The sequence below is a fragment of the Spirosoma sp. 209 genome (genome assembly GCF_002006735.1).
In the GTDB taxonomy this organism is placed as follows: Bacteria; Bacteroidota; Bacteroidia; order Cytophagales; family Spirosomataceae; genus Spirosoma; species Spirosoma sordidisoli.
Genome location: NZ_MVEC01000015.1, coordinates 57672 through 115342, shown reverse-complemented (window position 1 = coordinate 115342; position 57671 = coordinate 57672). Strand labels below are relative to the sequence as shown.

Sequence of the window (57671 nt, the reverse complement as noted above, 5' to 3'; positions counted from 1 at the left end):
ACAAGGAAGAGCTGGAACGGATTCTGCGCACCCGGGAGGCCAGCGGCATTCAGCTCCTCGATCTGCACGATTTTCCGGGGCAGGGAACGGCCGATATCGGCCTACTCGACGCCTTCTGGGCGAGTAAAGGAATTCTGACACCCGAGGCTTTCCGGCAGTTCTGTTCGCCCGTTGTTCCGCTGCTGCGCTTCCCGAAGGCTACCTACACCAATCAGGAGACCTTCCGCGCTACGGCCGAGCTGGCCAACTTCGGCGCCGGTCCGCTGGTGGGCATAACCCCCGAATGGATTTTACGGGACGATGAGGGCAGGCAGCTGGCCGGTGGGCGACTGCCCCGCAGAACCGTAGCGGTCGGTAACGGACACGAGCTGGGGACGATTGAGGTGCGCCTGTCGGGTGTTAAAACCGCCCGTCGCCTTACCCTGACGCTGTCGCTGCCGGGTACGCCTTACCGCAATAGCTGGTCGATCTGGGTTTATCCGGCTACGCTGCCTGCCGAACCGGCCGATGTGCTCGTGACGCAGTCGCTTTCCGAAGCCGGACAGGCGCTTCGGGCGGGCCGGAAGGTGTTGTTCAACCCCGACTATACCGCGCTGAAAGGCGTTGCCGGCAAGTTCGTACCTGTATTCTGGAGCCCGGTTCATTTTCCCGATCAGGCGGCTACCATGGGACTCCTCTGCGACCCGAAGCACCCTGCTTTCCGGGCTTTTCCGACCGATTTTCATACCGACTGGCAGTGGTGGGACCTGTGCACGAAATCGACCAGTCTGGTATTGCCCGACAACCGGCTGACACCGCTCGTCCGGCAGATTGACAATTTTGCCAACAACCGGCAGTTGGCCAGCCTGTTCGAAGCCAATGTAGCCGGCGGACAACTGATGGTGTGTAGTTTCGATATCAGCCATGATTTGGCCAGTCGTCCGGTAGCGCGGCAGCTGCGGCATAGTTTACTAACCTACATGAGTTCTTCGGCCTTTGCGCCTTCGGTAGCGCTGGAGCCCGGTCAGCTGGCGTCGCTGATGCGTACTGAAGCGGTACCGGCCCTCGACAAAAGCGGTCGGTAGGCGGCCCGGCCGATGGGTTTGTCGGAGATCAGGCAGGTAGCGTGTTGAACAAACGAAGCCGCGAATGGGTAGTTATAAGAGCACTCAACATCATGAAAAATCTGCTTATACTACTGACGTTGCTGCTGATGGGAGTATCAGCCCCGGCGCAAAACAAACCGGCCGTAACAACACCACCCGCTGTCGTGTCGCTGGTCGAGGGCATTACAGACAAACGCTTCCTGCCCGATACGGCCTTCGCTGCCCTGTCGGAAGAAGACCAGACGCTGCTTGCCAAAGAACCCGTAGCCAACTGGGGGCTACCCCAGGAGTCAGGGCAGTATATGACTTACTACAATCTGGTAATCGGCACCCGGTCGTACCAGCTGGTGGTTACCCGGGCCCCGCGGTCGTCGTACCCCACAGCTACGCTGCTGCGGTTTACCACCCCCAAATCCAAGCCGGAACCAATAGCGCGAGGTACCCTCAGGCCGAAAGAAGAGAAGCCGAAATAGACTGGGTCTATCCTCTGAACGATGCCGGAGCAGTTGGTGGGGACCCGAACAGCAGTTTTGAACGGCGCCCGGGTCCATTGGTCGTTCGGGTGGCGTAGGCGCGTAACACGGCCCTGGCCCGTACCTAGTTGATCCGAACCAGATCGATGTCGAACACCAGGATCGAATTGCCCGGAATACCCGGCTGATCCTGCGCGCCATACGCCAGCGAGGGCGGCAGGTAGAGCGTGATGCTGCCGCCAGGCGCAACGAGTGGAATCCCTTCCTGCCAGCCCAGAATCAGCTGGTTCAGTCCGAAACTTACGCCCGAGCCACTGTCGAACGTAGTACCGTTGGTGAGTTTGCCGACATAATTGACCGTTACGTTCGAGCAGACCGTTGGTTTGGCGCCCGAACCCGGCGACTTAACGACGTAATAAAACCCCCGTTCGTCGGCGGTGGCGTTGATCCCTTTACTGTCGAGAAATTGTTTGAGGGCCGTTGTTTCGGCCTGGGGCGCCCGGGTGGTTACGGCCGTCGCGTCGCAGGGGGTCTGATCGTTCTGGCCACAGCTGCCAGCCAGTAGGGCAAGGGCCAGTAGGGCCACGGTGTAGTTCTTCATTCGGTTGGATTGGCTCAGTAGAGCTATTCGGTTTGGTTGGTATTTGTGGGTTGCTGCGATGGGCATCCGGTCAGAAAATCAGTCTGAACGTACTGCCCTGACCCGGTACCGAATCGGCAGTAAGATGCCCGCCGTGCAGCTGCATGATCTGTCTCGACAGGCTCAGTCCGATGCCTGACCCGGTTTTTTTGGTGGTGAAAAAAGGAATAAAAATCTGTTCGAGCGCTTCGGGTTCGATACCGGGGCCGTTGTCCGACACCGAAATGACGACGTGCTGGCCGTCGGGTACGGCTTCGAGCTGAATACGGGGATTTGGCGTTTTCTCCAGACTCTCGACGGCGTTCTTGATCAGGTTGATCAGCACCATCTCGATCTGGCCCAGGTCGGCTTTAACGATCAGGTTCGGCGAACTCGTGCTGAACTGAATGCCCAGCTTCTGGGCATTGGGCAGCACCAGCTGCTCGATATGCCGCAGTAACTGTTCGACCGATACTTCGTCGAGCACCGGTTGCGGAATGGAGGTGAAATGCCGATAGGCGTCCACGAATCGCATGATGCCTTCGCCCCGCTGCTCAATGGTCATCAGGGCATCGCGCAGGTCGGTGAGCGCCCCGGCCATGGCCGCCCCCGATGCCGCTTCCGGCTGATCGGCGGGCCCGGCAGGGTCAGGCTCCAGGGCCGGCACGAGGTCTGTCTCCACAATGTCACGCATGGTGCCAACCAGCGACACAATCGGCGTAATCGAGTTCATGATCTCATGGCGCAGCACCTTGGTCAGGTTTTGCCAGGCTTCAAGTTCGCGCTGCTGCAGCTCGGTGCCGATGTTCTGCAGCGACACGACCGTTACCAGCCGCCCGCGCAGCCGGACCGACGTGCAGCGTACCGACAGCTCGTTGCCATTGCCGGGCTGGTAGATGACCGGTGCCGACGACTGCGTTTCGGAGCGGAGCAGGGCCACCAGATCCGGATGGGTGGCGTTGAGGTCGGAGAGGGTGCGTAGCCGGTAGATACCCAGCAGCCGCAGGGCCGTCTGGTTCGTTAACTCAACCTGACCGGCCGCATCGAAGGTAAGCAGCCCCACGCTGACGTGCTGAACAATGGTATTGACGTAATGCAGGTTCGCTTCTTTCTCGGCCCGCGCCTGTCGGAAAGCCCCCAGCACCTCGTTGAACTGATCGTTCAGGCTATGAAAGGTAGGGCCCAGGTTACTGTCGGCCCGGAACGCCACCGCAAAGTCGGAGTACCGGACCGACTCCAGAAAGCGCGTCAGCTTCCGGTTCAGTCCCGTCGTATAATGGTACAGGTTGACCGCCAGGACGAAGGCCGGAATCAGCAGGAGCGTCAGCCAGAACGAGTTCGCCTGCTGCCAATACAGCGTGACGATCGTGCCGGTGAAGACCACGATGCCCGCAATACGCCAGCCAATGCCGAGGGCGAACCGGTTCATAATGGCTTACCCGATCCAGCTGAATTGATACTCGAGCGTCGGCACTTTGGTGCGTTCGGCAATCCGGCGCAGCCGGGCGGGCAGGGCCATCAGGTAGTCGCGGGCGCGCTGACCGGCATCGTTCAGGTCCGTCACGTTGGCGATGTTCCAGTCGGTCAGCAGCGAGTCGGCAATGTCGATGTAGTCGTGGGTGGTATATACACCCAGGCGCTGGGCCGCGTCGGAGAAGTGGCTGAACGTCTGGCCGATCTTTACGCCGGTTTCGCGCAGGAAATGGGCGGGCATCACGATTTTCTTGCGCATCATGTCCTCGAACGCCAGCATCATTTCTGACGGGTCTACGTCGAAGATCTGGCCCACAAATGCTTTATAGGCTTTGGCATGGCGCATTTCGTCAGACGCGATAACTCCGCATATTTTAGAGAGCTGGGGGCAGCCTGCCTGCTTGGCCAGGGTAGCGGTCCGGCGGTGCGAGACGTTGGTAGCCAGCTCCTGAAACGAGGTATACACAAAGTTGCGGTAGGGGTCGCGGCCGGTACCGATGTCGAAACCGTCGGCAATCAGGTACTGGGTCGATACCTCCATCGCGCGCATGTTGACCCGGCCCGACAGATACAGAAACTTGTTAAGCAGGTCGCCGTGGCGGTTTTCCTCGGCCGTCCAGCCCCGGATCCACTGGGTCCAGTTTTCGGCTTTTCCCTGCTCGACGCCTTCCATCCCCATCAGCCACGACTCGTAGGTAGGCAGGGCTTCTTCGGTAATGGTATCGCCAATCAGCACGGCAACGTAGTCGTACGAGAGTTCGCGGGCGCTTTCGCGCAGCTGTCTGATATCATCCAGAAACGACTCTTTCGTGGCATCGGGCAGCAGATCGGCCGGTTGCCAGTTGGTCTCGATGGGCTTGAGGTAGTCGCCGAGGAGCGTATCGATTTTTTCGCCCACGAAGCGCATGACTTCAATACGGGAGCCGGACAGTGTCATTGGGGAGGTCACGATATATCGGGGTAAGGGGTACTGGCTTACGCTTGTTTACCGAATCGGAAGGCAGTAACCGCTGTGAAGATTAGGTTAAATAAAAAGACAAAGTACGTTTAAAACGCGCGATCGTTCTATTGAATTCCACCTTTTATCTATGCGTAGCGACCTGCGTTGCTAAATTTGGTCCAAAATGCATGTTCGGAGCGAGTCTGCTCTGGTCGGGTGGTATGAAAAAACTTCTGGATTATGTGCTGAGCAGTATCTATCTGCTCTATTTCGGGTTGGTCCTGCTGGTCTTCCACGTGCTTCAGGTTGGCGCGTTTCACCTGTTTGGCAAGTCGGCCCACAAGACGGTCGTCGACTGGCTGAACGCCAGTATTGCGTTTGGGTGGTACCTGACCGGCTCCCGTATCCGGTTTAGCGACGTGAGTCACCTGCCCACCGACCGGCCCATTATCTTCGTGGCCAACCACCAGAGCATGTTCGATATTTCGCCGATGATCTGGTTTTTGCGTCGCCACACGCCCATTTTCGTGTCCAAGAAAGAGCTGGCCCACGGGATCCCCAGCATCTCGTACAACCTGCGCCGGAGCGGGGCCGCCCTCATCGATCGGAAAGATCCCAAGCAGGCCATCACCGAAATTGCCCGGCTTGCCAAACACATTCAGCAAACTAGCCACTCGGTGGTTATCTACCCCGAAGGAACCCGATCAGCATCGGGCCAGATGCGGCCGTTTGCTACGGGTGGCCTGGCGGTGCTGCTCAAGCGGGCCCCTGCTTCGCTCGTAGTACCGATCGCCATCCGCGGTACGGGTCATTTTAACCCCACCGGCATCTTCCCGCTCCGGTCGTTCTCGCGGCTGTCGTGGACGGTGCTGCCTGGTATAGAGCCCGCCGGTAAGTCGGTCGATGAAGTGGTTCGCCAGACCGAAGAGGCCATTGCCCACGAGCTGAACGTAGCCGTACCCGGCACCCGGACGGGCGCTATCGACTGAGCCGACTACAAGCCGAACTTCTCCAGCCGCCGGTACAGCGCCTGTCGCGACAGCCCCAGTTCCCGGGCCACATCGGTGATGCTCCCCTGGTATTTCAGCATGGCCTGCTGAATGGCTTTGCGTTCCAGATCTTCCAGTTGCAGGGTTTCGCTGACGGGCGAAGCGGTAGAGGGGTTTTTCCGGAATACGAAATCGCCCGGTTCGAGGGTGGAGCCTGCCGACAGGATGACGGCCCGCTCAACGGCATGTTGCAGCTCGCGCACGTTACCCGGCCAGCCGTACTGTTTCATCTCGGTCAGCAGCGCCGGACTCAGGCCCGTTACCGGCCGGTTATACTGTTTGGCGTACTGCCTGACGAAATGTTCGGCCAGGGGTTTGATATCGTCGGGGCGCTGGCGGAGGGGGGGCAGGGCCAGCTCGATGGTGTTGATGCGGTAGAGTAAATCCTGCCGGAAGGTTTTCTCGGCCACACGTTCGTTGAGGTCGGCGTTGGTCGCGCAGATCAGCCGCACATCGACCGGCCGACCTTTGTTGCTGCCTACGCGGGTCACCTGCCGCTGTTGCAGAACGGTGAGCAGACGGGCCTGCTGCGACGGCGTCAGGTTGCCGATCTCGTCGAGAAAAATGGTGCCGCCTGCCGCTTCTTCAAACCGCCCGGCCCGGTCGTCGCGGGCGTCGGTAAATGCCCCTTTCACGTGGCCAAACAGTTCGCTTTCGAACAGGCTCTCGGTCAGGGCGCCCACGTCGACGCTGACAAACGGCTTGTTGTGGCGGTTCGACTGCTCATGGATAGCCCGCGCAATCAGGTCTTTACCGGTGCCGTTTTCTCCCAGAATCAGCACGTTGGCATCGGTAGGAGCTACCCGCTCAACGGTGTCGAGAACGGGGCGCATGGCCGTTCCGATGATCGATGTAGTTTTACCGGCGGCCGGGCTGCCTCCCGGGCCCGACCGGCCCCCGCGGTTGGCGCCGGGGCGACCCGACGATTTGCCGGTATCGCTGGATGAGCTATCATCGTCGGGTCGGTTGATGGCCGCCCGGATCGTTTCGAGAAACTTGTCGTTCTGCCAGGGTTTGAGTACGAAGTCGACCGCTCCGGCTTTCATAGCCCGCACGGCCATGTCGACATCGCCATAGGCCGTAAAAAGCACCACCCGCGCCTGCGGGTCGATATCCAGAATCCGCTCGAGCCAGGCAAATCCTTCGCGACCACTGCTGACGTCGCGCTGAAAATTCATATCGAGTACAATGGCATCATATCGGTTGTTGTTGAGCAGGAATGGTAGTTTTTCGGGATTTTTCTCGATATCTACCGTACCCAGATGGCGTTTGAGCAGCAGCCGGGCCGCCAGCAACACATCCGGATCGTCGTCTACGACTAGGAGTTTAGCAGTTTGCATAGACCAAAGATAGGGTGATGAGGTATTTCGTTGCTTACTTTGGGAAAAATCGCTTACGGGCACTACCTGCCGAATGACCCAGACTTATGTTTTGCCGGACCGCTGGTTCTATACCCTCACGGCGGTTGGGGTGTTGCTGAATGCCACGGGCCTATTTCCGCCCGTACTCGAACCCGACGGAGCGCTCTACGCCTGTATTGCCAAAACGATGGCGCAGTCGGGCGATTTTGTCAATCTCTACGCCGTAGGGGCCGACTGGCTCGACAAGCCGCACTTCCCGTTTTGGGTGGTAGCGGCCAGCTTTCGACTGTTTGGGATCAATACCGTGGCGTATAAGCTACCCGCGCTGCTGTTTTTTCTGGCCGGTGTAGTCTACACCTATCGGTTTGCGCGACTTACATATACAAAAGCCGTGGCGCAGGTTGCCGTACTGGTTTTGCTGACGGCTTTTCACGGGGTATTGTCGAACAGCGACGTCCGGGCGGAACCCTACCTGACGGGGCTCATCATTGGGGCGGTGTATCATTTCTGGCGGGTGTACTGCGGTTCCGACCGGGCGCCTGGCCAGTGGCTTCAGCTGGGGCTGGGGTCGTTGCTGACGGGCTGCGCGCTGATGACAAAGGGAGTTTTTGTGCTGGTGCCCATCGGCGCCGGCCTGGTGCTGCACTGGTTGCTGACGGGCAACTGGCGCGAGCTGCTGCGGCCGCGCTGGTACGGGGCGGTGGCGCTGTCGCTGCTGTTCACCCTACCCGAAATCTATTGCCTGTACCAGCAGTTCGACCTACACCCCGAAAAAGTGGTTTTTGGGCAAACGGGCGTGTCGGGCGTGCGATTTTTCTTTTGGGACAGCCAGTTCGGCCGGTTCTTCAACACCGGGCCGATCAAAGGCGAGGGCGACAAGTTTTTCTTTGTTCACACGCTCCTGTGGGCCTTTTTGCCGTGGTCGTTACCACTCTACCTGGGCGTTGGCCGGGCCGTGGCCGGGCTAATCAAACGCCGGGATCCGCTGCCGGAGTACGTATCGCTGGGGTCGGGGCTGGCTACGTTTGCCCTGTTCTCGCTGTCGGGCTTCCAGCTGCCGCATTACATGAATATCGTCTTCCCCTTCTTTGCTATCCTGACGGCTCAGTATCTGGTAAGCCTCTCTCCTGCGGTGCTGCGCCGGTGGACCCTTGGCCAGTCGGTTATCGGGGGGCTGCTGGTGGTGCTGTCGGTTGGATTGCTGCTGGTGGCGCAGCCCGACTACCTGAGCGGAGCGCTGGGCTGGGTGGCGGCCATGGTGCTGGCTACGATGCTGCTGTTCCGGACAACGGATCTGCTGTCGCTGATGGGGCGTATGGTGGCGGCTGTGCTGGTGCTGTTCGGGGTGGTGAACCTGTTTTTGTATCCGGCCTGGCTCGATTATATGGCGGGTCGTACGGCGGCCCGGCTGGTCAATGAACAACCGGCCCGCCCCCGGCCGGTCACCCTGCTCTACATGCCGGGAACGGGCGTTGGCGGGGGCAGTTTCTGGTCCTATGAGTTTTATGCCAGCGGACCAGCGCGCTACGTCCGGTCCGACTCGGCGGTGCAGGCGCAGCTCCGCCCGGGGCCACAACTGACATTTACCACGGCTGCCGACGCTGACTCGCTGGCGGCCCGTGGATTTGGGATTCGTCGGCTGGCTACCCTGCCTTATTTCCACGTCAGCACCCTGTCGTACGAGTTTATCAACAAACAGACCCGCGCCAAAACCCTGGAGCCCTACGTGCTGGTGCAGATCTGCAGCCGGGCTGACTGAGGGCCGGGTGCTGAAAGCGGACAGGAAATGTCCGATAGCGGACAGCCAGACTCGCGAATGTGCTGGTAATTGCTTCGTTATCAGGGTTATAGTAAAATTGGCATAGCATTGGCACAATCAGGGGTAAATGACCAGGTTCGAGTCGTTGCTGCTCGTTTGCCTTTTGACACGTTAACTTATGGATCGCGCCTTACCTAAACGCTTCTGGACTCAACAACGCCTGCTGCTTTCGGGCGGTAGTGTATTGATTCTGGGTTTGCTGGCTTACACACTTTTTTTCGCCGACCGCCGTTCGAAACTGAACGTCGAGAAAGACAAGATCACCGTATCTGCCGTCACGACCGGCCCCTTTGAAGATTTTATTGCGGTAACGGGCGTGGTGATGCCGCTGAAAACGATCCGGCTCGACGCCATCGAGGGGGGCTACGTCACCGATAAACTGGTGGAGGGCGGTACCCAGGTGCAGAAAGGGCAGGTATTGCTCAAGCTGGAAAACCAGAACCTCAAGCTCAGCTTCCTGCAATCTGAAACGGAAGCCAACCGGCTCGTCAACGACCTCCAGAACACCCGTCAGCGGCTGCAGATCGAACGCTTTACCCTCCGCAAAACCCTGGCCGACCTCGACGCCCAGATCGAGCAGGCCAAAGATGCCTACGACCGGCAGGTCAAGCTTTTCAAAGATAAGGTCGTTTCGGAAGAAGATTACCTGAGGGCCAAACGCACGTACGAGCGGCTGTCGGGGCAGCGGAAGATCGAGATCGAGTCGCAGAAATACCAGGAAGACAACGCCCGGATACAGATCAAACAGCTCGAAGAGACGCTGGCCCGCACGCAGCGGAACGTAGCCCTCTGGCAGCAAACCCTCGACAATCTGGTGGTGAAGGCACCCGTAACGGGCCAGCTCTCCAGCATCGATGTCGAGGTAGGGTCGAACATCAACCGGGGGCAGAATATTGGCCAGATCGATGACCTGAACGGGTTCAAGATGCGGGTCGGGGTTGATGAACACTACATCAGCCGGGTGTTTGCCGGTCTGAACGGCTCTTTCGAGTTCAACGGTAAAACCCACGCCCTGACCATCAGCCGGGTATATCCGGAGGTGAAAAGTGGCCGCTTCGAGGTCGATATGATCTTTCCGAACGGCGCTCCGGCGGGTATCAAACGGGGCCAGTCGTCGCCAATTCAGCTGGAGCTGGGCAAAGCGGCTCAGGCTACGCTGCTGCCGGTGGGTGGTTTCTTCTCCGATACGGGCGGTAACTGGGTTTACGTGGTCGACAAGTCCGGCAAACGGGCTACGAAGCGCCCGATCACCCTGGGTCGTAAAAACCCCGAATATTATGAAGTGCTGGAAGGTCTCCAGCCCAGCGAGCAGGTCATCACCAGCAGCTACGAGAATTTCGGGGATAACGAAGTGTTGGAGTTTTAATCTTTTGCCAGGAAAACCTAGTCTGTCTATCCCTGCCCATCGTGCAGCCCTGTCCAGAATATAACTATGATCCAGACAATTAACCTTCAGAAACTGTTTGCTACCGAAGAAGTAGAAACCACCGCCCTCAATGGCATTTCGATGGACGTCAAAGATGGGGAGTTCGTCGCCATCATGGGTCCGTCGGGTTGCGGCAAATCGACCCTGCTCAATATTCTGGGTCTGCTCGATAACCCTACCGACGGCGAATATAATTTCTACGGTACGGCGGTGGCGAGGATGACCGAACGCCAGCGGGCCCAGCTGCGCAAAGGCAGTATCGGCTTTGTGTTCCAGAGCTTCAACCTGATCGATGAGCTGACGGTCTACGAAAACGTAGAGCTGCCGTTGCTTTACCTGAAAACCCCCGCCGATGAGCGCAAACAGCGCGTAGAGGCAGCCCTGGAGCGGATGGCCATCATGCACCGCCGTAATCACTTCCCGCAGCAGCTGTCGGGTGGTCAGCAGCAGCGTACGGCCATTGCCCGGGCGGTAGTGGCCAAGCCCAAACTGATTCTGGCCGATGAGCCGACGGGTAACCTCGATTCGAAAAACGGCGAAGAGGTCATGAAACTGCTCGGTGAACTGAACGACGAGGGAACAACTATCATCATGGTGACCCACTCGCCCTACGACGCTGGTTTTGCCCATCGCATCGTAAACCTGTTCGACGGTAAAGTCGTCACCGAGAACTTTCACGTCTAAAGACCCGCCCGGGTGATTGCGATCGCCCGGGCCATCCGGATAAGTGGTCCGTGGGGACACAGACCGTGGTACGTGGGGTCGGTCACCGTGGTGCGTGTCCTCACGCACCACCCATGCGTCAGAAAAGCCATCCGGATAAGTGGTCCGTGGGGACACGGACCACGGTGGTGGGGGATCAACCACGGGGACTACGGCGCCGACCGTACAGGCCGTTGTCAGGAGACAGCTTGATTTGGTCATAAACATTACCCATTATGTTTCGGAATTATTTGACAATCGCCCTGCGGACGCTGTGGCGTAACCGGCTGTTTACGGCCATCAACGTAGTAGGGCTATCGGTCGGGCTGGCTTGTGTGGTTGTGCTGGTGCTGTTTGCCCAGCAGGCACTGACTTTCGACGGGTTTCATACACAGATCGATCGGATCTATTCGGTGCAGACGCAGTCTGACGGCCAGGCTTACAACCAGACCGTATACCCGATTCTCGATCAGATGCTTCGTGATTACCCCGAGATCGAGACCGGAACCCACGTGCAGAGCTGGAACAACCCCTGGATCCAGTATGGCGACAAATACATTCAGAAGCAGACGGCCTATGTCGACTCTACCTTCTTTCGCATTTTCAGCTTTCCACTCAAGTATGGCGATCCGGCTACGGCCCTGCGCCAGAAACGATCGGTCGTTCTCAGCGACGAAACGGCACAGAGCCTGTTTGGGGATGTGAACCCGGTTGGAAAGGCCGTCACCCTGGACGATTCGCTATCCTACACCATTACGGGCGTGCTGGACAAAATACCGTCTAACTCGTCGCAGCAGTTCGAGGTGCTGATGCCAGCGGCCAACCTGATGGATTTTCCGGGCTTCAGCGAAAATGCCGACTGGTACAACGGCTTCGCTACGGTCTTTGTGCTGCTTCGGCCCGATGCCGACAAAGCCGGGCTGGAAGCCAAACTGCCGCAGCTCGTCAAAAAACACTTTGCGCCGGAAGGGCAGAAGCGCATCATCCGGCTGGGAGCCTATAAAGAGTTCATTCATACCGAAAACCCTACCTTTTCGAACCTGATCTACGGTGCCGTTACGATTGCTGCCTTTCTGCTGATCATCATCAGTATCAACCTGATCAACCTCAATACGGCGTCGGCGCTGCCGAGGGCCAAAGAAGTAGCCATGCGGCAGGTGGTTGGCGCCACGCGCCAGCTGGTGCTTCGTCAGTTTTGGGTCGAATCCGGGCTGGTGGTGCTGGCGTCTCTGGCCTTGTCGGTCCTGTTTGCCGTATTTTTCCTGATTCCGCGTTTCAACCAGCTGCGCGACGGGCGTATGCAGCTGGAAATTGCGTGGGCAACCGACTACCCAACCATACTGACTGTTGCCGGTATTGCCATCCTGGTGGCGCTCGTAGCGGGTACGTACCCGGCTTTGTATCTGTTGGGCCTGAAAACGACTGAGGCCGTAAAAGGTAAACTCGCGGCCAGTCCCGGCCGGGGTCGCCTGCGGCAGAACGCCCTGATTGTACTCCAGTTTACGCTGGCTGTCATCTTTATCCTTGGCACGATCGGGTTGCGGGAGCAGATCCAGTTTATGAAACAGGCCGACCTGGGCTACGACAAAGACAAGGTGCTGGTATTTAAAACAGACCTGGCTTACCGGAACGAAGCGGCTGCCCGATCGCAGGGCCAGGCTATTCTGGCTAAGCTCCGGCAAGACCCTAACGTGGTTTCGTTCACCAGCTCGGAGCTGACGCCGGTTAACTTCTGGAACAACTTCAACAGCTACTACCCCGACGGCGACGAAGCCCGGCAGGTGCGCATTCGACACGTAACGGGGGCCGTCGGCTTTACCGAAACGTTCAAAATTCCGCTCCTCGAAGGGCGCAACTTTTCGGACAAGACACCGGCCGATTCGGTCAACCACGCCGTCATCCTAAACGAGTCGGCCATGAAAGCCTTTGGCTGGACAACGGCGGTCGGTAAGAAGCTGCGCCAGCTGAATAACAACGAGGTTTTTACCGTGGTCGGCGTCACTAAAGATTATCATTACCGCAGCCTGAAAGAGCGGGTCGAGCCCATGCTGCAGTGGTACGGCGGTCGGGAGCAGCTGAGCAGCTTCCTGTCGGTGCGGCTGGCTGATGAAGACAAGGCCCCGGCGCTGATCCGGGAGCTGGAAACCCAGTTTGGGAAAATACCGGCCCGCCGAACGCTGTCGTATGTCTACCTGGCCGACGAGATAGGAAAGACCTATCAGTCGATCGAAAGCATCTGGCGGATGGTCAGCTTCGTGACCATAATAGCCATCCTGATCGCCTGCGCGGGTATTTTCGGGCTGATCTCGCTCGTGGCCCGGCAGCGAACCAAAGAGATTGGCGTTCGAAAAGTGCTGGGGGCCTCGGTGGTCAGTATAGCTGCGCTGCTCTCGTCCGACTTCATGAAACTCGTGGCGCTGGCCATTCTGATTGCTTCGCCCCTGGGCTGGTGGCTGGGGGTTAAACTGCTCTCTTATTTTGCGTACCATACCCAGGTGCAATGGTGGTACATTGTGGTAGCCGCTTTGCTGGCTATCGGTATCGCGCTGGGGTCGGTTATCTTCCAGGCCGTTCGGGCGGCTCTGGCAAATCCGGTGACCTCTCTACGGTCGGAATAAAAAACAATGAATGGATGATGTACAACGAATAGTGTTCATCAGCATCCCCATTATCCGGTACTCCCCAACGTCATGCTAACGAACTATCTCAAAATCACTTTTCGCGGTTTGGCCAAGAACAAGGCCTTCTCGTTTATCAACATCGTTGGGCTGGCAGCGGGACTGTCGTGCTGCATGCTCATCTGCCTCTACGTCTACGACGAACTGAGCTACGACACGCATCACCCCGACGTAGCGCAGTTATACCAGGTCGGGACGGTGTTCGTAAACCCCGATGGGGAGGAGAAAACGGCCGCCACCCCCTACCGCCTGGCCGATGCGCTGCAACAGGAATACCCCGAAATTGGCAGCACAACCCGACTGGTGGGTCTTTTCGGCGACGACAAGACGTTGCTCCGCGCCAACCCTGTCGGGAACATAGCGAACAGTAAACCAGCCGTCTTCTACGAATCGAAAGGTTACCTGGCCGACCCAACGTTCTTCTCCTTTTTTCGGTATGACTTTGTAGAAGGCAACCCCAAACAGGCCCTGGCCAATCCACACGCTATTGTGCTGTCGGAGACAATGGCGCGTAATCTGTTCGGTAATCAGTCTGCCCTGAACCGGACCATTCACATCGAGAGTAATACCAACGGCGTGGGCGACTACACCGTCACGGGTGTGTTCCGGCCCGGCACCGTGCCCTCGCACATCGACGCCCGGTTTTTTCTGTCGTATGCCGGGGGGGGCCTGTCGCAGTACATCAACGGCACTACGGGCATGGTAAGCAACAACATGTTTTTTACCTACCTGAAGCTGAAGCCCGGCACCGACGCCCGCAAGCTGGAAGCCAAACTGCCCGCCTTCGTGGAGAAATACATGCGGAAAGACCTGGCCGTGGCCGGGCGCGACAAAAAGCAATTTCTGACCGCCGTGCGCGATATTCACCTCCATACCGACCTGACGCACAACGTAACACCCAACGGGAGTCTGACGTACCTCTATGTGCTGGGCAGTATTGCGCTGTTCACGCTGCTTATTGCCTGCATCAACTTCATGAACCTCAGCACGGCACGGTCGGGCAAGCGAGCCGCCGAGGTGGGCGTCAGGAAGGTACTGGGCGCCGAGCAGGCGTCGTTGGTGCGACAGTTTCTAAGCGAAGCGCTGCTGTTCAGCGTGTTTGCGTTTGGGCTGGCACTGGCGCTGGTTTGGCTGATGACGCCCGTTTTTGAAGCCGTATCGGGCAAAACGCTGCACTTTTCGGTAGGTCAGCGGCTGGGGCTGGTGGCTACGTTCTTTGGGATTAGTTTGGCCACGGGTCTGCTGGCGGGCAGCTACCCGGCTTTCTACCTGTCATCGGTCCGGCCCATCACCGTGCTGAAAGGCGGGGTCGGCCGGGCGGGTGGGTCACTGGCAGCCGTATCGTTGCGCAAAGGGCTGGTGGTCATGCAGTTCACGCTGTCGGTGATGCTGATGATCGCGCTGGTGGTCATTGCCCGCCAGATGAATTACCTGCGCTCGGCTGATCTGGGATTTGCCTCAGCGCATCAGCTCATTATTCCGCTTCGGAGCGAAACGGCAAAGACCAGCTACCCAGCCCTGAAACAGGCATTGGTCAGCACGGCGCAGGTACGTTCGGTGGGGGCATCGGCCTATTATCCAGGTATTTTCAACCCCGAAGACGCCCGGCTTTACGGCGAAAAGCAAGTTGCGGCCGATGCCAAAGTGACTCGCATGAATCGCGTCGATGCAACGTACCTGCACACAATGGGCATCGAACCCGTGGCGGGTCGGCTCTTTTCGGTTCAATTTCCCGGCGACACGAGCAACCGGGTTATTTTGAACGAGAAAGCGGTGAAGGAACTGGGCTACCCTTCGGCTCAGGCAGCTATTGGCAAGCCCGCCATCGCCAACCGGGATTCGGAAAACTACCGCAGCATAATTGTCGGCGTAGTGAAGGATTTTCACTTCGAAGACCTGCACGTACCCATTACACCCTTTGGGTTCACGCTCAATCTGAACGGCAACTACAATTACGTCGTGGTGAACCTCAAGCCCGGCGATATGCAATCCACCCTGCAATCACTTGGCAGCGTCTGGCAGCGGTTCAATTACGCCGAGCCGTTTGAATACAGTTTCCTGGACGCCGAATTTCAGAAGAATTACGAAGCCGAAAACCGCCTTTCGACGCTGGTAAGCTACTTTACGTTTATCGCGATTCTGATTTCGTGTCTGGGTTTGTTCGGGCTGGTATCGTTCAATGTAGAGCAGCGGGTGAAGGAGATTGGCGTTCGGAAGGTGCTGGGCGCAACCGTCGGCAACGTGGTGATGCTGTTGTCGAAAGACTTCCTGAAACTTGTGCTGATGGCGGTGGTGCTGGCCTCTCCGCTGGCCTGGTGGGCCATGCACCGGTGGTTGCAGGGCTTCGCCTACAAAATCGATATTGAGTGGTGGTACTTCGCGCTGGCGGGTGTGCTGGCGGTGGGCATCGCGCTGCTGACCGTGAGTTTTCAGAGCGTAAAAGCCGCTCTGATGGACCCGGTAAAATCACTAAGAGCAGAGTAACTATGCTTAGAACCTATTTTCTCCTCGCCTGGCGAAACCTACTCGCCAACAAACTGGCCTCCCTCATCAACATTGTGGGGCTTTCTATTGCAGTGGCCTGTAGTATTACGGTGTTTCTGACGTTGCGAAACTTCTGGACACTCGATGATTTCCACGCCAATGGCGACCGGATTTACATGCTCGAGTACGTGCAGAAACATCAGGACGAAACCCGCACCTTCGGCGATGCCCCCGCACTTATGGCCAACGCCCTCGCGGCCGATTTTCCGCAGGTGAAACACACGGTGCGGGTCGAGCGAGAAAACGTAACGGTCTATCGGAACGAGAGCGTCATCAGCGAGATGATTACCTATGCCGATGCTAATTTCTTCGATGTCTTTACGTTCCCACTCGCCCAGGGTAGCCCGGCCGCCCTCCGCGACCCGTCGGCCCTGATTCTGAGCCACGACATGGCCCTGAAATACTTCCCCGATCAGAATCCCATCGGGCAACCGTTCACCGTTTTGACCGGCAGTCGTGAACAGAAACAGTTTGTGGTGCGGGGTGTGGCCGCGGACTTTCCAGACAACATCGGCTTCAAATTCGCACTACTTACGGGTTACCATCCGGTGCATACGGCTCTGAAAAATCAGGACTGGAGCAGCCACATCAGTGCGGTTTTTGTGGAATTGCACCCGCGCGCCAACATTGCCACGCTGGCCCGCCAGATGAAGCCCTATATGGCCCGTTACAACGCCCGCAACCCCGAAAAACCCATCGAGTCGTTTGTGTTCGATAACCTTCGGCAACCGGCCCAAAACGCCTACGACGTGGATCGCCGACCCGCCGAAGCCAACCATCCGCTCATTTCGCTGGTGTTTGGCGCTATTGCGCTGGTTATGATGGCCATATCGTGCGTCAACTACGTCAACATTTCGCTGGGGGGTGTCACACGTCGGCTTAAAGAAATCGGGATGCGGAAGGTGCTGGGTGGCACCCGGCAGCAACTGATCGGGCAGTTTATGATAGAGAACCTGCTGCTGTGCGCGTTTGCGCTGGCGTTCGGGCTGCTCATCACCGAGCTGTTCCTGATTCCGCTTTTCAATGACATCATGACCATGACCATCTCGCTGAATGTTGGCCAGAACGGTACACTTTGGGTGTTTCTGATCGGTTTGCTGCTGTTTACGGCGGTGGTATCGGGCGCCTATCCGGCCCTGTATGTGTCGGCGTTTCGGCCCACGGTGGTATTTGCCGGGAAGCTGAAATTCAGCGATCGGCGTACCGTGGCGCGGGTGCTGCTGGTGGGGCAGTTTGCGCTGGCGTTCATTGCCGTCATCATTGGCGTAGCACTCACCCACGCGGGCAAGCAGTGGCAGAATATAGACTGGGGCTACACACCCGACAACGCGCTGGTGCTACGCCTGACCGACAGCACGCAATACACCATCCTGAAAAACGAGTTAGGGCAACTGCCCAACGTTCGGGCCGTATCGGGGGCGCAAAGCCACGTGGGCGAGTCGATGAATAGTCAGTCGGTTTGGGTTGGTGGCATAGAAAAGCAGGCGCTGGTGTTTGACGTTGGTCCTGACTACCCCCAAACGCTCGGCCTGAAACTGGCGCAGGGCCGTTTCTTCGACCCTCAGCGTCGGGCCGAAAACACGCAGTCGGTACTGGTGAATCAGACGTTTGTGGAGCAACATGGCCTGAAACAACCCGTTGTGGGTCAGAGCATGCGGCTCGACAGCCAGTTGGTGACTGTGGCCGGGGTGGTTCAGGATTTCAAATGGTTCGGGTCCGGTGCCGAACGCCCGGCTATTTTACGGCCCGCGCCCGAATCCCGTTTTACGTATCTGATTGCTGATTTTGAGCCGGGCCGTGGGCCACAGGTCGCTACAGCCGTTACGCGCATCTGGAAGGCCCATGTGCCGACTATGACCCCGTCCTGGTTTTACCAGAAAGATGTTTTCGAAAACTTCAACACGACGTCGCGAAAGCTGTCGGCAGGTTTTGGGGTGCTGTCGGGGCTGGCGTTGCTGATTGCCTGCATGGGGCTATACGGCCTGGCTACGCAGCATTTCGTACGCCGGATCAAAGAAGTGAGCGTTCGGAAAGTGCTGGGCGCAACCGTCTCGCAGGTCATTCTGCTGGTGAACCGGGAGTTCATCAGCCTGCTGCTGGTAGCCGGTGGGCTGGCCAACGCCCTGTGTTTTACGGGAATTCAGTTGCTGTTGCAGCAAACCCAGCCGTTCACAGGCGGTTTGCAGCTGGGTGTATCGCCTTATCTGGTGGCCAATGGGGTGGTGTTGCTCACAGCGGCCCTGGCTGTGAGTGTGCAAAGCTGGAAGGTCGCTACCGTAAAGCTGGCCGAGTCACTGAAAAATCCGGACTAACACCATGCGCTGAAATAACCTCAAAACCGCTTTTCGCAGTCTGGCCCAATACCGGTTCGTTGACTTTAGCGCATCAAAGCCGCCCTTGTGAATCCTGTCAAAGCCATCAGAACCGACTGAAAACGTATCTCACTTCGTTGCTCCTCGGGTCGGGCCTTTGGGCAGCCGCACAGGCGCGCAATACTAACCTGACGACCCGTATCGAGAACACCGACAACATCATGTCGATTGAGGTCAACGGGAACGCCCGGGGTAAAGACATTAGCTACATACGGCAGTTTCGCGTGGCCGGCATGAGTCGTAGCCAGAAAGAAGCGCTGAAAAAAACGGTTTCCCGACTCGCTCGGTGTTGATAAATCCACTCGATCTTCACGAAAAATGCGGGTGAGAAAAAACGAAGCGAAGGCGAGATTACATTACAGGAAGCTGTTCAGGTCCCGCTGGAGCAGGATGGAGAACGAAGACGGTTCTACCAGGCCGCCGTCGCCGGAACGATAGCGGAACCACTGCCGGGTCTTGTAATTATAGACGAACCCTTCCTGTATACCATAGTCGCAGTCGTCCATCAATCGAATTACCTTTCGGATGTCATTTTTCTGCCCGCTGGTTTGACAAATTTCAATAATCAGGCGGGTAGACTCCGTATGGTGATCGAACAGAAGCAGGTCTGGAACCGGGTTCCCGTACCCTTCAGTGAGCATGGTTTCGGTCAGTGGCTCGTATGGAATACTATTGGTTTTGTAGTAGAGTATACCTAACTCAACATGCAGCTTCGAGATGACCTGCTGGTGGCGAAGGGGGGCATTGACACCCATGTCGTCCTCATGGGCGAACCAGGGCGAATGCTGCGATTGGTACATACGGTTGGCGTGATGAGTACGTCTGAAAACCAAAAATACTCAAAAGGATAGCGCTGCGCAACAGCGTTCCGAGAAACGAACGGGACAGCGGGTATTATGTAATGTGCTGTTTTTGAGTTATATATGCTATGTGCCTGCCTCTCTGTCTGGGTTTCTATGTTGTCAGACCTGGTCGGGAATGAGCCGAGAGGCCTGGCGCAGACGCTGCATCCTGGTGGGGTCATAAGGCCGGGGCGCCGGGTGGGTGAGAGGAGTAAGACCGGGCGGGAAGTTTCTTTTCGGGGCAATGACATCGATTCGTACCACCGTAGTAGTCGTTATGGGCGGCTGGCTGCTGACCGGCTGGGCTTCGGCGCAAAAACTGCCGGCTACGCGGGCCATCCGGCAAACCATGACCCTGGCCAATGACTACTTTATGAAGACCTGGCCCGACCCCGGTCTCGACATCGTAACCAACAAAGTCCGGCCCAGCAACATCTGGACCCGCGCCGTGTACTACGAAGGGCTGATGGCGCTCCACGCCCTCGATCCGCAGCCGCGCTACCTCGACTATGCGCTGGACTGGGGGCAGAAGCACCGCTGGGGACTTCGGTCGGGCGTTACTACCCGCAACGCCGACGACCAGTGCTGCGGACAGACCTACATCGACCTTTACCAGCTTGACCGGCAGCCCGAACGCATCCGCGCCATAAAAACATCCATCGACGCCATGATGCAAAGCCAGACCGTAAGCGACTGGACCTGGATCGATGCGCTGCAAATGGCTATGCCGGTGTTTGCCAAACTGGGCGTGCTGGAAAAGAACCCGGCTTATTTTGAGGCTATGTACCGGCTCTACTGGCATACGAAAACGGTAGAGGGCGGCAAAGGCCTGTACAATCCGGTCGATAAGCTGTGGTGGCGCGACAAAGACTTCGTGCCGCCCTACAAAGAGCCCAACGGTCAGGACTGCTACTGGTCGCGGGGGAACGGCTGGGTGGTAGCCGCGCTGGTTCGGGTGCTGGACATCATGCCCGCCGATGCGCCCCACCGCGACGAATACCTGCAAACCTACCTTGATATGATGCAGGCTATCAAACCGTTGCAGCGTCCCGACGGGTTCTGGAACGTCAGTCTGCACGATGCCAGTCATTTTGGGGGTAAGGAGCTGACCGGTACCGCGCTGTTCGTATACGGCATGGCCTGGGGGATGAACCACGGTTTGCTGAACCGGAACGAATACGGGCCGGTGGTGGCTAAAGCCTGGAACGCCATGGCTACGGAAGCCGTACATTCAACCGGTTTTCTGGGCTACGTGCAGGGAACCGGTAAAGAACCCAAAGACGGACAGCCCGTTACCTATACCAGCAAACCCGATTTTGAGGACTATGGATTAGGGTGCCTGCTGCTGGCAGGTACCGAACTCTGCAAACTGAACTGAACCTATGCTGCCCATTGCCTTCACGATGCAGCTCAAGCCCGGCAACGAAGCCGAGTACAAGCGCCGACACGATGAAATCTGGCCCGAGCTGGCGGCTGCACTCCGCGAAGCGGGCATCAGCGACTACGCCATTTTTCTCGACCACCGCACCGGTACGCTGTTTGCCGTACAGAAGCGCACCGACGGGCACACGGCTGATCAGCTGCCCGACCTGCCGGTTGTACAGCGCTGGTGGGCCTACATGGCCGATCTGATGGAGACGAACCCTGACCACTCGCCCATTACGGCCCCGCTCGAGCCGGTGTTTTACCTGCCCTGAACGGCTGTCCGCAAACGAACGGCTCCGTCCGAATACGGACAGCTTGGCTCATATTTACGAAATATAGTAACTGAAAATCAGTGATTTATAGCCTGGTATGACATTTGGGAATGACGTTGACAGTTCAACTTTTGGTAGGCTGTCATGATTCGTAATTACCTCAAAATCGCCTTTCGCACGCTCTGGAAACACAAGACCCATACGGGCATCAATGTCGTTGGTCTGGCCGTGGCCTTTGCTACGGCCACGCTGCTTTTCCTGACGTCCTGGTTCGAGTGGAGCTACGACCGGTTCCATACCGACGTTGACCGCATTTACCGGGTGTATCTGCAGGAGTCGACGGGCGATGTAACGAGTATTATGCCCTACCCGCTGTCGCCGGCGCTGCAGGCCGAGATGGCCGATGCCGAATCGGTAACGCGGATGATGTGGTCCCAGACCGAATTTGTTGGGGAGAAACACGTCGCCAAGGATATCCGGTTTGCCGATCCGGGGGTGTTTAAGACGTTTACCTTCCCGATGCTGGCCGGCGACCCCAATACGGCCCTCCAGGATCTGAGCAGCATTGTTATTACCGAAGACATGGCCCGGGACCTGTTCGGCGATCAGAATCCGATCGGGAAACCGCTGCGTACCGACGGGCTCAACATGGGCCGCGATTTCATCGTCACGGGCGTACTGGCCAACATACCCACCAACTCGACATTCCGTTTCGACGCCCTGGTACGCCCCGAAACCCGGGCAGACTATCAGGCGGCCAAAGCCGAATGGGGGAGTCGTAATCACGAAGTGTTTGTCCGGTTAAAGCCGGGTGTCGATGCGCAGACGGCCGAAAAGCGACTCCGCTCGTTTACCCGGAAATACTGGCAGACCGATATCGCCGAAGCGAAACAGCGCGGGCAGAAACCCGACGCGCAGGGCGAGTACATAAGCCTCCGGCTGCAACCCCTGACCGATATCCGGTTCGATACCAAAGGCGTTATGGGCGGTGGGGTGAGCCGCACCTACGTGTACGCCCTGGCTCTGATTGGTCTGTTTATCCTACTGATTGCCGGCATTAACTACGTCAATCTGTCGCTGGCCCGGTCGGTGACGCGGGCGCGGGAGGTAGGGGTGCGAAAGTCGCTGGGCGCGCAGGCGGGCCAGCTATTCGGGCAATTCTGGGCCGAGTCGCTGGTGATTTGTCTGGTGGCGCTGGTGGCCGGTGTGGCCCTGGCCATTGGGTTGCGGCCGTTTTATAACCAGCTGTTCGGCACGCGGCTGTCGTTCGATCTGCTGACGCATCCGATCACGATCGGGTGTATAGGGGTCGCCTTTCTGTTCATTACGCTGCTGACGGGCGGATACCCCGCCTGGATTATGGCGCGCTTCGAAGCCGTTACGGTGCTGAAGGGGAAGGTAAAAGGACCGAAGTCGGGTGGATTGCGGAGCATCCTGATCGTGGCCCAGTTTGCGCTGGCCAGCCTGCTGATCATCTGCACCTTGCTGATCGGGCAGCAGCTGCGTTACCTGCGCGAGCGCCCACTGGGTTTTTCGGAAGAGCAGGTCATCAGTTTACCGCTCCGTAACCGCGACAACCTGACCGGGGCCCGGGCGCTGCAACAGCTGCGCGACCGGCTCCGTAACAACCCCGACGTGGTCAGCATCTCAGGAACGGCCACCAACATCGGCAGCGGGCTGGACGGGTCTACGTCGCGGAGCATGAGCGGCTGGACCCATAAAAACCGGGAGGTAGAAACCGACTGGCTACGGGTCGATTTCGACTACCTGAAAACCCTGGGTATGACCCTGAAAGCGGGCCGCGACTTCAACCCGGCCTTCCGTACCGATACGCTTTCGGCGGTGATTATTACCCAGAGCCTGGCGAAGCAGCTGGGCGAAAAAGATCCGGTAGGCGTCGTGATTCAGCCGGATACCGCCGACCGGAAATACGAGATTATTGGCGTCATCCCGGACTTCAACCTGTTTTCTCTGCATCAGAAAGCCAAACCGATCACCCTCCACCTCGATAGCCGCACCGGGGTTAGTTACGCCCTGATCCGGACAACGCCCCAGGGAATGGTCCGGACCATGGATGCGCTCAAGTCGCTCTGGAAAGAGATGGCCCCTTCGGCTCCCTTTCAGGCATCGTTCGTGAATGAGAACACCAACCGCTGGTACGATAAGGAAGAGCGATTCTCGACCATCTTCAGAATAGCGGCTGGTCTGACTATTCTGCTGTCGTGCATGGGCCTGTTCGCGGTGGCCTTACTGACCATCGAACAGCGCACCAAGGAAATTGGCGTTCGGAAAGTGCTGGGCGCTTCGGTAACCAGTATCGTAGCCCTGTTGTCGAAAGACTTTCTCAAGCTGGTCGTTATTGCGATCGTGATTGCGTCGCCCCTGGCCTGGTATGCCATGAACCAGTGGCTGCAGGACTTCGCCTACAAAATCGACATCGAGTGGTGGGTGTTTGGGTTGGCGGGTTTGCTGGCGGTGGGCATCGCCCTGCTGACAGTGAGTTTCCAAAGTATCAAAGCCGCCCTGATGAACCCGGTCAGAAGCTTACGATCTGACTAAAAAACGCCCGGCCCAGCACCGGTTCGCTGGTGTATTGCTGTGGCCGTAGGTCGGTTCATTCCGTGTCACCCGAGGCCGTGTCCTCACGGTCTCCTATGCGTCAGCCATTGCCGTCTGGACCGGGGCCGTGTCCGCACGGCCCCGGGTGGTTCGGGGGTTGATTTCCCAGCCCTGGGTAGGTACGTACTGGTTCATTAGCTCTCTTCTCTTATGCTTAGAAACTACATCCGCATCGCTATTCGTAACCTGTGGACGCATAGAACCTTTACATTGATCAACGTAGCCGGGTTAGCCACGGGAATAGCCACCAGTCTGCTTATTCTGGAGTACGTGAGTTTCGAGCGTAGTTATGATCTGTTTCATCAGGATGTTGCCGACATCTATCGGATTCGGTATAACCAGCTGAACGGGGAGGGGGAGCTGGCGGCCAAAGCAACTACGGTGGCATCGGTCGGGCCGGGGCTGCAGCAGGCCTTTCCAGAGGTCGCATCGATGGTGCGGTTTCATCGTTCCCGCGCGCAGCTCAGCTATGAGACCCCGCAGCTGGTCAGGCGGTTTCGCGAAGACAACGTGCTGGCGGCCGACCCATCGTTTCTGACCTTTTTTTCGTTTCCGCTGCTCAAAGGCAACGCGGCAACGGCCCTCCGGAACCCGACATCGATCGTTATCACGCAAACCCTGGCCAGGAAGTACTTCGGCAACGAAGAGCCCGTCGGTAAAACGCTGAAGATGACCGGCGGTTACGGCGACTGGGCCGGGGGCAGCTACCGGGATGTTAGCTACTATACCGTAACGGGCGTACTGGCCGACAGTCCGGCCAACTCCCACCTGTCCATCAACGCGCTTGTTTCGTTTACCCTCTTTTCGCGGGGTGAGGCTGAGCTGTCGAACTGGGGCGACTCGTTTTATACCTATGTGCGGCTCCGACCGGGGGCGTCGGCGGGGGGGCTGGACGCCAAACTGCCCGGTTACATCCGGCAAACCCAGGGCGAAGCCAGCAAGGATGGGTTGCAGCTCCAGCCGCTGAGCCGTATTCATCTGGACCCGCCCCTGCTGGGCGAACCCGGTACCAACGGCAGTCGGCTCATGGTGGGGGTGCTGCTCGTGGTGGCGCTGTTCACCTCCCTGATTGCGTGGATCAACTACGTCAACCTGGCCACGGCACGCGCTACCGAGCGGGCTAAGGAAGTGGGAGTTCGGAAAGTAACGGGCGCGTCGGGTGCCGATCTGCTGCGGCAATTCCTGCTGGAAGCGCTCCTGCTGAACACGATCAGTATGGCCCTGGCGGCTGGGCTGGTCTCGCTCGTGCAACCCACTTTCAACGAACTGGTGGGTCAGCCTTTATCCCTGCGGATGCTGACCGATCAGGGATGGCTGCTGGTCTGCGCCGGGTTTTTTGCGGGTGGCGTGCTGCTGTCGAGCCTGTATCCGATTTTTGTCAACATCACGGTTCAGCCCGCGGCCGTCTTGCGGGGGCAGTGGGGGGCGCCCGCCCGGGGGCTGTCGCTCCGGAAAGGGCTGGTCGTGTTTCAGTTTGTCCTGTCGATGCTGCTGATTGCCGGGGCGCTGGGTATGTATCGTCAGCTGACGTTCATGCAACGGTACGACGTGGGCATCAGGCTGGACCAGCGGCTGGTCATCAACGGGCCGGCCACAACCGACTCGACCTACCGGACCAAACTGAACGAAATCAGGGCCCGGCTGCTGAATACGCCCGGTGTTCAGCAGGTTACGGCCTCGAACCTGATTCCGGGTAAACCCATTACGGGCTTGTCGCGGGCGGGGCTGGTACGTCGGTTGAACCAGCGGGAAGAGGAGTCGGCCGGGCGGTACTATTTTTCGGCGGTCGATTATTCGTTTCTGCAGACGTTCGGGGCCCGGCTGGCGGCTGGTCGCTGGTTTTCGCCTGCTTTCGGCGCCGATGCCGCCGGGGGGCAGTCGGTGGTGATCAACGAGACGGCGGCCCGGATGCTGGGCTACGCCCGCCCGGCTCAGGCCATCGGGCAGCGGATCAACTACCGGATGCAACAAACGCCAACGATCGTCGGGGTGCTCCGCGACTACCACCAGCTGTCGCTCCGGAAGGCGCTCGACCCCATTATTTTTGAACTGGGCGACGCCCCTGACGGCTACCTCACGGTCAGTCTCCGCCCGGATCAGCTGCCGCAGACGATGGCCAGCATTCAGCAGATCTGGCAAAAGACGTTTCCGGACAGCCCATTTTCTTCGTTTTTCCTGGACGAGTTTTTCAACCGGCAGTACCAGTTGGACTGGACATTCGCTTATCTGGCCGGCCTCTTTGCCGGGCTGGCCATCGTCGTGGCGTCGTTAGGTCTGTTCGGACTGGCCTACCAGACCACCGTGCAGCGCACCAAGGAAATTGCCGTTCGGAAAGTGCTGGGAGCCTCGGTGGCCAGCCTCGTAGCCCTGTTGTCGAAAGACTTTCTCAAACTGGTGGTAATCGCGATCGTGATCGCGTCGCCCCTGGCCTGGTATGCCCTGCACCGCTGGTTGCAAAATTTCGCCTACAAAATCGACATCGAGTGGTGGGTGTTTGGGTTGGCGGGTTTGCTGGCGGTGAGCATCGCCCTGCTGACGGTGAGTTTTCAGAGTGTGAAGGCCGCGTTGATGAACCCGGTGAGATCACTACGTTCCGAATGATGAATGCCACAGTCGTTATCAGCTCATTCATCATTTATCACTCATCATTTTTTAAGAATCATGCTGACGAACTACCTCAAAATCGCCTGGCGGAACTCGCTTCGTAACAAAACCTACAGCGCGCTTACGTTACTGGGGTTGGCCGGTGGCATGACCTGCGCTTTACTGTTGGGGCTTTACGTCAGCGACGAACTAAGCTACGACCGATTTCACGCGAACACCGACCGGATTTTTCGCCTGAATCTGCACATTAAGTGGGCCGACAATGAATACAAAATGGGCGTTGGATCGGCCCCAATGGCCCCGGCTCTGCAACAGGAATATCCCGAAATACAAAACGTATTGCGGGTAAAAACGGGCACTGAAACTCTGCTCCGGGTTGGCGAGAAAGCCCTGTACGCCAAAAACGTCATCTTCGCAGACTCGACGCTCTTTACTTTTTTCGATTATCAATTTATCGAGGGAAGTCCACAAACCGCGTTCATCAGCCCGAACAGCTTGATTCTGACGCAGACGATGGCTCTTAAGCTGTTCGGGAAGACAGACGGCATACTGGGTAGCGTTGTCAGGGTGAAAGAACAGCTACCGTTTACGGTGGCGGGTGTCATCAGGGAGGTACCCCTGAATCATCACTTGCAGTTCGACGCGATTCTGCCTTACTCCAATACGGCTGCCAGTACCATCAATCTGAATGGTTGGGACAATTTTGGCTCAAAAATCTATGTGTTGCTGAACCAGGCAAGTGACCAGCCACAACTGGAAAGCAAAATGGCCGCGTTCTACCAAAAATACATAGCCAGGGCCATTGGAGCAGAGGGTGATTCGAAGGTGACTTTCGAGATTACGTTTCAGCCATTGGCCGATATACACCTGCACTCGACGCACCTGATGGGCGAAGAAAACGGCGGGAATATGGCCTTCGTGTACACGTTTTCAGCCATTGGCTTATTTATTCTGCTCATTGCCATTGTCAATTACGTGAATCTGGCCACGGCTCGCTCTGCCGGGCGAGCCAGAGAGATCGGCGTTCGCAAAGCCATTGGCTCAGGTCGGCTTCAACTCATTGGGCAATTTCTGACCGAATCGCTGTTGGTGTCGTTTCTGGCTATTCTTTTGAGCCTACTGTTGTTCGTTTTACTGCTGCCCTTTTTCAACGCCATTACGGACAAATCGCTGACACTTGATGTAGCAAGTCCTCGAACGGCTGCGCTACTCGTTGGCTTTACCTTACTAATTGGCTTGATCAGTGGGCTTTACCCGGCCTTTGTGCTCTCCAGGTTTAAGCCGGCTCTGGTGCTGAAAGGAAACGTTTCAGTCAGTGGGAAAGCTGCTTTACTACGCAGGTCGTTGGTCGTGCTTCAGTTCACGATTTCGACAGCCATGATTGTGGGGACACTTGTCGTCTACCAGCAACTGCAATACATGCGCCATACCCAACTGGGCTTTAATCAGGAGCAGGTGCTCAACATTCCGCTCAAAGTGCCGTCGGTTCAATTGTCTGCCAATTCTCTAAAGAACAGGTTGTTACAAAGCCCGCTGATCAAAGGCGTGAGTTTAACCAATGGCTCAATTGGTGGTGAAATGAACAACAAGAGTACGTTCGATTTCTACGCCCGTGGAACCGAGCAGCCAGTCAGTACCGAGCATTTCCGGGTTGACGAACACTTTCTTGACGTGCTCCAGATAAAACTGAAAGAAGGCAGTGCCTCTACAGCCGGGCCAATGGCTGACTCGGCTGGTGCAGTATTTATCAATGAAGCGATGCTGAAGCGCCTGGGCTGGAAAAACCGCACCACGGGCTTAGTCGAACTCGACGCAAAACGAGTGGAAGTTGCCGGTGTCATCAGCGATTTCCATTTGCGTTCGTTGCACAACAGGATCGAACCGCTGGTGCTGGTTCGTTCTAAAAAACCAGGCGACCATCTATTGATTCGGGTATCGCCACAGCAGGTACCGACTGCTTTGGCCTACGTAAAGAAAATGTACGAAGCCGTTAACCCAAATCAACCGTTTGAATACACCTTTCTGGATCAAACCTTCTCGTCGCAATACCGCTCCGACGAGCAGAAAGGGAGCTTGTTCCTGGCATTTTCGGGTATCGCTATCTTCATTGCCTGCCTGGGTCTGTTTGGTCTGGCCGCGTTCACCGCCGAGCAGCGCACTAAAGAGATCGGTGTCCGCAAAGTGCTGGGCGCGTCGGTGGCCAGCCTCGTCGCGCTGCTCTCTAAAGATTTCCTGAAGCTGGTGCTGGTAGCCATTGTGATTGCCTCGCCCATTGCGGGGTACGCCATGAACCGCTGGCTACAGGACTTCGCCTACAAGATCGACATCGAGTGGTGGGTGTTTGCGGGGGCCGGTACGTTGGCGGTAGGCATCGCCCTGCTGACGGTCAGTTTTCAGAGCGTCAAGGCGGCCCTGATGAACCCGGTGAAATCGCTGCGTTCCGAATGATCTCTAAGCGCTCGTTTATGAAAACAATCTTTGTTGCTCTTCTCGGGCTGTTGTCAGCTACCCTGCAAGCGCAGGACCCCAAATACAGCTCCGCTCATGAGCTGCGCGGCAGCGGACGCGTCGTGCGGGAAGTTAAGTCTGTGCCCCCGTTCACCGAGATTCAGACGCAGCAGTTTCCGGCCAGAATTACCGTTGAGGTCGGTGGTCCTGAATCATCGGTGGCCATCAGCCTGGACGATAACCTGCGCCCGTTCCTGCGGATCGATCAGCAGGAGAACATCCTGAACCTATCGTTTGCCGAGCCATCAGGTAAACCCTTCTGGATCAGTCAATCGACCATCAGCGTTACGATCCGAACCCCCCGGCTCCTTGGTCTCCGACACGGGTCGAACAGCGACGTGCTGGTGACTGGCCTAAGCGGAGTATCCTTCGACCTGACTAACCAGGCCAATGGCAACGTCACGCTACGGGGCAAGGTCGAGATCTTCAATGTGGCCAGTGCCGCCAATGGTGGTGTTCGAGCCGACGGGCTACTTACGCAAACGACCAATGTGGTGGCACAGGCCAACGCAACTCTTCGCGTCAATGCGCAAACCGTGAACGAAGTCAGGACCGGACACGCTCGGGTTATCAATGTTGCCAAACCCTCTAAATAAACCAACGCCATGCTTCGCTCTTACCTCAAAATCACCCTGCGCAGTTTTTGGAAAAACAAGGTTTTTTCAATCGTCAACATGGTCGGCCTCGCGCTGGGTATTGCCGTCTTCGGGCTAATTATGGAATATATCAGCTTTGAGCGAAGCGTCAATAGGTTTCATGAAAAGCTGCCGTCGCTCTACCGCCTGACGGGTCAGAATGAAGATGGGAACGTGTATACCGATATGGCCCCGGCCATTGCCCCACTGGTGAAGCAAACGTTTCCCGATGTGCGTGCGTACTGCCGCATTGCCGAGCATTCGGCCAACGGAATCATTACCGCAGAACGAACCAAGGGGGCGCCACAGGCTTTCCGGGAAGACAAACTGGTGTATGCCGATGCGAGTTTCTTCACACTCTTCACGTTTCCGCTCGTGCAGGGCAGAGCCGCTATGGCCCTGCTTCAGCCCAACACGGTGGCCCTGTCGGCGACAAAGGCCCGGACCTATTTTGGCACCGATAAGGCCGTTGGACGGTCGCTGACGCTCAACAACCGATTTGGCAAGACCCTCTACACCGTGTCTGCCGTTTATGCCGATATGCCGCCCAACTCTGATTTTCAGTTCGACGCGGTGTTTTCGCTACAAACGCTGGCCAACCCCGCCAACCTCAATGGCAACGACTGGGCGCGGCTCGACGGGTTCAACGGGAACTACCTGACCACGTTTCTTCAGCTAACCGAACCTAAAGGCCCCGGCACCGCCGATTATCACGCACTGGAAGCCAAGTTCAACGCTTACAAAAAACAAGCCACCCCCGACGATAAGAGCATTCTACTGCTTCAGCCCGCTACCACCATGCACCTGGCCGCTTCGCTGAGTACGCCCTACCGGACTGCGGGAAGCTTAGGGTTCATTTACCTGCTCGGCGGCATCGCGGGCCTGATTCTGGTGATCGCCTGGTTTAACTACGTGAATCTATCGACGGCCGGGGCACTCAAAAGGGCCAAAGAAGTAGGCGTTCGGAAGGTGGTTGGCGCGGGAGTGGGGCAACTCATGGGGCAGTTTCTGGGCGAATCGGTACTGCTCAATGGGCTGGGTGTAGGGCTGGCTTTGGCGCTGATGGTGACTCTGCAGCCTTTTTATAATGATTTTGTGCAGCAGGATTTATCAGTAGGTATGTTGGCATCGGGTGGTTTTGGACTGGCCGGGCTGGGGCTGCTCCTGGTCGGCACGTTGGCATCGGGCGGCTACGTGGCCTTCGCGTTGGCCTCGTTCCAACCCCGACAAACCCTGAAAGGCAGCCAGCAGGCAGGGAGCGGGTGGCTGCGGCAGACGCTGGTCGTGGCGCAGTTCAGCGCGTCGGTAGCCCTGATGGTCGGTACGTTCGTGCTCTACCGCCAATTGCAGTATATGCAGCGCACGAACCTCGGCGTTCAACTGGCCCAGCGAGTCGTGATTCAGCGACCGTCGGTTGGGGAGGAAGCGGCCCTAAAACCCCGCATGAATGCGCTGGAACAGCAGCTTTTGCAACGGCCCTACGTAAAAAGCTTTTGCCTGACGGGCAGCGCACCTGGTAACCCGCATGACTTCTCCACAACGGGCATTGCCAAACAGAACCCACGCCCGCAAGCCGACAAACAAGGCTACTCAATGGGCGTTATCGACAACCGTTTTCTGGCTACCTACGGTATTCAACTGGCCGCTGGCCGGAACTTCACCCAGCAGGAGGCCGAACTGGCCTGGGAGAAAAGTGCGAAACTACTTGTCAACGAAACGGCGGCCCGGCAGTTGGGGTTTGCCTCGGCTGCCCAGGCGGTTGGTCAATCCATTAACTGGGGAACGACTGGCTACGAAATTGTGGGGGTGGTAAACGACTATCATCATCAGGGATTGCGGCAGTTGATCGACCCCGTTATTTTCCTGCCCCGTCGTTCGGTGGGTGATTTAACCATACAACTCACCACCGACGATCTGCCGCGCAAACTGGCTGAGTTAGAGCGGCTGTACAAGGCTGCCTATCCCGGCAACCCTTTTGCCTATTATTTCGTGGATGACCATTACAATCAGCAGTACCGCCGTGAGCAGCAATACGGGCAGGTGTTCACCATCGCGTCGGTGCTGGCCATTTTCATCGCCTGCCTGGGCCTGTTTGGTCTGGCGACGTTCACCGCCGAGCAGCGCACCAAAGAGATCGGCGTTCGTAAAGTGCTGGGGGCTAGTGTTGCCAGTATTGTTACGCTGCTCTCCAAAGACTTTCTGAAACTGGTGCTGGTGGCTATTGTCGTTGCCTCACCCCTGGCCTGGTATGCCATGAATCGGTGGCTACAGGACTTCGCCTATAAGATCGACATCGAGTGGTGGGTGTTTGCGCTGGCCGGAACACTGGCCGTGACTATTGCCCTGCTGACGGTGAGTTTTCAGAGCGTCAAAGTGGCCCTGATGAATCCGGTCAAATCGTTACGTAGTGAATAAATGCTCAGAAGTATGCTGACGAACTATCTCAAAATCGCTTGGCGGAATTTGCTCCGTAATAAGATCTTTTCGGCTATCAACATCGTCGGGCTGGCGGTTGGACTGGCTACCTGTCTGCTTATCGTTCTCTTCGTGTTGCACGAACTGAGCTACGACCGTTACCATACCCACGCTGACCGCATCTACCGCATGACTACCCACGGACGGATAGGCGGAACCGACATCAACGCGGCAGGGGCTGGCGCACCTGCGGCATCGGCATTAGTCCGGGATTATACGGGTGTCGAAGCAGCCACGCGCTTAAATACGGATGGTTCGTTTATCGTCAAGCACGGCACGGATAGTTTTAAGGAAGAACACGTTGCGTTCGTCGATTCCAACTTTTTTACCATCCTGTCCATTCCGCTGGCAACGAATTATTCGGGCATAAATCCGAAAACGATGCTCACCGAACCCAACACAGTGGTGCTGACCCAGACAACGGCCCGCAAGTATTTTGGCGATCAAAACCCGGTTGGTCAAACGCTGACGATGGGCGATAAGGGCGCGTTTCGGGTGACGGGCGTATGCGAAGACGTACCGTCGAACACACATTTCCACTATGATTTTTTCTGTTCGATGCGCTCCATAAAACAGAGCGGCAAGTGGCTGAACGACGCGATGCACACCTACCTGCTGTTGCGAGAGGGCTACTCCGTTGACCAACTCCGGGCCAAAAGCACTGAAATGGTGGCGCGGTATATCGGGCCGGAATTACCGCAGTTTCTGGGAATCAGTCTGGCAGAATTCCTCCGTAAGGGTGATCAGCTCCGGTTTCAGTTTCAACCCATTACCGACATTCACCTGCACTCAGACTATGAAGATGAACTTGAACCCAACAGCAATGTCCAGTACATCTACATCTTCGTGGCCATTGCCGGATTCATCCTGTTGCTGGCCTGTATCAACTTCATGAACCTGTCAACGGCGGGTTCGGCGGGGCGGGCCAAAGAGGTGGGCGTGCGGAAGGTGATGGGGTCGGAACGGGGGCAACTGATGGGTCAGTTTCTGGCTGAATCGGTATTGCTGACGTTTCTGGCCCTGCTACTGGCGTTGGTTTTGGTGGCCGTGTTGTTGCCGGGGTTCAATCAGTTGGCGGGCAAACAGTTCGGAATCGGGGCTATCGTATCCGGTTGGATGTTGCCGGGCATTGGGCTGGCCTGCCTGCTGATTGGCTTGCTGGCGGGGAGTTATCCGGCCTTTGTGCTGTCGGCATTCCGGCCCGTGAGCGTGCTGAAAGGCCGTGCCGTAAACATTGGCGCACGGAGCGGCTGGCTGCGCAATACATTGGTTACGGTGCAGTTTGTGGTATCCATCACTATGATTGTCAGCACGATACTCGTTTCCCGGCAACTGAACTATATCCAGAACAAGAAAGTGGGCTTTGATAAAGAGCAGGTGCTGATTCTCAATGACACCTATACGCTGGCCTCGAAACTGGATGCGTTCAAAGCCGAAATAGCCAAACTCTCGCCTGTGGTGCGGGTTACGTCGGCGGGGTACATGCCCGCCGGTTCGTCCAACAGTGGAAACAATGCGTTTCAGCCCGACAACGGATCGGTCCAGCCCGAAACCTACCGCAACCGCCACTATTTCGTTGATGAAGATTATCTCCCTACGCTGGGCATTGGCCTGGCTCAGGGCCGTAATTTCTCCAAAGCCTTTCCGTCCGACAGTTCGGCGATACTGATCAATGAAGCAGCCGCCCGACAATTCGGCTGGAAAAACCCGATTGGCCAGCGGCTCAAAACGGCCGGCGATGGGAGTGGCGAAATCCAGCGACTGTACACCATTGTGGGCGTAGTGCGGGATTTCCACTTCGAGTCGATGCGGCAGCGAGTTGCCCCGTTGGTCCTGTTTCGTGGACAGGATAATTACCAGATGGCTCTGCGGGTGAAAACCGACGATATGCCCGCCCTGCTGAAAACGATTGAGCAACGCTGGAAAGCGCAGACTGATATGCCATTTACCTATTCGTTCCTGAGCGAACGCTTCAGCCTGATGTATGCTTCGGAGCAGCGCGTGGGGCAGTTGTTTGGCATCTTCGCGGGGCTGGCCGTGCTGATTGCCTGTCTGGGTCTGTTCGGTTTAGCGGCCTTCACCACCCGGCAGCGCACCAAGGAAATCGGGGTTCGGAAAGTGCTGGGAGCCTCAGTGGCCAGCATCATTACGTTGCTCAGCAAAGACTTTCTGAAACTGGTGCTGATTGCGATCGTGATCGCGTCGCCCATTGCGTGGTACGCTATGAACCGGTGGCTACAGGACTTCGCCTATAAGATCGACATCGAGTGGTGGGTGTTTGCCCTGGCAGGTTTTCTGGCGGTGGGCATTGCGCTGCTGACGGTGAGTTTTCAGAGTATCAAGGCGGCCCTGATGAACCCGGTGAGATCACTACGTTCCGAATGATGAATGCCACAGTCGTTATCAGCTCATTCATCATTTATCACTCATCATTTTTTAAGAATCATGCTGACGAACTACCTCAAAATCGCCTGGCGGAATCTCGCCAAGAACAAACTCTTTTCGGGTATCAATGTGTTTGGCCTGGCCCTCGGTATGGCCTGTAGTTTGCTCATTGGCCTGTGGGTGAGCGACGAACTGAGCTACGACCGGTTTCTCCGCAATGCCGAAGCGATTCATTACGTGCGGGTCAATTTTCAGCATCCGGTCACGGGCGAAATAGCAACAAACTCTGTTACCCCCGGCCCACTCCAGGAAGTCATTGCGAAGAATATCCCCGAAGTAGCTGCTGTGACGAAGATCAACTACGGCCCGGAGTTACTACTAAAATCGGTGGGGCCATCGGCTGCCGACAAGTCAGATAAAGTAAAGGGGTATTATGCCACCGACGATTTTTTTGGCGTGTTCGACCTGCCGGCGCTGGCCGGTAACCCCAAAGCTGCGTTGGCTCAAACCAATCAGATTGTCATTACCCGCGCCGTTGCGGAGAACTTCTTTACCGGATCAGGCACCGACTACCAACAAGCCCTCGGCAAAACACTTCAGCTCGACAACGACAAACTCTACGTCGTTGGCGCCGTGATCGAAAACCTGCCGCATGCGTCCAGTCTGCAATTTGGCTGGCTCGTAAACTGGAAGGTGCAGCAGCAGGACTGGATGACAAAGTGGGGAAATGTCAGCTTTTATACGTTTGTCAGACTACAGCCCAACGTAACGATGGCCCAGGCCGAAACGGCCATGAAGATGATTTATCCCCGCTTTGCCGGCAAAAATTTCGACATAGGAAGGCCGGTGCTGCAACCGATCACGGACCTGCATCTGTATGCCGACTATAAAAATGGAAAGGCTGTAGGCGGTCGCATCGAGTACGTGCGAATTTTCTCGTTGGTAGCCCTTTTTATTTTGCTGATTGCCTGTATCAACTTCATCAATCTGGCCACGGCCCGCTCAGCCCTGCGGGCCCGCGAAGTAGGGGTTCGGAAAGTGGTAGGCGCCTTGCGATCGTCGCTGATCGGGCAGTTTCTGAGTGAGTCGATGCTGACCAGTTTGCTGGCGGTTGTACTGGCGATTGGGCTGGTCTGGCTGGTCTTGCCAACCTTCAACACCACATTTGGAAAACAACTGGCCATCGACCTGGCGAGTCCGGCTTTCTGGTTAAGTCTTGCCGGGCTGGTCTTGATTACGGGCTTTCTGTCTGGAAGTTATCCAGCCCTGTTTTTGTCGGGATTGCAGCCGGTCAGGATCCTGAAAGGTAAAATGCAACTTGGCCATGGCCCCGCTCTATTCCGAAAAACACTGGTCGTTTTTCAGTTTTCGCTGTCCATTTTCCTGATTGCGGGTGTGCTGGTCGTTGGTCAGCAGATGATGTACCTGCGCACCAAAAACCTGGGTCTCGACCGGGAAAACCTTATTTACATGCCGCTGGAAGGCACGTTGACCGAAGGTAATAAAACGGAAGCATTCCGGCAGGAGGTGATGCGTCAGCCATCGGTAGTGACGGCCACCACATCCAGCGATCTGCCCATGAACGTACAGAATTCATCCGGCGATCTGGAATGGCCGGGTATGACGCAAACCACCGAAAGCAACGTATCGATTTTACAGGTAGGGGGCGATTTTATCCGGACAATGAATATAAAGTTGCTTGATGGCCGTGATTTCAGAACGACGGGTCTGGCCGATTCATCCAGCTATATTATCAACGAAGCGGCTGCCCGGATGATGTCGATGAAATCGCCGGTAGGGCAGGAGGTGAAATTCTGGCGGGGAAAAGGGCGTATTATCGGCTTGATGAAAGACTTTCACCTAAAGTCGCTCCACGAAGCCATTAGCCCTGTCATTCTGCTGTATAATCCGTTGGGAAACAGCTACCTGCTGGTGAAATCCCGCGCCGGGAAAACCCCACAGACCATCGCCGATCTCGAACGCCTGGCCAAACAGGTCAACCCCAACTACCCCTTCACGTACCATTTCGTGGATGAAGCGTACGAAAAGCTTTACAGTGCTGAGCAGCAGGTCAGTACACTGGTCAATTATTTCGGGATACTGGCCATTCTGATCTCGTGTCTGGGTCTGTTTGGGCTCGCGGCCTTCACTGCCGAACAGCGCACCAAAGAGATTGGCGTCCGTAAAGTACTGGGTGCCAGTGTTGCCAGTATTATCGGGCTGCTCTCCAAAGATTTTCTGATGCTGGTTATGATCGCGCTTGTGCTGGCTTCGCCACTGGCCTGGTATGCGCTCAGGCAATGGCTTGGTACGTTTGAATACCGCACCGATTTGTCGTGGTGGGTCTTCGCGCTGGCGGGTTTGCTGGCCGTGGGCATTGCGCTGCTAACGGTGAGTTTTCAGAGTATCAAGGCGGCCCTGATGAACCCGGTCAAGAGCCTGCGCTCTGAATAAATTGCTACTTACCAACGCCCCCTTGTGGCCGTTCTCTGATGGCCACAAGGGGGGCGTTGGTGGTTGACAGACCACAAGTGCACATCTGAGTGCTGGCTTACTGTTAGCGAACCACATAGACCCGGCGTGGGGCCACGTAGACCGGATGCGGGGCTATTACGATGAGTATGCGCTGAAAGCCTTCCAGCTCAACAGCATCGACTACTTGCTGAAACCCCTGGAAGAAGCCGACCTGAAACGCAGCCTGGACAAACTGGCCACCCTGCGGGAACACCTGGGCGACTGGCCCCAGAAACTCCTGAACTGGTTCGGCCAGTAGCCCCCCCGCCCGGCCGTCGGGCGGAAAAACCAGCTTTCTGGTGTCGCTCAAGGGCTAAATGTTTCCCGTATCCACGCAGGAGGCCGCCTATTTTACCATTGAGGATGGGCTGTCGTGCATGATTACCTTCGACGGGCGTAAACTGCCGCTGCCGCAAACGCTCGATGTGATTGAGGAGCAACTGGACCCACACCAGTTTTACCGGGCCAACCGCCAGTATCTGATTGCCTTTGGGGCCGTGAAAGAGGTAGAGCCATATTATACCCGCAAACTGGCCGTAAAGCTGAAAAGTGTGAAATCCGAAACCGTGTTTGTCAGCCGCGAAAAATCAACCAGCTTCCTGCACTGGCTCGAAAACCGGTAATTAGCATATTCACTGAAAAGAAGCAGAGTGCGTAGTCCTGGTGAAGTCGTATGCTACGGATAGCAGTGAACAGTTATTAAAAGAGGTGTTGTCCTACAAAACGCCCCATTTTTGAAGCAGATACATGAAGACTCTGTCGTTTCAGGCAGGAGGGTTATTTGAGAATTCAAAATTTCCCAGCTTACCAACTATTTCTTGAAAAGATTAGCTCGTTGTTCATTTTACAGCTCTCTGTACATCCTGGTGACAAATTGGTTGCCTTGAAACTGCTGCTTTTCTTAAGAAATTTGCGTGCTTTCCATTACACTATTCAACTACTTTCAGAAATAAGTGCCCTCGTATGCGTCTCCCACCGCTCACTTAGTTCTATTTAACTGCCCCATCAAGGTGCGCTTCAGGGGTAATGCCCTGACTTAGGTACGGTGTCGCCGGGGACGCCCCACTAATAGAGTCCATCTGAGAGGTCTATCAACTCTGAGTCTCGTAGAAAATGTACCGCCCGTCGACGCCCTAAGGCGCAAAACAAAGGGTTGGTCCGGGTAGGTATCCAGGGGTCGAAGTAGATAAAGCGATAGTCTTGACAATCGGCACTTGTCATCCGTCAATAACGACGAACTCTTCGGAAATGAGTATCCCACCTTGTGTCATGTCGAGGAAGTTCGAATGGTCAGGGGCAACTTTGGTCTGAAAGTTTTCGGAAAAAAACAACGCGTTCAGGTCATCCAGGCTGTCAAACCAAGTTTCCACAACCGCATCGTAGCTCGGCTCGCCAAACCCAGCGGCAGGAATGGGATAAGAAACGACGAATCGACGCATGTACTGTGCTTCGGGAATGGCTAGTAGCAGTGGCACATGCACATCCCGGCGATAGTCTTCAAACGCCTGCTGGCTCATGCCGACCCGGCGCTTCAGGGTAAAAAGCATTTTTATCATGGCAAAAGTGGGGACTCGCACAAAGCGGATGTTGGTGAATAAACAGGGTTAAACCGCTGCACTGGGAATAGCACAAAGTCCCGCTTGAGGAAAACCTGCTGCCACCATGCGGCCCGTTTAACGACGGCAAAGGTCGGTCGATGACGTTGCCCTTGTTTACCTAATTTACAGGGATACTTACCAAATTCAAATACGCCGAAAAGCAGATGGCGCGAGTCCGGTTTGCTTTTTAAAGAAGTAATTGAAATGCGCAGGCTCGTCAAACCCTAGACTGTAGCCTACTTCGGCGATGTGCCAATCCGTGTGTCGGAGCAGGGCTTTGGCTTCACGGCTCAAGCGGTCAGCAATGTGGTCGGTAGTGGTTTTGCCGGTCGTGGCCCGCACACAGTGGTTGAGGTGGTTGGGGTGCACGGCCAACTGCCGGGCAAAATCGCGGGCCGAGCGTAAGGCAAACCGCTGGGTGGGGGACTCAATGGGAAACTGCCGTTCGAGCAACTCTAAAAACAAGGCCGTTAGGCGCGCTTTGGCATCGGGAAGCGGGTAGCTGGTATCGGCGGGCCGCAATTTGAGGGTGTAGTGCAGCAACTCAGTGGCATAGGTACGCAGCAGGTCGTATTTGAGCAGGTAGTCGGAGACGAGTTCGGTCAGCATTTTCTCGAACAAGGCACTCACCTCTACCGCTTGGGGAACCGTGAGGGGGTAGACAAGAACGCTGCCGGGCCAGAAGAACGATTGTTCGGAGAGGTTTATCCCCCCGCGTTCCTGAAAGAAGTCTTGGCGAAGAATGCAAAAAAAGCCGGTTATTTCCTCGGAGAGCAGTTGTCGGGTGTACGGTATTTGCGGGTTAAACAACAGTAATGCGGGGCCAATGGCCTCTACTCGTTGGTCGGCGTAATGATACACACTGTGACCGCGGTGTAGCAGCGCGATTTTATAAAAATCGCGACGGCTGAACTGCACTGGCTCGGAGCCCAGGATGAGTGACTCTTCCAGGCGAAATACATTGACTTGCCCCAGGTCTGTTGGCCGGGTATCCGGGGTGTTTTGGAAGTGGTGCTGATAAAATTCGGGGAGACCTTCGGGCTTCGACATGTGGTAAACTTACCAAATTCACCTTTGCTGGTAAAGTAACATTCTTTAACGGTGGACATAGACGCTTAACTGTGCTTCGGGAGAGTCATTCATCGTTTGGACTTGGATATGCCCAGGGTAAACGGATACGAGGTACTGAGGCCATGACAAAACACGGCCACTCTGCAAGCGATTTTGATACTTATCTTGAGTGGCACTCGGGATGAAAACACCGTTCGTATGGCCTATGAATCAGGAGCAAATTGCTTTAGAAGTAAACCCAATGCCATTACGGGTTTTGACCACCTATTGACACTAACCTACGAATACTGGCTAAAAACGGTCCCTACCCTTCGACATCCCTGAAGTCGAAGCTACCCAAAGAAGACGATTTGTATAAACATCTGAAGGAACGATACACCACTGCAACGACCCTTATCCCTGAAAGGTGACTGTTACGAAACGGAAAATTATCACTTCAAACGCCCCATTTCTGAAGCAGATATATGAAACTTGCTTCGTCTCTAGAAGGGGGATTTTGTGAGAATAATCAACTTATATCTTCCTCCAACGGATGGTAAGCCACTGCTGGCAGCTGTACACGTCAAGTAACCTATAGCTGTCAAGTGCAGCAAGCATGGCTAACCCCTATGCACAATAAGGATATCCCGATTCCATATCGACGGGCGTAGCCGCGGGGCCTGCAAACTGCTCCCTGCAGGCGAAGAAGCAAGTATGCAGACCTCGGTCGCCAGCGTGTCACCGATTACGTCGTTGTTCTACCACACGGCATCGGCTAACAACGGAGCCAATTTTGTCCGCGCGAAATCTTCGAACCGGGTAGGGGTATGGGCTTCCGGGGTGCGGGGGGTAGCATAAGCCCCATTGGGGTCGCCCAGGGCAACAAACAAATCAAGCAGTTCCTGCTGGACGGTTTCGGTAAGGCCCCCCTGTCGTAACTGATCTTGTACGGTTTCCAACGCAAGCCGCTCGTACCGGATGGGGTGGCCAAGGGCGTTCGACAACCGTACGGCCACCTCCCGGAGGGTAATGTTTTCCGGTCCCATCAGGTTGAGCGTCCAATGACCGGCCCAGGTTGGGTCGAGCAGGTAGCGAGCGGCTGCATCGCCGATGTCATCCGTACTAATGAAGGGAATATCATGGTCGGGATCGTACGTGAAATGAAAGGCGCCCTGCTCCAATAAGCTATGCGTTTGAAGCAGCAAATTTTCCATGAAATAACCCGGACGTAGCGTCAGGACATTGGTCGGGAGTGCGTTGAAGGCCCGCTCCGTATCGCTAATGAAACTGATTGTGCCTAAGTTTTCGCCCGCTCCGGCTCCCAGGGACGACACCAGCACCACGCGTTTGATCTCATTCCGGCTAACGGCCGCAACCCCTGCCTGCGTTACCCGTCGGTACCAATCGGCTAAACTGCCAACGTGGTTCACCGGCGGTACTATCCAAAGCAAGGCATCACAGTCCCTCGTGGCTGCCGTGACCTGATCGACATCGCTCACATCAGTAATCGAAAGTATGGCCCCGTCGATGCCCAGGGCGGTTAGTTTGGCTGCGTCCCGACCCAGCAGGACAGGTGTCGCTCCTCCGGCGGCTACGGCACTGGCGACCCGGCTACCAATATTTCCGGTAGCCGCTGCAATGGCAATTTTCATTTGATCAGGATTTTAGGAGGGGCGTAGTAAGCGTATCCTGACCAGACGCTTGCAGAAAAGCAACTGGATTCCAGTACTCCCGGTACCGGCTAAACTGGTTGCCAGCGATCGTGAAAAACATCACATAATCCTGGCGGTACAGATTGCCGGTTGCGGGCATCGTTGTTTCCCCGTGAACCTCCGCCCAGTATGTATAAGGCTGTTGAAGCGGGTAAACCCGAACATTAGAAAATGCGATGCCAGGCATCTGAGGCAGAATATTCTGTAAGTGAGCCCGGTAGTTGTCCTTATTGAGCCGGGCCGGTACACCGATAGTGTGCGCGTAGGGGTACTCAATAAAAGCGTCGTCGGTAAATAAGTCGATGACGGTTTGCCAGTCCTGATTAAAGGCATCCAGTAATGTCTGGAAGAGGGCCTGCCCCTGATTTGGATTCGTTTTCATAGCATTGACGTTATTCTTTTGCAAAAGTGTAGCCAATACTTTACTTTAGATAGTAGGCACCCGAAAGTGGTGTAAGTACCCTAGGGAACTATATGGACAAATACATCGGAGAAGGCTCTATGGAGAATCAAAATTTTTTAGACTTACAGAAATCGTTGATGGTAAAATCCATTCTTGATGAAAGTTGCATCCTCAATCAGTCGCTGACGCTGATTGCGGATAAGTGGACGCTCCTGATTTTAATGGCCCTGATGCAGGGCACCAAACGCAACAGCGAACTCAATCGGCAGATCAACGGGATTTCGCCCAAAATGCTGACCCAAACGCTGAAAACACTCATCCGCTACGGCATGATCGAGCGGACGGTGTATCCCGAAGTACCACCCCGCGTCGAGTATACGCTCACCGAATTTGGGAAAAGTACCGCCGACCCGCTGATGGCTCTGCTGAAGTGGTCGGTAGACTGGGAAGAGCAGTTGACCACGTTATACAAAAACCGCCAAACGGGGCCAGCCGGAAACGATCAATCGGCTACAAACTAAACTGGCAGGCCGATGGCCAGGTCATCATGACTGTGCGAACACCTATAGTCCTGATGACCAGGCTATCGGTCAACGCCCTGCGTTTTGGGACAGCATTAAGCCTAAAGAAGGTTTAGTAGGGGTTTTGTGTCAAGTAGAAACGAAATAGTAACTTACTTTTGATCGACTACTTAACACCACCGGGTCAGACTAGTGGCTTCGAAGCAAAGACATATGCCAAACCTATTCCACACTAGGGTTATAGTGATCGGTCGGAATGCCAAGCGTGGCCCGGCCTGGATTGGCCCGGCCAAGCGTGGCCCGGCCAATCCAGGCCGGACCACCACAGGTGCGGGACGATTAAGCATGTATTCGTAGGGTACGTAGTAGAGTTGATATGTATTAAAACTAGCTTTCCACTTAATTGAGCGTTAGAAGGGAATACAAATCAACTTTGACTTTGTTTCCCTAAGCTTAGAAAAGTGTTGATTTCTGCAAAAAACAAGACTTGTAGGGCCGCATTTTGAGTAATGTGTCCTTAGGCCAAAGAATTAGTAAGGAAGAGCTTTTTGAAACTACACTATACTAATTCATCGCTTAATTAAACGATTGTCGGTATTGTAAGGGAGTCACGTTAGTCTTGTTCTTGAACAACCGGCTGAACGATTGTGGAAAAGTAAAACCTAGTCGCAAGCCTATTTCGCTAACGCTTAACCTAGTTTGCGTGAGCAATTCTTTGGCCCTTTCGATAACGTAGCGATGAATGTGCTGCTGGGTGTTTTGACCCGTATACGTTTTCAGAAGGTCGCTTAAATAGCTATCCGAGTAATTCATCTTTTCGGCCAGATAGGAGACTGAAGGCAACCCTTCGCTCAGGGTCTTATCACTGGCAAAGTAATCTGATAAGATGGTTTCCAGCCGGATCAGTACATCATGACTAATTGGCTTCCTGGTTATAAACTGCCGACTGTAAAATCGTTGCGTGTAACTCAATAACAGGTAAAGATGGGCTATAAGCACAGCTTCGGAATACTGGTCAATCCGAGAGTTAATTTCATGCCGAAGCATATTCATCACCGAAATCATCAACGTTTCTTCCTGATCTGACAAGTGAAGTGCCTCATTAACGGTGTAGTCGAAAAAACCATACTGCTTTATTCGCTGACAGAAAGGATGCCCTCGGATGAAATCGGGATGGAACACGACACACCAGCCGCTTGGTTTGTGATCGTCGGTAATGTTACTCGTCACTTGGCCTGGCGCGGTGCAAAACAGGATGCCTTCGTCAAAATCACAGTAGCCCTGTCCGTAGCGCACTTTACCCGTTACATTGCGTTTCAGCGAGATGCAATACAGGTCAAGTAGAAGTGTTGGCGGACGTTTGTCGGCCCGGATATGATCTATGTCATCGAAATTGAAAACGCTGATCAATGGATGCACAGGTTTGGGCAATCCAAGGATCCGGTGTTGCTCCGAAATGGAATGGATCAGGTGAGGTGATTGCTGTTTCATACGCTGAGAATAAGCTGCAGGCAAGGCTTAAACCTTGCCTGCCTGATTGGCTATTGGTCAATGGCTTGCATGCCCGCCTGATCATACCGATCACCCGTCTGGGTTCCTAGCGGAATAATTGCTTCCAGACGCTCCAACTCGTCATCACTGAGCCGGATTTGGGTAGCGTCGATATTTTCGTCCAAGTAGTTCCGCCGTTTGGTACCGGGGATCGGCACAACGCCTTTCGCCAGCACCCAAGCCAGGGCCAGCTGGGACGTGGTGACCTGTTTATCGACCGCCATTCCCTTAATTTCGGCCAGCAGCTCCAGGTTTTTATAAAACTGTTCACCCTGAAAGCGCGGTAGGGAACGCCTGAAATCATCGGGGGCCAGATCGTCCGGACTTTTCAATTCGCCCGTAATGAAGCCTCGGCCAAGGGGCGAATAGGCAACAAATCCAACGCCCAGTTCGCCAAGGGCACGCAAAAGGCCTGTTTCTTCCGCGCTACGTTCGAAAAGCGAGTACTCTGTCTGTACAGCCGTAATGGGGTGGATCGCATGGGCTCGCCTAATCGTCGCTGAGGATACTTCTGACAAGCCAATGTAACGGACCTTACCTTCCTTGACTAACTCGGACATAGCTTCCACAGTTTCTTCAATGGGTACAGCCGGATCCAGCCGATGCAGATAATACAGATCAATGTAGTCCGTACCCAGGTTTTTTAAGGATCGTTCGGCTGCTTTCCTGACATAGGCCCTGTCGGCTCTGAATTGCCAGGTTATCTGATTTGCATCATCAATTTCCCAACCGAATTTGGTGGCAATGAGATAATCGTCCCGTCGGCCTTTGGTCGCTCTTGCGATCAATTGTTCGTTGATCAAGGGCCCGTATAAATCCGCCGTATCGAGAAAGTTCCCACCCCGTTCGCGGGAGCGATGAATCGTTGCAATAGCCTCCGCTTCATCCGCTTTTCCATATATATCCATGTGCGCCATAGCTGTCATACCCATGCAGCCCAGACCCAGTGCGGGTACCACTAGTCCCTGACTTCCTAACTTTACCTGTTTCATAAGACAGTATTAATCGGTTTAGTTGACCGCTACAAAAGTAGGGTAGCGCTAGGGGTGCAGATGAACCGTTTTCGGCCGGGTTGTATCCGAATTCAGGACATTAGACCTTCAGGGGCTTCAGAGAGGAACAGTTATTGACTACGTCCTATTCAGGATAGGATCGTTTGTCTTAGGAAGGAGCGTTTCAGGAGACAGACAATTTTCGAATACCTCTCAACAGCAATCCGTCGCATACGATTCCGCTCGTGGATGGGAAGACTATCATTCCTGCTGGCGGCAAGCATATAGATTGGGACTTAGGGCACGGTAAGCTGGCAATGGCCGCAAGCGTAGAAAAGTGGGTTTAGAATCCCGCTGCTTTCTGGGGTAGGGACACAACACGCTTAGTTAAGCCAGGGCCTTTTCGCGGGCGAGCCGTTGATACCGCTCAACAGCCGCGTCTTTCCCGGCCTCCAGTTCTTCCATCAAGCCAGGGTCGACGACGGTAGAACCATGTTTGCTGCCCCACTGAACGAGCGCTATAATAATGGGTATGGTATCTACCCCTTTTTCTGTCAGGCGGTAGGTGAACTTCGATTTCTTATCCGAAGCCACGGACTTGCTCAAGATGCCTTGCGACTCCAGGACCGCCAAACGATCGGCCAGAACGTTAGTCGCTATTTTTTCCGCTGACTGCACAAATTCCCCGTACGTAGACTTCCCCGCGAACACCATATCCCGCAGAATGAGTAAGCTCCATTTATCCCCCAGTATGTCAAGCGCTGTGCTGACGGGGCAGGTAGACCGCTGTTTTAGCTCCTTCATACAAACAATTTGTCCTTTCACTTGCAAAAAGCAAGTAATTTATTTTACCTTTACACTTGCAAATTGCAAGTAAATATACGTGAATTTTTAGTTCGGTTGATCATGATTCTAGTAACTGGAGCCACTGGTGGGTTAGGCCACCAAATCATCGACGTTTTGCTCACCACTACCCCGGCCACCGAAATAGCCGCCCTGGTGCGTGACGTTAATAAAGCTACCGACCTGGTGAAGCGGGGCGTAGACGTCCGGCAAGCCGACTATGTTGACTATCCCGCGCTCGTGCAAGCCTTCCGGGGCGTCGATAAGGTGCTGCTTGTTTCCGCCGTGGCCTTTACCGACCGGGTACGTCAGCACCGCAATGTCATCGATGCGGCTAAGCAAGCCGGGGTGAAGCACCTGTTTTACACCAGTATTCAACGCGATACAAACTTTGTCCTGTCGCAGGTCACCGAAAGTGACCTGGCCACGGAAGCCTACCTCAAAGCGTCCGGGCTGACATACACCATTCTAAAAAACGGCTACTACCTGGAAGGCCTTGAGTCGATGATCGGGAGTGAGTTACCGGACACCGAGATTCGTTTCCCGGCCGGCGAAGGTAAGATAGCGTTCGTTAAGCGGACTGAACTGGCCGCTGCCACGGCTGCCCTACTGACCAGTGAAGGGCATGACAACCAGGATTATACCCTCTCCGGGAGCGAAGCCTATTCGTTTCACGATATTGCCCGGGAGCTCTCCGCGTTAGCGGGTCGGCCCATCGTTTACCAAAGTAGCGAGCTGGCTACCTACGTCGCGCAGAAAGTAGCTGAAGGTTTCCCCGACTTCGTCGCCACCTTCGTTGCCCAGTGGGGTGCCGCCACCCAAGACGGCATGCTGGCCGGCACGCACGATACGGTCGAGCGTCTGCTGGGCCGTAAGCCAACGTCGCTGCGGGAGTACCTGAAAACGACTTATTTTCCGGGTACCTAACCCTTGAAGTGGCGGGCAATTCTTCTGTATGTATTCATCCAGCTCAGGCCAGTGAACTTCCTTCAGGAGTCCACTGGCTTGATCGCAGCCTATTTATACGATTATTTTAACCCGCTAAAAATCAGGTATTTAATACCCTGCCTAGCCAAGAAAATCCTGGATGAATCTGATCGTTTCCAGGGGCCTCTCCTCCTGCACAAAATGGCCTGATCCTTCTATTTCTTTTATGTCTAACTGGTCAATGTAAGGGGGTAAGGCATACGAAAGCATCTGGTAGCCAGCTCGACCCGCTAGGCCAAGGGTGGGGGCCTCGATTCGCTTGCCCTTACTATCGTCAATGTCTTCAGGAAAGGTCTGGTACCAGCCATTGGAAGCTCTAATAGCATCCTGGCTGGTATAAGCCTGGGCATACACTTGCCGGTCAAACGCGTTTATGGCCGTCTTGTCCTCCAGCAGTTGGTCAAAAAGCCAATTCTGTACGAAATGGAATCGCCCTTCCAGTACTTGTTCGGGCAGATCTCGGACTTGGTTAAAAGCGACCCACCACGGATGAACGCCCCCACCCGTGGGGAGCATGGGAAGCTTATACAGGTTCTCATCAGGATGGGGCGTGTCCAACAAAACCAGCTTTTCGGTCTTTTGAGGAAAATGGGCCGCGAAGCTGAAGGCTACAGCAGCCCCGATGTCATGACCGGCGATGTTGGTTCGCTCAATGCCCAATTGGTCGAGTAAAGCCGATACATCACCCGCCATCCCTTTTTTCGAATAGCCTGCCATCGGTTTATCCGAGCTCCCCATGCCCCGCAGCTCAACCACAATGACCTGATAACTTTCTGCTAGCAAGGGCATGATTTTGTGATAGCTCCACCAGGTTTGAGGCCAGCCCGGTAACAAGACGAGCGGCTTACCCTGCCCCCCCAGGATATAATGCAGTTGAATGCCATTAACCGTTCGATAGTTGCTGGTGAAACCGGGAAGCTGTTTGACTAATTCGCTATCGATATAGGTGTCGGATGTGTTGAGTAATTGCATACGTTGGATGGCTGGTTATTGAAGGCCGATACTTCCTTTGAATGAGGTCCATGAAAACGATTTAATGTCGTTGCGAGCAACATCGCCGGCTTGCTGGGCTTCAATAGCGATATCGACCATGCCGCCAAACAAATTGTAGATCCAAGGAATAGAGAGCTTTTTATCAATGGCTCCTTGTTGCTGAAGGATCTCGACTAACTTGAACCAGTTGGCTTTAACGTCATCATAGGCCCGTTCCTGGTTGTTGACCAGATTCGTGTACTGATTTCGCTTGAACAGTTTTTTGACAAACGAGTATTGAATCCCCACTTCCAAGGCGGCATAGAACATGTTTTCTAGCTGGATGGCAGGTTGCTGACTACTTTGATAGGCCTGCGTCATTTTGAGATTGCAAACTTGGAGCATGGTTTGTTTACATTCCTGGACTAATGTATTACGGTCGTTGAAATAGCGATGGACCGTTCGTCGGGTCACTCCGGCCATGGTAGCAATCTGTTCAATGGTGGCTGATTCATCCTGGTTAAGGGCGACAACTGCCGCTTCAATCAATTTGTCTCTCGTCACGCTCATGTCACAAAGATAGTACAAATGACTCATAAATGTGACATTTATTAGTGTATGTTATGAAATAGCCTACTCTCACTAAACGCCCGTTTTAAGGAACAGCCGTTATTTTACTTCTTGCCAGGCTAAGTAACGGTAAACCGTCGCTCGGCTTAGGTGAAATAATTGGCCAGTCTCTAAAATCGTGTGAGTTTTAAGAGAATACATAGACTTAACAGCCCGTGCTTTCGCTTAAGCTGTTGGAGCCCACCCCAACTCCTCGCCCAATCGCCACGACAAAACGAGGGGCTATTGATTGGAATATTAGGCACACCCTGTACCACTGTGGGCAGATTGGGCTCATTAAGCGGGTGGTAGATAAACGCTACGATTTCGGTTTAAGGCTAGCGAAATGACTCATTTCTCGAAGCAGACACTCACTATTCCCGCCGTCTCCCTGGGGAGGGATTCATGAGACCAGCCAGCTTGTGGCACTATGTACTTCGTAAGGACTTTACGGGCTTTATCAGGGCGGCTTTAATGCTTTGTGAACAGATGGTTAGCAGGGCAATGCTCATCGCTGGCAGACCCGCTACGGCGAACACCCACCACTCAATGTTCACCTTATAAGTAAAGTTCTCTAACCACCGATGCATGCTATACCACCCCAGCGGTGAGCTAATCACGATGGCGATAAATACCAATCTGAGAAAATCTGTACTGAGCAGCTCAACGATGCTGGGCACACTCGCGCCCAGCACTTTTGCGAACCCTAATTTCTTTTCGGCGCTGCTCGGCGGTGAACGCTGCCAGGCCAAACAGACCTAAGCAGGGAATGAAGATGGTCAGACCCGCAAAAACCGTAGACAGTGTCCCAACAGTCGTTTCGCTTTTGTAGACTTGCTGATAGGCAGTAACCAGAAGAGCCGGTTTAACCACCGGTTAGGTCGGAGATTTCGGTCGTATGATTCGGCCAGTTCAAAGATTCACGATAATCTCGGGACGTTGGGCATACTCTTGCATCAACAAACTTGGCGTAACATGGGCAAACTGCTTAAAATCTTTCGCCAAGTGGTAATAATCAGTGTAGCCAAATTTAACAGCTACGGTCAACCAATCCTGATCAGGGTGCCTTTCTTTATAATTTATCGTTTGAAAAAACCGACCAATCCGACTATAGAGTTTGGGCCCAATACCAATACGTTCATTAAATTTTCGCTCAAATTGCCGGGGACTTAGGTTGGCTTGATCCGCCAGCCAATCCAACGAAAAAGGTACTGGGTGATGAAGTAATAGCTCCCCAATCCGATCAATAGGATGAGCGTCCCGCCTGGCTTTTTTCAGCTTACTTACCATGTACTGCTCAACCCGTTCGATCATCTCAGTCTCGTCTTTCGCATTCGCCAGCTGATCATGTACGGTCTGTAGTTCCGAATTAAGGACGGATTCCCCATCACAAAACTGGCCGGTCAGCGCCGTACCTGGTATTCCTACTAGACGAAAGAGGGCCCCCGGTTGAAAAATAACCTGTACCATGAGGAAGTCGGTCTGCGCAACGCATTGAAAGTCAAGCCGGGACACTTGTTGGCCAAACAGGGCGTTCTGAGCGATAGGTACCGTTCTTCCTGTTAAGGGATCATAGGAGGTAATTAAGCCCCGAACGAAAAAGACCAGGGCTTGCTCGATCCGGGTTGGATAGGGCGTTTTGGGGAAATCAGCTGGATGATAAAACAGATTAACCAGCAGATAATTCCTTACATAAGGCTGCAGGGCCAGACAAGGACGTACTTCACGAAAGGTCATAGCGCCTGAAGAATGGCCACCAGTTTTTCGGGCATCGAGAAAAACGGGGAATGACTACTGGCTAAGGTATACATTTTCTGGATCGGTACGTTGTTCGCTATACTCCGTTTATCCAGGTCTTTAGCCCGGGTACAAAGAATATATACTTTTGGAATAGCCCCATACTGAGCATCTGACACCTGTACCGGTGTCCCCAGACAACCCATTGGTTGAGGCCCTAGATGCGCTTTGGCAAAGGCTACGTCGTCGGCTGAACAATCATGGTAAAATAATTGGGCGACTCGATCCAGATCGACCCTGGAAGTCTGCTTATCGTCCGATAGCAGAAGGCACTGACTGAGGGAGGGTTCTGTCGTAGGTTTACCCTCGGCTTTATTCAACTCCTCGGCTTTGGCAGCCAGGGCAAAAACAGACTCGCCATTTTTAGGCATAAAGGCATTCAGAAAGACCAGTTTTGCCACTTTTTCTTTACCTAAAACCTCCGCAGCCTGCGCAATAACAACGCCCGCCATGGAGTGCCCAACGAGAATAACGGGACCCGTTTGCGCCTTGGCAAGCTGAACGACCTTTTTCGTGTACTCATCCAGGGTAACCCCAGCGGGGGACGTTTTGTCGTCACCGTGCCCTGGCAAATCAATGGCTACCACCCGACTGCCATTCGTTTCGAGCAGGGGAACTACCTTTTTCCAGCACCAAGCCCCATGCCAGCCCCCGTGAACGAGCACATAGGTTCTCGATTGAGCGTTCGAAACGGTTTGACATAGTGCGGTGATTAGCAGCAGAAGAAGGCTGATTTTCATGTTTGTAGTGGTTTAATGTCCGCTACAAACCTATCCGTCTTAAGGCAAATACAACAAGTAAAAAATCGACATCTATTTCCGTGTAGTACAGCCTGTTACCGATCGTACATGCCCTGCTCTGCCAGTGTATTAAACGCTCTGTGAGAAACCGTATCCTTACTGGCCCGAATGATTGAGCAGATGTATGAAGCATTCTTTGTCTCACATTAGAGTGCATTTTGAGAATTGATATGCATTAGCCGTTTCGTATAACATCCACCAGTTGGAAGTTTCTATCAGTTTAGAACACAGTTTGGTATTTGTAAAATTCTTAGTCAATTTGTATATACTGGTATTATAGTAATGAACTATTGGTAGATTGAACCCGTCCACTACGAGTAAAGGACCGTTGAAAATGGCCTTAGGTAACATAATGTAGTTATACAACTCAACGACATGAACAAATTTTGTTTAACAGCAGGCCTTTGTCTGCTATCCTACCATTTCTCTACAGCTCAGGTAATTAACTACAAAAACTCAATTCGGGTAGGCACTGACTACATGAGTTTAGATGCCCCGGACGACTTAGGCTTTAGGTATGTCGCTCGTTATGCCCGGCACTTGGCTAATGACCGTTTTGTCTTGGAAGGGAGCCTTGGTTATCTCAGTATTGAGAACAGACGATTGGTATTTAATAATTTTTACTTTACAGGTCGGCCTCGACAACGGGTCACGGCTGATTTAACGGTTTCGTTTGATTTCCTTCGTACAGCTCGTCATGCCCTACGTTTAGGTGGGGGGCCTTCCGTCTGGTATCGGAAGGATGATCGTTTACGAGAAGCCAGATCAGTTGTCAATCAGAGCGGGCAAGTGACAGGGGTAACAATTCTTAGTGAAAAAGCGGATGAAGCAAACCTTGGATATCACGTAGCTGCTGAATACGACTACGCAATCAGCCCTCGAATTACCTTAGCTGGTAGAGTAGGTATGGCCAATCTGAGTAAGGCTGGAATTAGTTCGGCGGCCGGTGTAAATGTTGGCTACCGATTTTGACTTTTCCAAGACGAAAATCTTTTGGTCAATTTAATGATTTATAAGTTTCCTCTCCTAACATAAGCGTAGTTATTAAACGAGTCTGGGAAATGTGCAAATATCTAACCCTCAGTTAGTTTGCATTTATCGTAGACCCGTTCTATACCTAGACTTATGTTAATGAACAGAAAATAGAATTACCTAATCTTTTGTGCAGATATAGAGTTTGATTAGTGCAAAACAACCGGTTATGAAAATTACACTATATCTGCTCTTTTTGATTAATTGTTCCTTTTGCTTAGCGCAAACTAGTAAAGGAACTTATACTATTGAACGAAAAAAGAATGCCTTCGGCAATAAAAGTATAATTAGTGGTACTGTAGTCGAGTTTGCTGCCAATCAGCCGCTTAAGGTGGCCGTTGTCAAGATAGACAAGACTTTGATTCAAACCGATACGTTGGGGCGTTTTCGCTACGAAGTATCTCCTGGAAAACATCAAATACGAGCAGGGTTTATTGGCTACTACCTGATTGATGTAGGTAAAATCAGTTTACGAAAGGGGGAGCTGATCAATATCTTATTTCGAGTCGAAGAGGATACTAGACCTTTAATAGATTAGGGCCTCAAAGTTGTTGCATAAGTGGCACTATGTTAACTAAAGTACAAAGTTTCTGGCGCTAAACGCTCTGTGAGAAACCGTATCCTTACTGGCCCGAATGATTAAGCAGATGTATGAATACTTCGTCGTCTCACATTAGAGCGTTTTTGCGAGACAGTGATTTTTTCTACTATCTGTCAAAAGTAATCCGTCGCAGAACTGGTATCAGTTATGAAAGCTTTATCGTTCCCTACTGTTATCGTTTTATTTTTCACGAACGTTTTTCTTAGTGTTTATTCATTATCAGTAAATAAGGAGTGCCTTTGCAGAACGTTCACCAGGAGAAAAACAAACGATTGAACGAAGCAACTATCTATAGTTTGTCCGTCACTGGAATGATTGCCGGAATTCCAAAGGGGTCTGATGCGTCTTTTCTTTAAACAACCGGCTAAACGATTGAGGGTGTTCAAAACCTAACTGATAAGCAATCTCACTCACCGATAAACGGGTGGTCGCTAGCTTCTCTTTGGCTTTCTCTAGTAGTCGCTGGTGAATGTGTTGCTGCGTGTTAAGGCCCGTTAACTGGCGGAGTAAGCCACTTAAATAATCAGACGACGTGTTTAACTGCTCGGCAACGGCCTGCACGGTCGGCAGGCCGCTGGACAAGCGTTCTTCATCCGCCAACCAAGCCGTCAATAACTGATCTACCTGATCTAAAAGCTGATGACCACTAATGCGACGGGTAATAAATTGGCGTTCGTAAAAACGTTCCGAATAGTTCAGTAGCGCTTCCAGCTGCGTGAGAATAATTTGCTGACTAAACTTATCCAGGTTGGTCTGGTATTCCTGGTTGATATGGTCGATGAGCTGATTGAGAATCGCTTCCTCTTTATCCGATAGAAATAAGGCTTCGTTGACCCCATACCCAAAAAAATCGTACTGCCGAATTTGCCGGGCCAAGCTAGTATTCCAAAAAAAATCGGGGTGTACAAACAGCATCCAGCCCGATTGGGTATGACTGCTGAATTTCTCTACATCCAGTCCGAACACCTGACCGGGGGCCATAAAGGAAAGCACTCCCTCATCAAAGTCGTAGACCTGCTGACCGTATTTAATCTTGAGGGGTCCCCGAAACCCTTTTTTGAGCGAAATGATATATACATCGGTGACGACCAGCTTAGCCGATGCGCTAGGCAGTTCGGCAAAGGGCTTAATAAACACCACGCTTAGTAAGGGATGCTCTGGTTTAGGCAAACCGTACAGTCGATGCAGCTCACTAATAGTTCGGATTCGTTGCGGGGGGGCTTTTTCCATAACATTGCTTCATCATTGATTGCCCAACCCGTCAGGTTAGCGAGCCTGTTGGCGTTACGTCGCTATGCGTCCTAACGGTCTACTTTCGTCAACCTCTTTTTTGTCTTCTACTACGGCTGATAATAGCTTAAGTCGTAGGTGTGGATAGCCGAATTATCGCTTAAAAGGTGATAGTTATAGGTGGCACAATCGATAAAAGGAGCAATACTGAATTTCGTTTTAGACCTCGTTAAAATACCCTTGGAAGGGCCATCCCCATAGAGACCTGCCCTATGGACCATCCACTCAATATCTGGTGCTTCTTCAACCAAGTAGTTTATCACCGCTTCATTATCTCGGTGCTGCCCCAGCAACCCCGAAAAACGCACCAGGGTCTGTTTTAATAGCCAGTTCACAAACGGAAGTTCTTTTTTATATGGTCGGGTAAATCCTCCCGCCTGATACAGGAACCGTTTTACCGATTGGCGACGCATGGCAGGAATTAGTTTTCTGACAAACAAGGCATTAACAGTCTGTAGCTTCTGCATTTGCGCATCTCCCAGCATGCTTATCACAAAATCGACACCCTTCAACAGATCATCAATAGGTTCGTAATCAGTAACAGACCCTTTCACTAATTCTAGATTTGGATGGTGAATGTCTATCTTTTCTGGCTGACGAACTAATGCCTTTACTTTATGGCCATCATTAAGTACTACCGAAATAAAATGCCTTCCGGTTCGGCCTGTACCGCCAAAAACAAGATAAGTGTGTGTTGAATGAGTCATTTTACGGTTTTTTTAACGTTCCGGTTGCGCCCGAATAATCGGAGCTGCTCATCCGGGAAAGCGTGTCAATCGATTGCTACCTTAAGCAAGCGGAGATCCCCTTCTTAACACGTCACAAAGGTGGCGGTAACCCCTTTACGCCTATTAGCCAAATCCGGCTATGTTGTAACCAAAAGCAACTTGTCTATCTGGCGAAGACAACGACGACCTCAGGCCCAGGCCTTTCAAGGTATCGGGATTTGCCTCCTGGCTGCTTTCTCCTTCGCGAAATACTATATTGAAAGGACCACTTTCTTAGTCGACACTCCCTTCCGTTGCTGCTCCAGCCCGGCCTGCACATAAGCCTGGCGTATGCTACAGACACTACCGCGGTGGTGTACCACTTGACAGTCATTAAAATAAGCCGTTCAGTTAAACAGATTGTTCAAAGAGTAGATATATGCAAGCTCCTTTGTCTCACAGGGGAGCATTATTTGAGACGATTAATCCAGCGCCCTTATTAACGAATAGATGTTTAGATTTGTAGGAAAGTACGCTTCATCCAATGTCGATACTGCCTCTAATTGCTCATTTTGAAAGCTACATTCCACTAAAGGAAACGGAAAAACAGTTGCTGGAAGGTCGAGTAACCCGTCGGCAGATTAAACGGAAACAGGCCATCTTACAGGAGGGTTTTGCCTGTAGACACTATACATTTATTGTTGAGGGCTGCTTTCGGATGTATGCCGTCGACAAGAAAGGAACCGAGCATAATTTACAGTTTTCGGCTGAACAGGATTGGATTGCTGATATCGGAAGCTTTCATGCCGGCAGGCCCAGCGCCTTGTTCATTGAAGCCATCGAACCAGCGGTTGTATTACAAATCGAAAAACAGGACCTCTACTTTCTGTACACCAATATTCCCAAGCTGGATCGAATCTTCAAAGTCATCGTTGAGAACAAGTACGTAGAACTGCAAAACCGGGTTTTGCAAAGCATCAGCTCAACGGCTCAAGAACGCTACCTTACCTTTTTAGAGCAATACCCAAAGCTTGCCTTACGGCTACCCAATACACAGATCGCTTCTTATCTGGGTATAACACCTGAGTTCCTGAGCAAAATCAGAAAAGACATTGCTTCCTGATGCCGTCGGGCTTAAACTAGTTTAAGCCTATTTCTTAAGATACCTTATTGGCGCACCTGGGCCGTTGGACGGACCTTTGTCTGGTTATTTAGTCAACAAAGACCATGTCACAAACTCAGGAATTAAACGTCGCTATTATTGGTCTACGCGTTATTGGCCGCACACTAGCCATCAATCTAACAAAAGGTTTTCGGACGGTTATGCTAGCCTCCCGCGATTATACAGCGGCCCAGAATTTGGCGAACGAGTTGGGCAAATTCGCACAACCCAAGGAAATATCGGCGGCTGTTAAAGAAGCTGACATTATTGTTTTAGCCATCTGGTTCGATGCCGTTGGCGAGTTTTTACAGCAGTACGCCACTCAGCTAAAGGGTAAAATCATCATTGATTCGTCTAACCCGATTGCACCGGACCCTAAAGGTGGTTTTATCAAAATCATTGGCGAAACCGAGTCCGCCGGTCAGATCAACGCTTCTTTACTCCCTAAAGGGGCAAAGCTCGCCAAAGCGTTCGGCACACTAGGGGCAGCATCGCTGGCGCAGGCCTCCGGGCAAACGCCGGAGCAGGCGGTTCTATTTTACGCCACAGATGACCACTCTATTCAGCCAGCCATCGAGGAATTGATTATCGATGCCGGGTTTGAACCCCTGTACGTTGGTGGGCTAGATCAATCTATCCGCCTGGAAGTATTCGGTGATCTGCATGAGTTTGGGGCGTTAGGCAAAACGGTCCATTTAGAGGAAGCGAAAGAAAAGCTCCTGAACCCCGACTTGGCTAAGTAGGACAAAGGGAACTCGCTCTACATAGCCATGCGGCCTTGTTCATATGAAAGCGTACTCCTCGACAAAGACCCAGCTCTGCCTGGTTTTTACTATCAAAATGAAATCCCTATTTTTCTTTTTATGGCTGCTCACCAACGCAGCCGCATTCAGTCAAAGTCCCAATGGACTGCGCGCGTTCATGCAGCAGGCTCCTTCACCAGCACAGGCGATTCCCTACGGGAACAATCCTACAGCGGGCCAGTATGCGCAAACGAAAGACGCCAAGATTTATTACGAAGTCTATGGACAAGGAAAACCCCTGGTGGTCCTGCATGGTGGTATCGTGGGGTCTACCTACGAAATGGCCCAGTTTATTGATAGCCTGGCCAAAACCCATCAGGTCATTGCCATCTCTACCCGCGGACATGGTAAGTCGGAAATGGGTTCCGGCGTACCTTCTTACGAGCGTAAAGCGGATGATGTCAATACCATTATCGAAGCGGTAACCAAAGACAGCGTGCTTGTTTTAGGCTTTAGTGATGGCGCTTACACGGGCTATTTTCTGGCCGCGTCGCACCCGGATAAAGTTAAAAAGCTGATTGCCATTGGTGCCGGAGAGTGGAAAAAGGGTTGGCGAACATTTGACAATACGCGCCAATCACTTTTTGGTCTGGACAGCCTCTACTTTACCCAGCAATTGGCCCTACTGCCCCAGCCTGAACGCTTTGATGAGTGGCTCTTGTCGGTTAACCACTACTATAGTACCGTTCGTATCGGCAAACTGATACTAGGTATGATTCAATGTCCCGTGTTGGTTATGGCGGGAGAAAAGGACCAAAACGCTCCCTTGAAAACGGTCATAACGGCCTATGAGATGATTCCGAAGGCCCAACTAAGCATTATTCCTAATGCCCCCCATCCGGTGTTCCTGACGAATTTTCCGGCGGTCTGGGCAAGTATGCAGCCTTTTTTAAGGCGCTAGTTTTCCCCAGTAAGACAGCATAGCAAATGCTGATTCACAACCATTTTTTTTAGCAATGAACGCAAACGAAGCAATAACAAACGACATATTGAGCCATCACCTGACGGCCTTTGGCAACAACGACCTGGCAGAGATTTTGAAAGACTATACCGAAGAGTCCCAGGTATTAGCCCCAAACGGCCCCTTGATAGGATTAGCGGCTATCCGCCAGTTTTTTGCTGATTACTTTTTGGCCATCCCAACGGGTTCGGTCTTTACCATGAAACAACTGACGGTTAGGCATCAGGTCGGGTATGTTGCCTGGGCTAGTGATTCAGCCATTGCTCAGATCCCGATGGGAACCGATACCTTCTTTTTGGAGGGAGATAAAATAATCGTTCACACCGTCGCCGATTACCGGATATTGAAATAGCGGTTTTTGGGTAGCAGAAGCGTTTCTGCTACCCAAAAACCAACCCGATCTTATGAAAACTACCAAAATTAGCTATGTACTTACCGTCGTCATGGCGCTGCTTGCCAT

At 54.1% G+C, this 57671-nt stretch carries 48 protein-coding genes and 1 pseudogene (2 of these 49 cut by a window edge); 30 read left to right on the top strand and 19 right to left on the bottom strand.

What is annotated here, in order from left to right; all coding sequences use genetic code 11:
* On the top strand, positions 1-1064 hold the end of the coding sequence (locus B1C80_RS21405) for a glycoside hydrolase family 2 (RefSeq protein ID WP_077923256.1). It extends 1714 nt beyond the left edge of the window; 1064 of the gene's 2778 nt are visible here — the last part of the coding sequence; the start codon falls outside the window, past its left edge; the stop codon is at positions 1062-1064.
* Between the two features lie 92 nt (positions 1065-1156).
* Positions 1157-1558 carry a hypothetical protein gene (locus B1C80_RS21400; RefSeq protein WP_077923255.1) on the top strand — a complete coding sequence of 134 codons (402 nt, stop codon included), beginning with the start codon at positions 1157-1159 and terminating at the stop codon, positions 1556-1558.
* Between the two features lie 124 nt (positions 1559-1682).
* Here B1C80_RS21400 and B1C80_RS21395 read toward each other — a convergent pair whose 3' ends face one another.
* From B1C80_RS21395 to B1C80_RS21385, 3 genes are all read right to left on the bottom strand, one after another.
* A complete protein-coding gene (locus tag B1C80_RS21395) occupies positions 1683-2159 on the bottom strand; it encodes an FKBP-type peptidyl-prolyl cis-trans isomerase (RefSeq protein WP_077923254.1) in 477 nt (158 codons plus the stop codon).
* Between the two features lie 70 nt (positions 2160-2229).
* Positions 2230-3606, bottom strand: a complete 1377-nt coding sequence (locus B1C80_RS21390; protein ID WP_077923253.1) for a PAS domain-containing sensor histidine kinase — start codon at positions 3604-3606, stop codon at positions 2230-2232.
* Between the two features lie 6 nt (positions 3607-3612).
* On the bottom strand, positions 3613-4587 hold the full coding sequence (locus B1C80_RS21385) for an acyl-ACP desaturase (RefSeq protein ID WP_236648877.1): 975 nt from the start codon (positions 4585-4587) through the stop codon (positions 3613-3615).
* Positions 4588-4811: 224 nt separating this feature from the next.
* Here B1C80_RS21385 and B1C80_RS21380 point away from each other — a divergent pair, with 224 nt between their 5' ends.
* Positions 4812-5579, top strand: coding sequence for a 1-acyl-sn-glycerol-3-phosphate acyltransferase (locus B1C80_RS21380; RefSeq protein WP_077923339.1), 768 nt, complete (start codon positions 4812-4814; stop codon positions 5577-5579).
* Between the two features lie 5 nt (positions 5580-5584).
* On the opposite strand, the gene B1C80_RS21375 is transcribed toward B1C80_RS21380, so the two are convergent.
* Positions 5585-6979: a sigma-54 dependent transcriptional regulator gene (locus B1C80_RS21375; RefSeq protein ID WP_077923252.1), complete on the bottom strand. Its 1395-nt coding sequence runs from the start codon at positions 6977-6979 to the stop codon at positions 5585-5587.
* Between the two features lie 73 nt (positions 6980-7052).
* On the opposite strand from B1C80_RS21375, the gene B1C80_RS21370 reads away from it, so the two are divergent.
* The 7 genes from B1C80_RS21370 to B1C80_RS21340 all read left to right on the top strand — a co-directional run bounded on the left by B1C80_RS21370 (position 7053) and on the right by B1C80_RS21340 (position 18834).
* A complete protein-coding gene (locus tag B1C80_RS21370) occupies positions 7053-8759 on the top strand; it encodes a glycosyltransferase family 39 protein (protein ID WP_077923251.1) in 1707 nt (568 codons plus the stop codon).
* Positions 8760-8937: 178 nt separating this feature from the next.
* On the top strand, positions 8938-10185 hold the full coding sequence (locus tag B1C80_RS21365) for an efflux RND transporter periplasmic adaptor subunit (protein ID WP_077923250.1): 1248 nt from the start codon (positions 8938-8940) through the stop codon (positions 10183-10185).
* A 66-nt stretch (positions 10186-10251) separates the two neighbouring features.
* Positions 10252-10929 carry an ABC transporter ATP-binding protein gene (locus B1C80_RS21360; RefSeq protein WP_077923249.1) on the top strand — a complete coding sequence of 226 codons (678 nt, stop codon included), beginning with the start codon at positions 10252-10254 and terminating at the stop codon, positions 10927-10929.
* A 254-nt stretch (positions 10930-11183) separates the two neighbouring features.
* Complete coding sequence (locus B1C80_RS21355) at positions 11184-13565, top strand: ABC transporter permease (RefSeq protein WP_077923248.1); 2382 nt, start codon at positions 11184-11186, stop codon at positions 13563-13565.
* A gap of 72 nt (positions 13566-13637) precedes the next feature.
* Positions 13638-16109, top strand: coding sequence for an ABC transporter permease (locus tag B1C80_RS21350; protein WP_077923247.1), 2472 nt, complete (start codon positions 13638-13640; stop codon positions 16107-16109).
* Positions 16110-16111: 2 nt separating this feature from the next.
* The gene (locus B1C80_RS21345; RefSeq protein WP_077923246.1) at positions 16112-18481 is read left to right on the top strand and encodes an ABC transporter permease; all 2370 of its coding nucleotides are present in this window, start codon (positions 16112-16114) and stop codon (positions 18479-18481) included.
* Positions 18482-18618: 137 nt separating this feature from the next.
* Positions 18619-18834: a hypothetical protein gene (locus tag B1C80_RS21340; RefSeq protein WP_077923245.1), complete on the top strand. Its 216-nt coding sequence runs from the start codon at positions 18619-18621 to the stop codon at positions 18832-18834.
* A 63-nt stretch (positions 18835-18897) separates the two neighbouring features.
* Here the strand turns inward: B1C80_RS21340 and B1C80_RS21335 are convergent, their stop codons facing one another.
* On the bottom strand, positions 18898-19341 hold the full coding sequence (locus tag B1C80_RS21335; protein ID WP_077923244.1) for a hypothetical protein: 444 nt from the start codon (positions 19339-19341) through the stop codon (positions 18898-18900).
* 286 nt (positions 19342-19627) lie between these two features.
* Between B1C80_RS21335 and B1C80_RS21330 the strand changes: the two genes are divergently transcribed.
* The 11 genes from B1C80_RS21330 to B1C80_RS21285 all read left to right on the top strand — a co-directional run bounded on the left by B1C80_RS21330 (position 19628) and on the right by B1C80_RS21285 (position 37443).
* Positions 19628-20761, top strand: coding sequence for a glycoside hydrolase family 88 protein (locus B1C80_RS21330; protein ID WP_077923243.1), 1134 nt, complete (start codon positions 19628-19630; stop codon positions 20759-20761).
* Positions 20762-20765: 4 nt separating this feature from the next.
* Entirely contained in the window at positions 20766-21080 is a 315-nt protein-coding gene (gene rhaM / locus B1C80_RS21325) for an L-rhamnose mutarotase (RefSeq protein WP_077923242.1), read from the top strand.
* Between the two features lie 144 nt (positions 21081-21224).
* On the top strand, positions 21225-23639 hold the full coding sequence (locus tag B1C80_RS21320) for an ABC transporter permease (RefSeq protein ID WP_077923241.1): 2415 nt from the start codon (positions 21225-21227) through the stop codon (positions 23637-23639).
* Positions 23640-23849: 210 nt separating this feature from the next.
* Positions 23850-26300: an ABC transporter permease gene (locus tag B1C80_RS21315; protein WP_077923240.1), complete on the top strand. Its 2451-nt coding sequence runs from the start codon at positions 23850-23852 to the stop codon at positions 26298-26300.
* 60 nt (positions 26301-26360) lie between these two features.
* Positions 26361-28751: an ABC transporter permease gene (locus B1C80_RS21310; RefSeq protein WP_161492799.1), complete on the top strand. Its 2391-nt coding sequence runs from the start codon at positions 26361-26363 to the stop codon at positions 28749-28751.
* 17 nt (positions 28752-28768) lie between these two features.
* Positions 28769-29407: a GIN domain-containing protein gene (locus B1C80_RS21305; RefSeq protein WP_129602523.1), complete on the top strand. Its 639-nt coding sequence runs from the start codon at positions 28769-28771 to the stop codon at positions 29405-29407.
* 9 nt (positions 29408-29416) lie between these two features.
* Positions 29417-31861, top strand: a complete 2445-nt coding sequence (locus B1C80_RS21300; RefSeq protein ID WP_077923237.1) for an ABC transporter permease — start codon at positions 29417-29419, stop codon at positions 31859-31861.
* A gap of 48 nt (positions 31862-31909) precedes the next feature.
* Positions 31910-34306 carry an ABC transporter permease gene (locus B1C80_RS21295; protein WP_369822729.1) on the top strand — a complete coding sequence of 799 codons (2397 nt, stop codon included), beginning with the start codon at positions 31910-31912 and terminating at the stop codon, positions 34304-34306.
* A 60-nt stretch (positions 34307-34366) separates the two neighbouring features.
* Complete coding sequence (locus B1C80_RS21290) at positions 34367-36760, top strand: ABC transporter permease (protein ID WP_077923236.1); 2394 nt, start codon at positions 34367-34369, stop codon at positions 36758-36760.
* 145 nt (positions 36761-36905) lie between these two features.
* Positions 36906-37079, top strand: coding sequence for a hypothetical protein (locus B1C80_RS28780; protein ID WP_236648876.1), 174 nt, complete (start codon positions 36906-36908; stop codon positions 37077-37079).
* A 58-nt stretch (positions 37080-37137) separates the two neighbouring features.
* Complete coding sequence (locus B1C80_RS21285; protein WP_077923235.1) at positions 37138-37443, top strand: LytTR family DNA-binding domain-containing protein; 306 nt, start codon at positions 37138-37140, stop codon at positions 37441-37443.
* Positions 37444-38037: 594 nt separating this feature from the next.
* Here B1C80_RS21285 and B1C80_RS21280 read toward each other — a convergent pair.
* From B1C80_RS21280 to B1C80_RS21265, 4 genes are all read right to left on the bottom strand, one after another.
* Positions 38038-38376, bottom strand: coding sequence for an EthD domain-containing protein (locus B1C80_RS21280; RefSeq protein WP_077923234.1), 339 nt, complete (start codon positions 38374-38376; stop codon positions 38038-38040).
* Positions 38377-38562: 186 nt separating this feature from the next.
* Positions 38563-39468: an AraC family transcriptional regulator gene (locus B1C80_RS21275; RefSeq protein WP_077923233.1), complete on the bottom strand. Its 906-nt coding sequence runs from the start codon at positions 39466-39468 to the stop codon at positions 38563-38565.
* A 758-nt stretch (positions 39469-40226) separates the two neighbouring features.
* On the bottom strand, positions 40227-41120 hold the full coding sequence (locus B1C80_RS21270) for an NAD(P)H-binding protein (RefSeq protein WP_077923232.1): 894 nt from the start codon (positions 41118-41120) through the stop codon (positions 40227-40229).
* Between the two features lie 4 nt (positions 41121-41124).
* Positions 41125-41562, bottom strand: coding sequence for a nuclear transport factor 2 family protein (locus B1C80_RS21265; protein ID WP_077923231.1), 438 nt, complete (start codon positions 41560-41562; stop codon positions 41125-41127).
* 158 nt (positions 41563-41720) lie between these two features.
* Here B1C80_RS21265 and B1C80_RS21260 point away from each other — a divergent pair, with 158 nt between their 5' ends.
* A complete protein-coding gene (locus B1C80_RS21260; protein ID WP_077923230.1) occupies positions 41721-42104 on the top strand; it encodes a helix-turn-helix domain-containing protein in 384 nt (127 codons plus the stop codon).
* A 576-nt stretch (positions 42105-42680) separates the two neighbouring features.
* Here B1C80_RS21260 and B1C80_RS21255 read toward each other — a convergent pair.
* The 3 genes from B1C80_RS21255 to B1C80_RS21245 all read right to left on the bottom strand — a co-directional run bounded on the left by B1C80_RS21255 (position 42681) and on the right by B1C80_RS21245 (position 45451).
* Entirely contained in the window at positions 42681-43595 is a 915-nt protein-coding gene (locus B1C80_RS21255) for an AraC family transcriptional regulator (RefSeq protein WP_077923337.1), read from the bottom strand.
* A gap of 50 nt (positions 43596-43645) precedes the next feature.
* Positions 43646-44647, bottom strand: a complete 1002-nt coding sequence (locus B1C80_RS21250; RefSeq protein WP_077923229.1) for an aldo/keto reductase — start codon at positions 44645-44647, stop codon at positions 43646-43648.
* Positions 44648-45034: 387 nt separating this feature from the next.
* On the bottom strand, positions 45035-45451 hold the full coding sequence (locus B1C80_RS21245; RefSeq protein WP_077923228.1) for a helix-turn-helix domain-containing protein: 417 nt from the start codon (positions 45449-45451) through the stop codon (positions 45035-45037).
* 102 nt (positions 45452-45553) lie between these two features.
* Between B1C80_RS21245 and B1C80_RS21240 the strand changes: the two genes are divergently transcribed.
* Positions 45554-46417, top strand: a complete 864-nt coding sequence (locus tag B1C80_RS21240) for an SDR family oxidoreductase (protein ID WP_077923227.1) — start codon at positions 45554-45556, stop codon at positions 46415-46417.
* A gap of 141 nt (positions 46418-46558) precedes the next feature.
* On the opposite strand, the gene B1C80_RS21235 is transcribed toward B1C80_RS21240, so the two are convergent.
* The 5 genes and pseudogenes from B1C80_RS21235 to B1C80_RS21215 form a co-directional block, all read right to left on the bottom strand.
* Positions 46559-47449, bottom strand: coding sequence for an alpha/beta fold hydrolase (locus tag B1C80_RS21235; RefSeq protein ID WP_077923226.1), 891 nt, complete (start codon positions 47447-47449; stop codon positions 46559-46561).
* 15 nt (positions 47450-47464) lie between these two features.
* Positions 47465-48019, bottom strand: coding sequence for a TetR/AcrR family transcriptional regulator (locus B1C80_RS21230; protein ID WP_161492798.1), 555 nt, complete (start codon positions 48017-48019; stop codon positions 47465-47467).
* Positions 48020-48486: 467 nt separating this feature from the next.
* Positions 48487-48889: pseudogene (locus tag B1C80_RS28775) on the bottom strand (ABC transporter permease); the annotation flags it as partial.
* An 81-nt stretch (positions 48890-48970) separates the two neighbouring features.
* Entirely contained in the window at positions 48971-49795 is an 825-nt protein-coding gene (locus tag B1C80_RS21220) for an AraC family transcriptional regulator (RefSeq protein WP_077923224.1), read from the bottom strand.
* Positions 49792-50595 (bottom strand): alpha/beta fold hydrolase, encoded by an 804-nt coding sequence (locus tag B1C80_RS21215; RefSeq protein ID WP_077923223.1) that lies wholly within the window; start codon positions 50593-50595, stop codon positions 49792-49794. The genes B1C80_RS21220 and B1C80_RS21215 overlap by 4 nt, the downstream gene beginning before the upstream one ends.
* A 435-nt stretch (positions 50596-51030) precedes the next feature.
* Here B1C80_RS21215 and B1C80_RS28185 point away from each other — a divergent pair, with 435 nt between their 5' ends.
* Positions 51031-51627 (top strand): DUF481 domain-containing protein, encoded by a 597-nt coding sequence (locus tag B1C80_RS28185; protein ID WP_139361705.1) that lies wholly within the window; start codon positions 51031-51033, stop codon positions 51625-51627.
* A gap of 229 nt (positions 51628-51856) precedes the next feature.
* Positions 51857-52225: a hypothetical protein gene (locus B1C80_RS21210; RefSeq protein ID WP_077923222.1), complete on the top strand. Its 369-nt coding sequence runs from the start codon at positions 51857-51859 to the stop codon at positions 52223-52225.
* A gap of 366 nt (positions 52226-52591) precedes the next feature.
* Here the strand turns inward: B1C80_RS21210 and B1C80_RS21205 are convergent, their stop codons facing one another.
* A complete protein-coding gene (locus B1C80_RS21205; protein WP_077923221.1) occupies positions 52592-53518 on the bottom strand; it encodes an AraC family transcriptional regulator in 927 nt (308 codons plus the stop codon).
* A gap of 110 nt (positions 53519-53628) precedes the next feature.
* Positions 53629-54285, bottom strand: a complete 657-nt coding sequence (locus B1C80_RS21200) for an NAD(P)-dependent oxidoreductase (RefSeq protein WP_077923220.1) — start codon at positions 54283-54285, stop codon at positions 53629-53631.
* Positions 54286-54829: 544 nt separating this feature from the next.
* On the opposite strand from B1C80_RS21200, the gene B1C80_RS21195 reads away from it, so the two are divergent.
* The 5 genes from B1C80_RS21195 to B1C80_RS21175 form a co-directional block, all read left to right on the top strand.
* On the top strand, positions 54830-55408 hold the full coding sequence (locus B1C80_RS21195) for a Crp/Fnr family transcriptional regulator (RefSeq protein ID WP_077923219.1): 579 nt from the start codon (positions 54830-54832) through the stop codon (positions 55406-55408).
* Between the two features lie 104 nt (positions 55409-55512).
* On the top strand, positions 55513-56190 hold the full coding sequence (locus B1C80_RS21190) for an NADPH-dependent F420 reductase (protein ID WP_077923218.1): 678 nt from the start codon (positions 55513-55515) through the stop codon (positions 56188-56190).
* 43 nt (positions 56191-56233) lie between these two features.
* Positions 56234-57151 (top strand): alpha/beta fold hydrolase, encoded by a 918-nt coding sequence (locus B1C80_RS21185; protein WP_236648875.1) that lies wholly within the window; start codon positions 56234-56236, stop codon positions 57149-57151.
* Positions 57152-57206: 55 nt separating this feature from the next.
* Positions 57207-57563: a nuclear transport factor 2 family protein gene (locus B1C80_RS21180; RefSeq protein ID WP_077923217.1), complete on the top strand. Its 357-nt coding sequence runs from the start codon at positions 57207-57209 to the stop codon at positions 57561-57563.
* 52 nt (positions 57564-57615) lie between these two features.
* A protein-coding gene (locus B1C80_RS21175) for a PPC domain-containing DNA-binding protein (RefSeq protein WP_201723576.1) crosses the window boundary here: on the top strand, positions 57616-57671 show its 5' portion. 517 nt of this gene lie beyond the right edge of the window; 56 of the gene's 573 nt are visible here — the first part of the coding sequence; it begins with the start codon at positions 57616-57618; its stop codon lies off the right edge, out of view.

Excerpts from the sequence above, each read along its gene's own strand:
- B1C80_RS21400 (WP_077923255.1), top strand. The coding sequence starts at position 1,157 with ATGAAAAATCTGCTTATACTACTGACGTTGCTGCTGATGGGAGTATCA.
- B1C80_RS21395 (WP_077923254.1), bottom strand. The coding sequence starts at position 2,159 with ATGAAGAACTACACCGTGGCCCTACTGGCCCTTGCCCTACTGGCTGGC.
- B1C80_RS21390 (WP_077923253.1), bottom strand. The coding sequence starts at position 3,606 with ATGAACCGGTTCGCCCTCGGCATTGGCTGGCGTATTGCGGGCATCGTG.
- B1C80_RS21385 (WP_236648877.1), bottom strand. The coding sequence starts at position 4,587 with ATGACACTGTCCGGCTCCCGTATTGAAGTCATGCGCTTCGTGGGCGAA.
- B1C80_RS21380 (WP_077923339.1), top strand. The coding sequence starts at position 4,812 with ATGAAAAAACTTCTGGATTATGTGCTGAGCAGTATCTATCTGCTCTAT.
- B1C80_RS21375 (WP_077923252.1), bottom strand. The coding sequence starts at position 6,979 with ATGCAAACTGCTAAACTCCTAGTCGTAGACGACGATCCGGATGTGTTG.
- B1C80_RS21370 (WP_077923251.1), top strand. The coding sequence starts at position 7,053 with ATGACCCAGACTTATGTTTTGCCGGACCGCTGGTTCTATACCCTCACG.
- B1C80_RS21365 (WP_077923250.1), top strand. The coding sequence starts at position 8,938 with ATGGATCGCGCCTTACCTAAACGCTTCTGGACTCAACAACGCCTGCTG.
- B1C80_RS21360 (WP_077923249.1), top strand. The coding sequence starts at position 10,252 with ATGATCCAGACAATTAACCTTCAGAAACTGTTTGCTACCGAAGAAGTA.
- B1C80_RS21355 (WP_077923248.1), top strand. The coding sequence starts at position 11,184 with ATGTTTCGGAATTATTTGACAATCGCCCTGCGGACGCTGTGGCGTAAC.
- B1C80_RS21350 (WP_077923247.1), top strand. The coding sequence starts at position 13,638 with ATGCTAACGAACTATCTCAAAATCACTTTTCGCGGTTTGGCCAAGAAC.
- B1C80_RS21345 (WP_077923246.1), top strand. The coding sequence starts at position 16,112 with ATGCTTAGAACCTATTTTCTCCTCGCCTGGCGAAACCTACTCGCCAAC.
- B1C80_RS21335 (WP_077923244.1), bottom strand. The coding sequence starts at position 19,341 with ATGTACCAATCGCAGCATTCGCCCTGGTTCGCCCATGAGGACGACATG.
- B1C80_RS21330 (WP_077923243.1), top strand. The coding sequence starts at position 19,628 with ATGACATCGATTCGTACCACCGTAGTAGTCGTTATGGGCGGCTGGCTG.
- rhaM (WP_077923242.1), top strand. The coding sequence starts at position 20,766 with ATGCTGCCCATTGCCTTCACGATGCAGCTCAAGCCCGGCAACGAAGCC.
- B1C80_RS21320 (WP_077923241.1), top strand. The coding sequence starts at position 21,225 with ATGATTCGTAATTACCTCAAAATCGCCTTTCGCACGCTCTGGAAACAC.
- B1C80_RS21315 (WP_077923240.1), top strand. The coding sequence starts at position 23,850 with ATGCTTAGAAACTACATCCGCATCGCTATTCGTAACCTGTGGACGCAT.
- B1C80_RS21310 (WP_161492799.1), top strand. The coding sequence starts at position 26,361 with ATGCTGACGAACTACCTCAAAATCGCCTGGCGGAACTCGCTTCGTAAC.
- B1C80_RS21305 (WP_129602523.1), top strand. The coding sequence starts at position 28,769 with ATGAAAACAATCTTTGTTGCTCTTCTCGGGCTGTTGTCAGCTACCCTG.
- B1C80_RS21300 (WP_077923237.1), top strand. The coding sequence starts at position 29,417 with ATGCTTCGCTCTTACCTCAAAATCACCCTGCGCAGTTTTTGGAAAAAC.
- B1C80_RS21290 (WP_077923236.1), top strand. The coding sequence starts at position 34,367 with ATGCTGACGAACTACCTCAAAATCGCCTGGCGGAATCTCGCCAAGAAC.
- B1C80_RS28780 (WP_236648876.1), top strand. The coding sequence starts at position 36,906 with ATGCGGGGCTATTACGATGAGTATGCGCTGAAAGCCTTCCAGCTCAAC.
- B1C80_RS21285 (WP_077923235.1), top strand. The coding sequence starts at position 37,138 with ATGTTTCCCGTATCCACGCAGGAGGCCGCCTATTTTACCATTGAGGAT.
- B1C80_RS21280 (WP_077923234.1), bottom strand. The coding sequence starts at position 38,376 with ATGATAAAAATGCTTTTTACCCTGAAGCGCCGGGTCGGCATGAGCCAG.
- B1C80_RS21275 (WP_077923233.1), bottom strand. The coding sequence starts at position 39,468 with ATGTCGAAGCCCGAAGGTCTCCCCGAATTTTATCAGCACCACTTCCAA.
- B1C80_RS21270 (WP_077923232.1), bottom strand. The coding sequence starts at position 41,120 with ATGAAAATTGCCATTGCAGCGGCTACCGGAAATATTGGTAGCCGGGTC.
- B1C80_RS21265 (WP_077923231.1), bottom strand. The coding sequence starts at position 41,562 with ATGAAAACGAATCCAAATCAGGGGCAGGCCCTCTTCCAGACATTACTG.
- B1C80_RS21260 (WP_077923230.1), top strand. The coding sequence starts at position 41,721 with ATGGTAAAATCCATTCTTGATGAAAGTTGCATCCTCAATCAGTCGCTG.
- B1C80_RS21255 (WP_077923337.1), bottom strand. The coding sequence starts at position 43,595 with ATGAAACAGCAATCACCTCACCTGATCCATTCCATTTCGGAGCAACAC.
- B1C80_RS21250 (WP_077923229.1), bottom strand. The coding sequence starts at position 44,647 with ATGAAACAGGTAAAGTTAGGAAGTCAGGGACTAGTGGTACCCGCACTG.
- B1C80_RS21245 (WP_077923228.1), bottom strand. The coding sequence starts at position 45,451 with ATGAAGGAGCTAAAACAGCGGTCTACCTGCCCCGTCAGCACAGCGCTT.
- B1C80_RS21240 (WP_077923227.1), top strand. The coding sequence starts at position 45,554 with ATGATTCTAGTAACTGGAGCCACTGGTGGGTTAGGCCACCAAATCATC.
- B1C80_RS21235 (WP_077923226.1), bottom strand. The coding sequence starts at position 47,449 with ATGCAATTACTCAACACATCCGACACCTATATCGATAGCGAATTAGTC.
- B1C80_RS21230 (WP_161492798.1), bottom strand. The coding sequence starts at position 48,019 with ATGAGCGTGACGAGAGACAAATTGATTGAAGCGGCAGTTGTCGCCCTT.
- B1C80_RS21220 (WP_077923224.1), bottom strand. The coding sequence starts at position 49,795 with ATGACCTTTCGTGAAGTACGTCCTTGTCTGGCCCTGCAGCCTTATGTA.
- B1C80_RS21215 (WP_077923223.1), bottom strand. The coding sequence starts at position 50,595 with ATGAAAATCAGCCTTCTTCTGCTGCTAATCACCGCACTATGTCAAACC.
- B1C80_RS28185 (WP_139361705.1), top strand. The coding sequence starts at position 51,031 with ATGAACAAATTTTGTTTAACAGCAGGCCTTTGTCTGCTATCCTACCAT.
- B1C80_RS21210 (WP_077923222.1), top strand. The coding sequence starts at position 51,857 with ATGAAAATTACACTATATCTGCTCTTTTTGATTAATTGTTCCTTTTGC.
- B1C80_RS21205 (WP_077923221.1), bottom strand. The coding sequence starts at position 53,518 with ATGGAAAAAGCCCCCCCGCAACGAATCCGAACTATTAGTGAGCTGCAT.
- B1C80_RS21200 (WP_077923220.1), bottom strand. The coding sequence starts at position 54,285 with ATGACTCATTCAACACACACTTATCTTGTTTTTGGCGGTACAGGCCGA.
- B1C80_RS21195 (WP_077923219.1), top strand. The coding sequence starts at position 54,830 with ATGTCGATACTGCCTCTAATTGCTCATTTTGAAAGCTACATTCCACTA.
- B1C80_RS21190 (WP_077923218.1), top strand. The coding sequence starts at position 55,513 with ATGTCACAAACTCAGGAATTAAACGTCGCTATTATTGGTCTACGCGTT.
- B1C80_RS21185 (WP_236648875.1), top strand. The coding sequence starts at position 56,234 with ATGAAAGCGTACTCCTCGACAAAGACCCAGCTCTGCCTGGTTTTTACT.
- B1C80_RS21180 (WP_077923217.1), top strand. The coding sequence starts at position 57,207 with ATGAACGCAAACGAAGCAATAACAAACGACATATTGAGCCATCACCTG.